This window comes from Comamonas antarctica (genome assembly GCF_013363755.1).
In the GTDB taxonomy this organism is placed as follows: domain Bacteria; phylum Pseudomonadota; class Gammaproteobacteria; order Burkholderiales; family Burkholderiaceae_C; genus Comamonas; species Comamonas antarctica.
In genome coordinates this window covers 3,967,555-4,023,941 of record NZ_CP054840.1, presented here as the reverse complement: position 1 = coordinate 4,023,941, position 56,387 = coordinate 3,967,555, and the positions used below count along the sequence as shown (strand labels likewise).

Here is a 56,387-nt window from a genome sequence, read left to right as displayed (position 1 = left end):
TTGGGAGACAGCCTGAGCGTGTCGGGCAACCGCCGCTGGCATGGCACCTGGAATCTCAATCTCGGCTATACGCTGCCGCTGGGCACCGATGGCTGGAGCCTCCATGCGGAAGTGGAACGCAGCTATTACCAGTTGCACCGCGAGCGGCGCTCCCTGGGTGCCAGCGGCACTTCGGATGTGCTGCTGCTGGAGCTGGCCTACCCGTTATGGCTGGGCGATGCGGGCAGCCTGTATGCGAGCGTGGGTCTGGAGCGCACGCATGCGGACGACAGGGCCCGGCCACGCACCAAGCCCGCGCTCAAGGAGCACCGCGAGATGGACATGGCGCCGCTGAAGCTCACGCTCAAGCACGCGCACGGCGGCCACAAGACGTCGGGCCAGTTGATGTGGGGACTGGGCCGGCTCAAGCTCGACCATGCGCTCGGCACGGAGGACCGCAACACGGCGCGGGCCGAGGGCCGCTATCAATTGTTCAGCGCCGACCTGCGCCACGAACGCGCGCTGGCCAAGGATTGGACGCTGTTCGGCCGCCTTGCGGGCCAGAAAGCCAGCCGCAACCTCGACAGCGAAAAATGGTTTGCGGCTTCGGGGCCGCAACGGATTCGCGCCTGGACCAGTGCCGAGGCCCAGGGCGACGAAGGCTGGCTGCTGCAGCTGGAGCTGCAGCACCGCATGGGCCAGGCCCAGCCTTTCGTTTTCGCCGACTTCGGGCAGGTGAAGCTGCGGCACCGGCCCTGGCACCGGTCCGGCAACAACTGGCGTTCGCTCGCGGGCGCGGGACCCGGGCTGCGCTGGAACGCGGACACCTGGAGCGCGCAGGCCGCAGTGGCCTGGCGCACCGGCGGCCACCGGCCCCATTCCCGGCTGGGCTACAGGAACCCGCGGATCTGGCTGGCCGCGACCTACCGGTTCTGACGCGCCGCGGCCGGGGCGCGCCGCTCGCGCTCAGGGGTAGAGGCCGCGCATTTCGCGCGCGTGCAGGATGCGCTGGCAGGCAATGATGAAGGTCGCCGTGCGCAGGCTGACCTTGTGGTCCTGGGCCACCTGCCAGACGCCTGCAAACGCTTCCTGCATGATGCGCACCAGGCGGGCATTGATCTCGTCTTCGCTCCAGAAGAAGCTGGAGAAATCCTGCACCCATTCGAAGTAGCTCACCGTGACGCCGCCGGCGTTGGCAATCACGTCGGGCAGCACCAGCACGCCCTTGTCGTTGAGGATGTCGTCGGCCTCGGGCGTGGTCGGGCCGTTCGCGCCTTCGATCACCAGCTTGGCCTTGATCTGCGCGGCGTTGCCGGCATGGATCTGGCCTTCGAGCGCGGCCGGGATCATGATCTCGCAGTCCACGCCCCAGAACTCGTCCTTGGCCAGCACCTCGGCACCCGCGAAATCGGCGACGCCGCCGGTGTGCTGCACATGGCGCAGCAGCGCCGGCACGTCGATGCCCAGGCTGTTGAAGATGCTGCCGCTGTGGTCCTGCACCGCCACCAGCTTGGCACCGGCCTCGACAAACAGCTTGGCGGCGATGCCGCCGACATTGCCGAAGCCCTGCACGGCCACGCGCGCGCCGTCGACGCGCATGTCGGAGCGGCGCATCGCCTCGACGCCCACGGTGAACACGCCGCGGCCCGTGGCTTCGCGCCGGCCCAGCGAACCGCCCAGATCGACCGGCTTGCCCGTGACCACGCCGGTCGCGGTGGAGCCGGTGTTCATCGAGTAGGTGTCCATCATCCAGGACATGATCTGCTCGTTGGTGTTGACGTCGGGCGCGGGGATGTCCTTGTTCGGGCCGATGATGATGCCGATCTCGCTGGTGTAGCGGCGCGTGAGGCGCTCGAGCTCGGCGTGCGACAGCGTCTTGGGGTCGACGCGGATGCCGCCCTTGGCACCGCCGTAGGGCACGTTCACGGCCGCGTTCTTGATCGACATCCAGGCCGACAGCGCCATGACTTCGGACAGCGTCACGTCCTGGTGGAAACGCACGCCGCCCTTGCCCGGGCCGCGGCTGGTGTTGTGCTGCACGCGGTAGCCCTCGAAGTGGGCAATGGTGCCGTTGTCGAGTTCGATCGGCACATCGACGATCAGCGCGCGCTTGGGGCGCTTGAGCGTTTCGACCCAGCGTGCCAGATGGCCCAGGTAGGGCGTGACCCGATCGATCTGCTGCAGGTAGATGCCCCAGGGGCCGAGCTTTTCGGCTTGCAGATAGGAGGGCAGGGCATGCGCCGACAGCGCGTTGGACGAAAGGGGGGGAGCGGTGTTTTGCATGGAAGATTCCAAAGCGTTTGAAGCGGTGGTCAAAGAAGAAATGACACGCTTTTCAGCTTATTCCTGTGGCTGGTGCTTGTCCAACGCCGCTTGCTTTGCTTGTTATGCGTTTCATGCATAACCATCGCGGTGTCCACTGGCAGAACGCTTGCGGCCGCGCTTTTTTACGCAAGAATGCAAGGCTTGCCGACCCTGATTCCATCACTGTCTTTACCGAGGAAGCGCATGTCCGTCGAAGCCGTCACCCATACCCTGCTGCAGGCGCGCGCGCAGGCCGAACTTGCCGATGCCTTGCCGCTGGCAGACAGCCTGTCGGGCCCCGAACAGGCCTATGCGGTGCAGGAGGCCGTGGCGCGGCAACTGGACTGGTTTGCCGAGGGCGTGCCGCGGGCCTGGAAGTCGGGCGGCCCCGCACGCGGGGCGGCCATGAGCCATGCGCCGCTGCCGCCGGCCGGCGTCTGGCCCAGCCCGGCGCGCGCGGGTGGGTGGCCCTTGCACACACGCGGCATCGAAGCCGAGATTGGGCTGCGCCTGGGCCAGGAGGTGTCCGTGGCCAAGGCCTGGCAGCTGGCGCCCGGCGACTGCGCGGGGCTGGTGGATGCAATGGCTGTGAGCATCGAAGTCGTCGAGTCGCGCTGGCTCCAGCAGTTTGCCGCCCCACCGCTGCTGCTCATGGCCGACCAGCTGTGCCATGGCGCGCTGGTGCTGGGCGAATGGCAGCCTTGCGACCTGCGGCACGCCGCGCCCGACTGGACGCAGCAGGTCTGCCGCATGCGCATAGGCAACGGCGAGGCCAGCGTGCATACCGGCACCCATTCACTGGCCGATCCGGCTTGGCTGCTGTCCGACTGGCTGCGCCATGCCACCATGCAGTACGGCACGCTCGCGGCCGGCACGGTGGTCACCACGGGCAGCTGGGTGGGCCTGGCCCGGGCCCAGGCCGGGGACACGGTGCATGTGCAGTTCGATGGCATCGGCGAGGCCTGGCTGCAGTTGTAAGCCAGGCCCTGGCGCGCGCGGGCCGTGCGTCAGTCGCCGGCCAGCTGCCGGCCCATCGCCTGCACGAAGCGCTGCGCCCCGAGCCCCATGGGCCGCTGCTTGGACCAGACCACATCGACCCAGAGGCGAAAGCCGTTGCTGAGGTTGGCAAAGGGCATCTGCACCAGCGTGCCGGCCTCGATGCGCGGCTGGACCAGGGAGCGCGGCTGCCAGCCCCAGCCCAGGCCGGCCTCGATCAGGCCCAGCGCGGCCAGGTGGTTGTCGGTGCGCCAGATGTGGCGCGCATAGACGAAGCGCGCATCGGTCTGGCCCAGGTTGCGGCTCGCGACCACGATCTGGCGCGTGGTCTTGAGATGCTCCTCGCTCAGCGACAGGGCCTGGGCGCGCGCGGTTTCCAGCACCGGGTGGTCGGGGGCCATGACCGCGATCAGGGTTTCGCTGCCGACCTCCTGGAAGCCTTCGCGGCCGTCGAGGCTGATGCGCTCGAAGACCAGCGCCAGCTGCGCGCGGCCCGTGTGCAGCAGCGCCAGCGCGTCTTCCTGCGGTGCGGCGAGCACCTCGACTTCCAGCAATGGATGGGCCTGGGCCAGCGCGGCCAGCGCTGTGGTCCAGCGCGAGGCCAGCAGCTCGGGCGCAATCGCAATGCTCAGCCGCTGTTCAAGCCCCTGTGTCAACGCCAGCGCCTGGCCGTTGAGCTGCTGCAACTGCGCGGCCAGCAGCCGTGCCTGGGGTTCGAGCGCGCGCGCGCTTTCGGTGGGCCGCGGCTCGCGGCCGCTGCGGTCGAACAGCGTGAGCTGCAGTTCGGCCTCGAGATGGGCGATGGCCATGCTCACGGCCGAGGGCACGCGCGACAGCGCGCGCGCCGCGGCCGAGAACGAGCCATGGTCGAGCACGGCCAGGAACACCTGCACGTTGTCGGAAGAAAAAGCCATCGCTGCAATCTATCAGCAAAACTGAAACATCCTGACTTTTGCTGTCAGTGAAAACCCTATAAAGTTGGGCGATGTCTTTGCCAGTCTCTTCTTCCCCAAAAATGCAGCTCCAGGGCCCGTGGCGGCGTGTGGTGTATGTCACCTTGTTCGAACTGTTTGCCATTGCCGCGACCTCGTTCGGCCTGTCCGCGCTGACCGGCGAAAGCGCCGCGCACTCGACCGTGGTGGCGGTCATGACGTCGGCCATTGCGGTGGCCTGGAACGTGGTCTGGAACGGCCTGTTCGAGCGCTGGGAAGCGCGCCAGGCCCGGCGCGGCCGCGGCTTCGCGCGGCGCGCCGCGCATGCGCTGGGCATGGAAGGCGGCCTGGTGGTGATGCTGGTGCCGCTGTTTGCCTGGTGGTTCAAGGTCAGCCTGTGGCAGGCCTTCCTGATGGACCTGGGCCTGCTGCTGTTCTTCCTGGTCTATACGTTCGCGTTCAACTGGGCATTCGACCGCGTGTTCGGCCTGCCGGCGTCGGCCCAGGCCCAGCCGCTGCCTCAGTCGGTGGCCACCGGCGCCTCGTAAGCCAGTTCCAGCCGGTACGCCAATCCCAGGAACAGCGACTGCGCCAGCGCCAGCGTGCTCGTGAGGGAACGGAAACCAAAGGTGGCGCCATCCTGCGCGACCAGCACCACGCTGGCCTGCGCGGCCAGCGGGCTCAGCTGGCTGTCGGTGATGGCCAGCAGGTGGGCGCCGCGCGCCACCGCCGCCTGAGCCAGTTCCAGCGTTTCCTGCGCATAGGGCGCGAACGATACCGCCAGCATCACGTCGCCGGGGCGCAGCGCGCGCATCTCGAGCTGCTGCATCGCGCCCAGGCCGTTGAGCCAGTGCACCGGCTTGCCGGTGTGCTGCAGCGCATAGGCCAGATAGGCGCCGACCGGAAACGCGCGGCGTGATGCCGCCAGCCAGATCGCGGGCGCCTGGACCATCCGGTCGACCGCGGCCTCGAAGCGGTCGTCGGGCAGCTGGCGCTGCAGCGCCTGCAGGCTGTCGATGCTGCGTTCGATGACTTCGCGCGCCAGCTGGCCGACGGCCAGCGTCTGGGCGCCGGGCACGATCAGGCCGCGGATGCGCTCCTCGTAGCCGCGGTTGGGCGCGAGCTGGCGCTCGGCATCGGCGCGAAACAGCGCCTGCAACTCCGAATACCCGCTGAAACCGAAGTGCTTGGCAAAGCGCACGACGGCCGAGGGCTGCACCCCGCAGGCCTGGGCCGTGGCTTGCACACCGTCGAGCACCAGCCGGTCGCGGTGCATCTCCACATGGCGCGCAATGGCCTTGAGCTGGCGGCTCAGGCCGTCGAACTGGGCCTGTACGCTGGCCAGAAAGGCCGGGGTGTCGGCAAATGGCGCGGACGCAACAGCGGCCGGCAATGTCTTCGAAGCCGTTGTTCTATTTTTCATAAATTTAGAAAATATTTTCTATATCGGATTATCATCCGCTGGCGAAGATTATCCGGCGGGGCCTGCGCGCTGCCGATGTGACCACAAGGAACCCATGAGCACGCTGTCTTTCCCCGCCGACCGCCCCTTCGATGTCGCCTGCCTCGGGCGCCTGGCCGTCGACCTCTATGCGCAGCAGATCGGCTGCAGCCTCGAGGACGCCAGCAGTTTTTCCAAGTACCTCGGCGGCTCGTCCGCGAACATCGCCTTCGGCACGGCGCGCCTGGGCCTGCGTTCGGCAATGGTCTCGCGCGTCGGCAATGAGCAAAACGGCCGCTTCCTGTGCAACACGCTGCAGCGCGAGGGCTGCGACGTGAGCCAGGTGCGCGTCGACCCCGAGCGCCTTACCGGCATGGTGCTGCTGGGCATCAAGGACCAGGATACGTTCCCGCTGCTGTTCGCGCGCGAGAACTGCGCCGACATGGCGCTGTGCGAGGACGATATCGACGAAGCCTTCCTTGCGCGCTGCCGCAGCCTGGTGGTCACCGGCACGCACCTGAGCACGCCCGGCGTGCTGGCCGCCAGCCGCAAGGCGCTGGCCATCGCCGGCCGCCACGGCCTGGTGCGCGTGCTCGACATCGACTACCGCCCGGTGCTCTGGGGCCTGACCGGCAAGGGCGACGGCGAGACGCGCTATATCGGCAACGGCCAGGTCAGCGCCCACCTGCAGCAGCAGTTGAACCAGTTTGAACTGATCATCGGCACCGAGGAGGAGTGGATGATTGCGGGCGGCGCCGAGGGCGACCTGATGGCCAGCCTGCGGCGCGCGCGCGAGTGCACGCCTGCGGTTTTCGTCGTCAAGCGCGGCCCGCTGGGCTGCTCGGTGATCGCGGGCGCGATTCCCGCGTCTATCGACGATGCCATGACGGTGCTGGGCGAGCGCATCGAAGTGCTCAACGTGCTGGGCGCGGGCGATGCGTTTGCGTCGGGCCTGCTGGCCGGGCTGTTGCGCGGCAAGCCGTTTGCCGAAGCCGCGGCCATGGCCAACGCCTGCGGCGCGATCGTCGTGTCGCGCCATGGCTGCGCGCCCGCGATGCCGACGCCGGCCGAGCTCGCGCACTGGTTCTCGGGCCGGCGCCATGTGCGCCCGGACCAGGACCCGGAACTGGCCCATCTGCACCGCGTGACGGCCGCGCGCCCGGCCTGGCCCGAGCTGTACGTGCTGGCCTATGACCACCGTTCGCAGTTCGAGGAACTGGCCGACCAGGCGGGCGCCGAGCGTGCGCGCCTGCCGCAACTCAAGCGCCTGATCAACCGCGTGGTCGAGGACGTGGAGAACGACCCGGGCTGCAAGGGCCGCATGGGCGTGCTGATCGACGGTCGCATCGGCGAAGCCGCGCTTCACGATGCCACGGGACGCGGCTGGTGGGTCGGCCGCCCCGTCGAGCGCCCGGGCTCGCGCCCGCTGCGCTTCGACGGCACGCATTCGCTGGCCTCGCAGCTGCAGCATTGGCCGCGCGAACAGACCGTCAAGTGCCTGGTGTTCTACCACCCGCTGGACGAAGCCGCGCTGCGCGCCGAGCAGGAGGAATGGCTGCAGCAGGTCTGGGAAGCCACGCGCGCCAGCGGCCATGAGCTGCTGCTGGAAGTGATTCCGCCCAAGGCGCAGCTCGCGCCCGACGATAACGGCGAATGCGTGGTGCAGACCATCGAACGCTTCTACGACCTGGGCTTCAAGCCCGAATGGTGGAAGGTGGGCGCCATGCCGCGCGCGCAGTGGCTGGCGCTCGAAGCGCTGGTGCAGGCGCGCGATCCGCATTGCCGCGGCGCGGTGATCTTGGGCCTGTCGCAGCCCGTCGAGCAGCTGATCGCGGCGTTTGCCGAAGCCCCGCCATCGCTGGTCAAGGGTTTCATGATCGGCCGCAGCGTCTGGTCGGCGCCCGCGCTGGCCTGGCTGCGCGGCGAGATCGACGATGCCGGCCTGCATGCGCAGGTCGCGGCGAATTTCCGCGCGCTGATCGCGGGCTGGCGCGCGGCGCGTGCCGAGAGCCCTGCCGAACAGCGCGCCAGCGAAGGAGCAATGGCATGACCCTGCTTGTCAAAGCCCAGCCGGGCCGCATCGTCACCGACATCACGCCGGCCTCGGCGGGCTGGCGCCACATCACGTTCAAGGTGCTGCGCCTGCTGGCCGGCGAGGAAGAGGCGCTGCACACCGGCGCGCTCGAGCTGTGCCTCACGGTGCTGGCCGGCAGCGTCGATGTGCGCGTGGGCGGCGTGCTCTACAGCGCGCTGGGCAACCGCGCCTCGGTGTTCGAGGAACGCGCGCCGGCCGCGCTGTATGTGCCGCCGGGGCGCGAGGTGCGGATCAGCGCCACGGGCGACGCCGAGGTCGCGCTGAGCCTGGCGCCCGCGAGGGGCCTGCACCCGGAGCGCGTGATCGCGCCGCAGCAGATGAAGCGCAGCGTGCGCGGCAAGGGCAGCAACACGCGCTTCGTCTGCGACATCCTGCCCGAGTCCGAAGCGGCGGAAAGCCTGCTGGTCGTCGAAGTGGTCACGCCCGCGGGCAATTCATCGAGCTATCCGCCGCACAAGCATGACAGCGCCGATCCGGCGCAGCCGAACGCCGAGACCGTGCTCGAGGAAACCTACTACCACCAGATCAACCCGCAGCAGGGCTTTGCCTTCCAGCGCGTCTACACCGACGACCGCTCGCTCGATGAAACCATGGCCGTCGAGCACCGCGACACGGTCATGGTGCCGCGCGGCTACCACCCCTGCGTCGCGCCGCATGGCTACGACCTGTACTACCTCAACACCATGGCCGGACCGGAGCGCCGCTGGGCTTTCCGCAACGATCCGGCGCATGAATGGATGCTGGCGGCGGCCTGAGCCTCCGCCTGCGTGAATCGCCCCGGCGAGGGCAGAAAAAACATAAAACCAGGAGACAAGAGATGCAGAAACGGCAATTCATTGCAGCCATTGGCGTGGCCCTGCTGGGCACGGGAATGGCCCAGGCGCAGACCGCCTATCCCGCGCAGCAGGCGGTCAAATGGGTCGTGCCCTATGCCCCCGGCGGCACCACCGACGTGATTGCGCGCAATCTCGCAATCGGCATGTCGAAGGAGCTGGGCCAGACCGTCGTGGTCGAGAACAAGCCCGGCGCCGCGACCATCATCGGCGCAACGCAGATCGCGCGCTCCGCGCCCGACGGCTACACCGTGGGCACGGCCGATTCGGGCACGCTGGCGTTCAATCCGGCGATGTACCGCAGCCTGAGCTACGACGCGCAAAAGGACTTCAGCTTCATCGGCGGCCTGGGCCGCATGCCGCTGGTGCTGGCCGTACACCCGGACTTTCCGGCGAAGAACATGCGCGAGTTCCTGGCGCATGTGCGCAGCCATCCGGGCCAGGTGACTTCGGGCTCGTCGGGCCCGGGCTCGCCGCTGCATGTGGCGCTTGAACTGTTCAAGCAGCGCACCGGCAGCAACCTGCTGCATGTGCCCTACAAGGGCTCGGCGCCCGCATTGCAGGACCTGATGGCCGGCCAGGTGCAGACCATGTTTGTCGACCTGCCGCCGAGCCTGTCGATGATCAAGGGCGGCAAGCTGCGCGTGCTGGCCGTGGCCACGCCCCAGCGCCTGGCGATCCTGCCCGATGTACCGACCATGGCCGAGGCCGGCGTGCCCGGTTTCGAGGCCTATGCCTGGCAGGGCTTCGTCGGGCCGGCCAGGATGCCCGAGGCCGTGGTGCAGCGCCTCAACAGGGACCTGGGCGCGGCGCTGGCCCAGCCCGCGCTGCGCGCCAAGTTCGAGGAGATCGGCATCCAGCCGATGACCATGACACCGCGCGAATTCGGCGACTACGTGCGCAGCGAACAGAAGCTCTGGAGCGAAGTCATCCGCTCGGCAAAGATCCAGCTGGACTGAGGAGACAGACATGAACACCATCCCGAATCGCCGTGTTTTCGGCCAGCGCCTGGCCGCCATGGCGGCTGCTGCCAGCCTGCCGGCCTGGGCCCAGCCCGCGGGCACCTATCCCCAGCGCCCGGTCGAGCTGATCGTGCCGTTTGCCGCGGGCGGCGGCACCGATGTGCTGGCGCGCGCCCTGGCCGAGACCATGCGCCGGCATTTTTCGCAAAGCGTGATCGTCATGAACCGCGCGGGCGCCAGCGGCGCCGTGGGCTGGCAGGAGCTGGCCGCCGCCAAGCCCGACGGCTACAAGCTGGCGATCATCACCGTAGAGATGACCATGATTCCGCACATGGGCGTGACCAAGATCACATCGGACGATGTGCTGCCGATCGCGCGCCTCAATGCCGACCCGGCGACGATCGCGGTGCGCGCCGATTCGCCGTTCAAGACAGTCGAGGAGTTCCTGGCCGCGGCGAAAAAGAGCGCGGGCAGCGTGCGCATCGGCAATGCGGGTCCGGGCTCGCTGGGCCACCTGGCCGCCGCGGCGCTCGAAGACAAGGCCGGCGTGCAGTTCAGCCACTTGCCCTACCGCGGCGCGAATCCCGCGGTGCTCGATCTGCTGGGCGGCCATATCGAGGCCGTGGCGGTGACGCCGGTGGAAGTCGCGACCTATGTGGCCGCGGGCAAGATCCGGCCGCTGGCGATCATGGGCGACAAGCGCATCCAGGCCGGCTGGGAGCAGGTGCCGACGCTCAAGGAGCGCGGCATCGACCTGGTGATCGGCGGCTGGCGCGGCCTGGCGGCGCCCAAGCACACGCCGCCCGAGATCATCCAGCAGCTGCGCACGGTGATGGCGCGCACGCTGCAGGAGCCCGAACTGCGCGCCACCATGGCCAAGCAGAACATGGGCGAGGGCTATCTGGACCAGCCGGCATTCCTGGAGGTCATTGCGCGGGATAACGCGACCTTCAAGCAGCTGGTGAACAAGCTCGGCATCAAGGCCTGATCGCGGCTTGAGTCCTGTGCAGCCTGGGGTCCGAGAGGATGCCGGGCTGTTTTTTTGCGGGGCGGCCGTTCATGGTTCGACGCGGCCGGCGAGGCAGGCTCACCACGAACGGTTGTAACCGTCCGCCCTGAGCCCGTCGAAGGGTGAACGGCCTGTCCTCATGCCCTGCCGCCTTTCAATCCGGCGCAAACCCCTCGGCAAACACCTCCCGCACCCACTCCACGAACACCGCCACCGCGCGCGGCACATGGGCCGAATAGGGACGCATGGCGTAGATGGTGTCGCTGAAGGCGCCCATCGGCCGCCATTGCGGCAGCACCCGCACCAGCTGGCCTGAAGCCAGCGCGGCCTGGGCGCTGAAGTCGGGCACCAGGGCGATGCCCAGGCCCGCAATGGCCGCGTCGCGCAGCGCCTCGCTGTTGTTGGCGACCAAGGGGCCGCGTACCGGCACGGTGGCGCGCGCGCCGCCGCCGCGGCCCAGGCGCTGCAGGGTCCAGGCGGCGGCCTCCTGGCCGCGCGGGTAGTGCAGGCAGCGGTGCTGGCGCAGCTCGTCGGGCGACGCGGGCGCGGGGCCATGGCGGTCCAGATAGGCCTGGCTTGCGACCAGCACCGAATGCGTGGCGCACAGCGCCCAGGCGACATGGTTCTCGGGCGGCGTGGCGATATGGCGGATGGCCAGGTCCAGGCCCTGCTGCGACAGCGGGCGCAGCTGGTCGGACAGGTCGAGTTCGAGCTGGATATCGGGGTACTTGTCGAGAAATCCGGGCAGGCGCGGCACCAGATGCTGGCGTGCCAGCGCCACCGGCGCCGTGACGCGCAGGCGGCCGCGCGGCGCATCGGCCAGATCGCGCACCTGGGCAAAGCTGCCCGCGATGCGCGCAAACGCGTCGCGCGTGTCCTGCACCAGATGCTGGCCGGCCTCGGTCAGCAGCATCGAGCGCGTGGTGCGCCGCACCAGCGGCACGCCGGCCGCGCGCTCCAGGCCCGCGATGTGCTGGCTCACCGCGGCCTTGCTCACGCCCAGGCGCGCGGCGGCGGCCGTGAAGCTGCCCTGCTGCTCCAGCACCACCAGCCACCAGAGATGCGACCAGAGCTGTTCGGTTTTCAGTGAATCATTGGAATTCATGGCGCCATTGTTCATCAAATTAAACAACCAATTCATCTGGCAGGGCTGGGCAGGGCGCGAATGGCTGCCTACACTTCGGTCATCGTCTTGCGACCCACCACAGGATTCATTCCATGAACGCCGCCATCTCCACCGCCTCGATCACCCACTTCATCCACGGCCAGCGCGTGGCCGGCACCAGCGTGCGCACGCAGCCCGTGACCAACCCGGCCACGGGCGCCGTGACCGGCGCCGTGGCGCTGGCCAACCGCGCCGATGTCGATGCCGCCGTGGCCTCGGCGGCCGCCGCCTTCCCGGCCTGGGCCGACACGCCGCCGATCCGCCGCGCGCGCGTGATGTTCAAGTTCCTCGAGCTGGTCAACCAGCACAAGGACGAACTCGCGCATGCGATCACCGCCGAACATGGCAAGGTGTTCACCGATGCGCAGGGCGAGGTTGCGCGCGGCATCGACATCATTGAATTCGCCTGCGGCATTCCGCAGCTGCTCAAGGGCGACTTCACCGAGCAGGTCTCGACCGGCATGGACAACTGGACGCTGCGCCAGCCGCTGGGCGTGGTCGCGGGCATCACGCCGTTCAACTTCCCGGTGATGGTGCCGATGTGGATGTTCCCGGTGGCGATTGCCGCGGGCAATAGCTTTGTGCTCAAGCCCAGCCCGACCGATCCCACGGCCTCGCTGCTGATGGCCGAGCTGCTGAAGAAGGCCGGCCTGCCCGACGGCGTGTTCAACGTGGTGCAGGGCGACAAGGAAGCCGTCGATGCGCTGATCGAGCACCCCGAAGTCAAGGCCGTGAGCTTTGTCGGCTCGACGCCTATTGCCAACTACATCTATGAGACCGGTGCGCGCCTGGGCAAGCGCGTGCAGGCGCTGGGCGGCGCGAAGAACCACATGGTGGTGATGCCCGATGCCGATATCGACCAGGTCGTCGATGCGCTGATCGGCGCGGCCTACGGCTCGGCCGGCGAGCGCTGCATGGCGATCAGCGTGGCGGTGCTGGTCGGCGACGTGGCGGACCAGGTCGTGCAGAAGCTGGCCGAGCGCACGCGCACGCTCAAGGTGCTCGATGGCGAGAACCTGGCCGCCGAGATGGGCCCGATCGTGACCCAGGCCGCGCGCGAACGCATTGCCGGCTACATCGCGCTGGGCGAGCAGGAGGGCGCGCAGCTGCTGGTCGACGGCCGCGGCTTCGACGGCGCCACGGCGGGTGCGGGCTGCGACCACGGCTTCTGGCTCGGCGGCACGCTGTTCGACCATGTCACGCCGGAAATGCGCATCTACAAGGAAGAGATCTTCGGCCCGGTGCTGGCCTGCGTGCGCGTGCCCGACTTCGCCCAGGCGGTGGATCTGGTCAACGCGCATGAGTTCGGCAACGGCGTGTCCTGCTTCACGCGCGACGGCAACGTGGCGCGCGAGTTCGGCCGCCGCATCCAGGTCGGCATGGTCGGCATCAATGTGCCGATCCCCGTGCCCATGGCCTGGCAGGGCTTTGGCGGCTGGAAGAAGAGCCTGTTCGGCGACATGCATGCCTATGGCGAAGAAGGCGTGCGCTTCTACACCAAGCAAAAGAGCATCATGCAGCGCTGGCCCGAAAGCATCGGCAAGGGCGCGGAGTTTGTGATGCCGACGGCGAAGTGAGGACGGGTTTTCGGCTTTCCACCAGCGTCCTCCGACAAGCTCAGGACGAGCGGTTTTGCCGTTCGTGGTGAGCCCGCCTCGCCGGCCGCGTCGAACCATGAACGTCCCCCCTTCCAGAACCCCAGCGGCGGCAACCCCGCCGCGACCCCGTTAAAATCCCGGGTTAACCCCCAAGGAGCGTTGCAGCGGTCGGTCCGATCCATCATCGGACCCACTGTCAGGCTTGGGGTTCCGCTCTCCGCAACGACGCTCACCTGTTGGCCCTTGTTTTGTGCAGGTGAGTTGTATGCCGTCTGAAGTTTCCATTCCTCCGATGCGTCTGTCGGGCCTCGAGCCGGTGTTTGTCGGCGAGGACACGCTGTTCGTCAACATTGGCGAGCGCACCAATGTCACGGGTTCCAAGGCCTTTGCGCGGCTGATCCTCAACGGCCAGTTCGAGGATGCGCTGGCCGTCGCGCGCCAGCAGGTCGAGAACGGCGCGCAGGTCATCGACGTCAACATGGACGAAGCCATGCTCGACAGCGAAGCCGCGATGGTGCGCTTCCTGAACCTGATCGCCTCCGAACCCGACATCGCGCGCGTGCCCATCATGGTCGACTCGTCGAAATGGGCGGTGATCGAGGCCGGGCTGCGCTGCATCCAGGGCAAGGGCATCGTCAACTCGATCTCGATGAAGGAGGGCGTCGAGCCCTTCAAGCAGCAGGCCAAGCTGGTCAAGCGCTATGGCGCGTCGGCCGTGGTCATGGCCTTCGACGAGCAGGGCCAGGCCGATACCTTCGCGCGCAAGATCGAGATCTGCGAGCGCGCCTACCGCATCCTGGTCGATGAGGTCGGCTTCGCGCCCGAGGACATCATCTTCGACCCGAACATCTTTGCCGTCGCCACCGGCATCGAGGAACACAACAACTACGCCGTCGATTTCATCGAGGCCGTGCGCTGGATCAAGCAGAACCTGCCCGGCGCCAAGGTCTCGGGCGGCGTGTCCAACGTGTCGTTCTCGTTCCGCGGCAACGACCCGGTGCGCGAGGCCATCCACACCGTGTTCCTGTACCACGCCATCCAGGCGGGGATGGACATGGGCATCGTCAACGCCGGCATGGTCGGCGTCTACGACGACCTCGAGCCGGTGCTGCGCGAACGCGTCGAGGACGTGGTGCTCAACCGCCGGCCCGATGCCGGCGAGCGCCTGGTGGAGATCGCCGAAACCGCCAAGAGCGGCGCCAAGGACGAAAGCAAGAAGCTCGAATGGCGCGGCACGCCCGACCACCCGGTCACGGTGTCGCAGCGCCTGGCGCATGCGCTGGTGCATGGCATCACCGACTTCATCACCGAGGACACCGAGGAGGCCTACCAGGAGGTGCTGGCCAAGGGCGGCCGGCCGCTGCATGTGATCGAAGGCCCGCTGATGGCCGGCATGAACGTCGTCGGCGACCTGTTTGGCGCGGGCAAGATGTTCCTGCCCCAGGTGGTCAAGTCGGCACGCGTGATGAAGCAGGCCGTGGCGCATCTCGTGCCCTATATCGAGGAAGAAAAGCGCCAGCAGCAGGCCGCGGGCCAGGACGTGCGCTCCAAGGGCAAGATCGTGATCGCCACCGTCAAGGGCGACGTGCACGATATCGGCAAGAACATCGTCACCGTGGTCCTGCAGTGCAACAACTTCGAGGTCGTGAACATGGGCGTGATGGTGCCCTGCCACGAGATCCTGGCCAAGGCCAAGCAAGAGGGCGCGGACATCATCGGCCTGTCGGGCCTGATCACGCCCAGCCTCGAAGAGATGCAGTACGTGGCCGGCGAGATGCAGAAGGACGAGTACTTCCGCAGCCGCCAGACGCCGCTGCTGATCGGCGGCGCGACCTGCTCGCGCGTGCACACCGCGGTGAAGATCGCGCCGAAGTACGAAGGCCCGGTGATCTACGTGCCCGATGCCTCGCGCAGCGTGGGCGTGGCGCAGAGCCTTTTGGGCGATGGCCTCGAAGAGTATCTGCAGACGCTCGAAGCCGACTACGACAAGGTGCGCCAGCAGCATGCCAACCGCAAGCAGACGCCGATGTGGCCGCTGGCCAAGGCGCGCGCCAACGCCACGCGCGTGGACTTCACGCGCGTGCCGCCCGCGCCGCGCGCGCTGGGCCGGCGCGTGTTCCGGAACTTCGACCTGAACGAGATCGCGCGCTTCATCGACTGGGGCCCGTTCTTCCAGACCTGGGACCTGGCCGGCCCCTACCCGGCGATTCTCGATGACGAGATCGTCGGCGCCGAGGCGCGCAAGGTCATGGCCGACGGCCAGGCCATGCTGCAGAAGATCATCAGCGGCCGCTGGCTGTCGGCCAACGGCGTGATCGGCCTGTTCCCCGCCAACAGCGTGGGCGACGACATCGAGTTCTACACCGACGAGAGCCGCAGCGAAGTGCTGCTGACCTGGTACGGCATGCGCCAGCAGACCGAGAAGCAGGCCGTCGAGGGCGTGATGCGCCCAAGCCGCTGCCTGTCCGACTTCGTCGCGCCCAAGGACAGCGGCATCAAGGACTATGCGGGCCTGTTCGCGGTCACCGCGGGCCTGGGCATGGAAAAGAAGGAGCAGGAGTTCATCGACCAGCTCGACGACTACTCGGGCATCCTGTTCAAGTCACTGGCCGACCGCCTGGCCGAAGCCTTTGCCGAATGCCTGCACCAGCGCGTGCGCACCGATCTCTGGGGCTACGCGCCCGGCGAGTCGCTGAGCAACGAGGAGCTGATCAAGGAAAAGTACCAGGGCATCCGCCCCGCGCCCGGTTATCCGGCCTGCCCGGACCATACCGCCAAGATCGCGCTGTTCGAGACGCTGCAATGCCCCGAAGTCGGCCTGACGCTGACCGAAAGCCTGGCCATGATGCCGGCCTCGAGCGTCAGCGGCTTCTATCTGGGCCACCCCGATGCGAGCTACTTCAACGTGGGGCAGATCGGGGACGACCAACTGATCGACATGGCGCAGCGGCGCGGGATGCAAGAGGAAGAGTTGCGCAGCCTGCTGGCGCCGAATCTGGCTTGAGGGCGGGAGGCATCCCTGAATTTTCAACGGATCGGATGCCTTTTTTGGGAGCGGGACGTTCATGGTGCGACGGGGCCGTCCAGGCAAGCTCACCACGAACGGTTTTCCGTTCGTCCTGAGCTTGTCGAAGGATGAGCGGCCTGCTTTACAGCGCCGCCGACCAGGGCACTTCCGCCTTGGGCCGTCCGGTCGCAAAGAACGTCTCCAGGTTCTCCAGCACCAGATCGCCCATCGCGCGGCGCGTCTCGTGCGTGCCGCTGGCCATGTGCGGGGCCAGCACCACGTTGTCGAGTGCGAGCAGCGCGGGCAGCGGGCGCGGTTCGTCCTCGAACACATCGAGGCCGGCGCCGGCAATGCGGTTTTGCTGCAGCGCCTGTACCAGCGCGGCTTCATCGACCACGCTGCCGCGCGCCACGTTCACCAGGAAGCCCTGCGGGCCCAGCGCGTCGAGCACTTCGGCGTTGACCAGATGGCGCGTGCCCGCGCCGCCCGCGGCCACCACCACCAGGTAGTCGGCCCACTCGGCCAGCGCGCGCAGCGAGTCCATGTACTGGTGCGGCGAGCCTTCGACCGGACGGCGGTTGTGGTAGCCGACTTCCATATCGAAGCCCGACGCGCGGCGCGCGATGGTCGAGCCGATGCGGCCCATGCCGAAGATGCCCAGGCGCTTGCCCGAGACCCTCGTCTGCAGGCCGAAGCGGCCTTTTTCCCAGTCGCCGCGGCGCACGAAGCGGTCGGCGGCGCTGACGCCGCGCGAGACGTCGAGCAGCAGCGCGAACGCCAGGTCGGCCACGCAATCGTTGAGCACGTCGGGCGTATAGCCCACGCGCACTTTCTGCGCCACCAGTGCGGCTTCATCGAGCGCGTCGTAGCCCACGCCGAAGCTGCTCACCACCTGCAGCTTGGGCAGCGCGCGCACCAACGCGGCATCGGCGCCAATGCCGGCCGAGGTGACCAGGCCGCAGAACTCGGCGCCCTGCGCGGCCAGGAAGGCAGCGCGGTCGGGCTCCTGGTCGAGGCGGTGGATATCGAAGCGGGCAGCGAGTTCCTGGTTGAGCGCGGCCAGGGGCATGGCGCCGTTTTGCAGCAGGCGGGGAGGACGTGACATAGGGCAATTCTTTCGGTGCGCAAATGAAAAAAGCCGGTGGCGCCACCGGCCCATCCATTCTCGCTGCGTTTGCCCCCCGGACAGCGGCTGCCGGCCGTGTCAGCTTTCTTCGCACAATGCATTCCGATGGCGGGCGAAGGTGCGTTTTTGATAGCGCAAGCGCCCATCCTGGTTCAAGATAGGCGCATGCCACCGAAGCTTGAATCCCTGCTGCGCCGCGCGCGTGTCCTCACGCGCCCCATCCAACCGTTGATCGATGCGTTCCAGCTCTGGCTGAATGCCGATGGGCTGCGCATGAGCGCGGCCATGTCGTTCTATGGGCTGTTGAGCCTGGCGCCACTGCTGCTGCTGCTGGTCGGCCTGCTGGGCTGGTGGCTCGACCGTTCCTATATCGAGACCACGCTGCTGGCCCAGGTGCAGGGCATCATGGGCGAGCGCGGCGCCGAGGTCGTGAAGGCCGCGCTGGCCAGCGCGCAAAAGCCCAGCGAGGGCACGATCGCGTCGATCATCGCCTTCGTGCTGCTGCTGTCGGGTGCCACCGGGGTGTTCGTCGAGCTGCAGTCGGCGCTGGAGAAGCTCTGGCAGATGGGCTCGACGGAGCCCGCCGAGCAAAGGGCGGCCTGGTGGCGCATGGCGACGCTGCGGCTGCGTGGCCTGGCCTATGTGCTGGCGCTGGGCTTTCTGCTGCTGGTCTCGATGGTGCTGTCCACCGCGGTCCACATGTTCACGACCTGGGCCGACAGCCGCATCGGCATCGCGTCCTTTGCGCCGGTGATCGGCCTGATCAACGAAAGCGTGGCTTTCGGCATCGCGGTGCTGCTGTTTGTCGGGCTGATGCGCATCGGCAGCGGCCCCAAGCCGCCGCTGCGCTTCCTGATCTTCGGCGCCGTCATGGGCGCCATCCTGTTCACGCTGGGCAAGCAGGGCCTGGCCTTCTACCTGTCGACCGCGGCGGTGGTGTCGGCGTATGGCGCGGCCGGCTCGATCGTCGTGCTGCTGATGTGGATCTATTTCTCCTCGGCCATCTTGCTGTTTGCGGCGGCCAGCGCCAAGGCGGTCTGCGATGCGCGCAGCAAAAGAAAATCCGCGTCCAGGGACGCGGATCGCAAGGGAGTGGCCGGCTCAGGTGCGGCCGGCTCAGGTGCGGCCGGCTCAGGCGCGGCCGGCTCAGGCGCGGCCGGCAAAACCGCCATCGAATCCAGCCCGGCCCAGGATGGTCCGGACGGCGCCAACCCGCTGGCCAAGCTGCCCAGCTACGCGGGAGAGAACATCTGACGCCACGGGGGCCAAAGCCCCCGTCATTGCTTACTTCTCGACAAACGCGCGTTCGACCACGAAGTCGCCCGGCGTCGTGGTGTTGCCTTCCTTGAAGCCGCGTTCCTCGAGCATTTGCTTGAGGTCGGCGAGCATGGCCGGGCTGCCGCACAGCATCACGCGGTCGGTTTCGGGGTTGAGCTCGGGCAGGCCGATGTCGGCAGCGAACTTGCCGCTCTGGATCAGGTCGGTGATGCGGCCCTGGTTGCGGAACGGCTCGCGCGTCACGGTGGGGTAGTAGATCAGCTTGTCGCGCACGATCTCGCCGAGGAACTCGTGCTCGCCCAGATCCTTCTCGAACAGCTGCTGGTAGGCCAGTTCCTCGACCTGGCGCACGCCGTGCACCACGACGGCCTTCTCGAACTTCTCATAGGTCTCGGGGTCGCGCGCGACCGACAGCCAGGGCGCGAGGCCGGTGCCGGTGCCGATCATGTAGAGGTTCTTGCCAGGCAGCAGATAGTCGATCAGCAGCGTGCCCGTGGGCTTCTTGCCCACAATGATGGTGTCGCCGACCTGGATGTGCTGCAGCTTCGACGTCAGCGGGCCGTTGTCCACCTTGATCGACAGGAACTCGAGGTGCTCCTCGTAGTTCGGGCTGGCGATCGAGTAGGCGCGCAGCAGGTTCTTGCCGTCCACCTTCAGGCCGATCATCGTGAAATGGCCGTTGGAGAACCGCAGCGAGGTGTCGCGCGTGGTGGTGAAGGAAAAAAGGCGGTCGGTCCAGTGGTGGACGGACAGCACGCGTTCTTCGTTGAAAGCACTCATGGCGTGAAATGGATGAAGTGATGCGGGAACCCGGGAGGCAGCAGGGCAAAGCTGGCTGGCAAAACGCGCCGGTGGCGTCTGCGGGGCGGGCAACTGTCAAGCGGGCAAACCTGGGCATTGTCGGGCATATGCGCCGCTAAGGGTACATTTCATTCCCAGTCCGTATTCAAACCTAAGGAAATCGCATGAAGAGGCAGGCGTGGACAATGGCGGCGGTGCTGGCCCTGGCGGGAGGCCAGGCAGGCGCGCAAGGCGTGATCAAGATCGGTGAAATCAACAGCTACAAGGCCATGCCGGCCTTTCTCGAGCCCTACAAGAAGGGCATGGAGCTGGCGGTCGAACAGATCAATGCCGGTGGCGGCATTGCCGGCAAGAAGCTCGAGCTGGTCACGCGCGACGACAACGGCAACCCGGGCGACGCGGTGCGCGCGGCCGAGGAGCTCTACACGCGCGAGAAGATCGATGTGCTCACCGGCAGCTTCCTGTCGCATGTGGGCCTGGCGCTGACCGATTACGCGCAGCAGAAAAAGCGCTTCTTCCTGGCCTCCGAAACCCTTACCGACAAGGTGGTCTGGGCCCAGGGCAACCGCTACACCTACCGCCTGCGCGGATCGACCTATATGCAGGTCGCGATGCTGGTGCCCGAGGCCGCGAAGCTGAAGAAAAAGCGCTGGGCCATCGTCTATCCCAACTACGAGTACGGCCAGTCGGCGGTGGCGACCTTCAAGAAGCTGCTCAAGGAGGCGCAACCCGATGTCGAGTTCGTCGCCGAGCAGGCGCCGGCGCTGGGCAAGATCGATGCCGGCAGCGTGGTGCAGGCGCTGGCCGATGCCAAGCCCGATGCGATCTTCAACGTGCTGTTCTCGGCCGACCTGGGCAAGTTCGTGCGCGAAGGCAACACGCGCGGCCTGTTCAAGGGCCGCGAAGTGGTCGGCCTGCTGACCGGCGAGCCCGAATACCTCGAGCCGCTGAAGAAGGAAGCGCCGCTGGGCTGGATCGTCACTGGCTATCCCTGGTACGCGATCAAGACCCCCGAGCACCAGGCCTTCCTCAAGGCCTACCAGGAGCGCTACAAGGAGCATCCGCGCCTGGGCACCATCGTTGGCTACGGCGCGATCAAGTCGCTCGAAGCCGGGCTGCGCAAGACCGGCGGCAGCGCCGACAGCGAGAAGCTGATCGCGGCGTTCAAGGGCCTGGAAGTCGACATTCCGTTCGGCCGCATCTTCTACCGGCCCGAGGACAACCAGTCGACCATGGGCGCCTATGTCGGCAAGACCGCCTACGACGAGCGCCTGCAGCATGGCGTGATGGTGGACTTCCACTATGCCGACGGCAAGGACTACCAGCCGTCGAACGAAGCCGTGCGCGCATTGCGCCCGGCTTCGGCACGCTGAGCGGCAGCGGCAAGCGCGATGAGCCTGTCCGGTCTGCTGGTGCAACTGCTCAATGGCCTGGCCAGCGCCTCGTCGCTGTTCCTGGTCTCGGTGGGCCTGTCGCTGATCTTCGGCGTCACGCGCACCATCAACTTCGCCCATGGCTCGTTCTACATGCTGGGCCTGTATGCGGCCTATTCGCTGGTCGGCGTGCTGGGCGACAGCATCGGCTTCTGGCCCGCGCTGCTGCTCGCGCCGCTGTTGACGGCGGCGCTGGGCGCGCTGGTGGAGATGCTGCTGCTGCGGCGCATCTACCAGGCGCCCGAGCTGTTCCAGCTGCTGGCGACGTTTGCGCTGGTGCTGGTGATCAAGGACGGCGTGCTGTGGTTCTGGGGGCCGGAGGAGCTGTTCGGCCCGCGCGCGCCCGGGCTCGAAGGCGCGGTCGACATCCTGGGGCGGCAGTTCCCGGTCTATGACCTGCTGCTGATCGCGGCCGGCCCCGTGGTGCTGGGCCTGCTCACGCTGCTGCTGACGCGCACGCGCTGGGGCACGCTGGTGCGCGCCGCGACGCAGGACCGCGAGATGGTCGGCGCTTTGGGCGTCAACCAGGCCTGGCTGTTCACCGCGGTGTTTGCACTGGGCACGCTGCTCGCCGGCCTGGGCGGCGCGCTGCAGTTGCCGCGCGAGCCCGCGCACCTCGACATGGACCTGCTGACGATAGGCGCGGCATTTGTCGTGGTCGTGGTCGGCGGCATGGGCTCGATTCCGGGCGCGTTTGTCGCCGCGCTCTTGATCGCCGAACTCAAGGCGATCTGCATCTGGCTCGGACTGGTGGAGATCGGCGGCGTGGAAATCTCGTTTTCCAAGCTGACGCTGGTCGTGGAATTCGTGGTGATGGCGGTGGTGCTGGTCTGGCGTCCCTGGGGGCTGATGGGCCGGCCGCAGGCCACGGCGCGCGCGCTGGGCGAAGCAGAAGCCCCGCTGCGCCGCGCCGGGCCGCGCGGGCAAGCCGCGGGCTGGGCCGGGCTGGCGCTGCTCGCGGCGCTGCCGCTGCTGGCCGGCGCGGGCAGCTATGCGCTGGTGCTGCTGACCGACATCCTGATCATGGCGCTGTTTGCCGCGAGCCTGCATGCGATTCTCGGGCCCGGCGGCATGCATTCGTTCGGCCACGCGGCCTACTTCGGCCTGGGCGCGTATGCGGCGGCGCTGCTGGTGCGCAGCAGCGGCCTGTCCATGGAAGCCGCGCTGCTGCTCGCACCGCTGGCCGCGGCCGGCGGCGCCCTGCTGTTCGGCTGGTTCTGCGTGCGGCTGTCGGGTGTCTACCTGACCATGCTCACGCTGGCGTTCGCGCAGATCACCTGGGCCATCTGCTTCCAGTGGGATGCGCTCACGGGCGGCAGCAACGGCCTGACCGGCGTCTGGCCCAGCGACTGGGCCAGCCAGGGCGCGGCCTATTACTGGCTCACGCTGGCGCTGGTCGCGGCGGGCGTCTTCGCGCTGTGGCGCATGCTGTTCGCGCCGCTGGGCCTGGCGCTGCGCGCGGCGCGCGACTCGGCGCTGCGCGCCGAGGCCATAGGCATCGACGTACGCCGCGTGCAGTGGGCGGGCTTCGTGATCGCCGGGCTGTTTGCCGGACTCGCGGGCGCGCTGTTCGTGTTCTCCAAGGGCAGCATCTCGCCCGACAGCCTGTCGGTGACGAAATCCGTCGATGCGCTGGTGATGGTGCTGCTGGGCGGCGTGCAGGCGCTGGCCGGGCCGCTGGTCGGCGCGGGCGTGTTCACCTGGCTGCACGACACCATTGCGCGCGAGACCGATTACTGGCGCGCGCTGCTGGGCGCGGTCATGCTGGCGCTGGTGCTGCTGTTTCCGCAGGGCCTTGCCGGCTTCGCGCAGCAGCTGCAGAGTGCGTGGCAGCGCCGGAGGGCGCGCGCATGAGCCTGCTGCAGGTCACGGGGCTGAACAAGGCCTTTGGCGGCGTCAAGGCCGTCGACGGCGTGGATTTCACGCTGGGCAAGGGCGAGCTGCTGGCGCTGATCGGGCCGAACGGCGCGGGCAAGTCGACCACCTTCAACCTGGTCGGCGGCCAGCTCGCGCCCGACAGCGGTTCGGTGCGGCTCGCCGGCCAGGAGATCGCGGGCCTGTCGCCGCGCGCGATCTGGCGCCGCGACGTGGGCCGCACCTTCCAGATCGCCGCGACGTTTGCCTCGCTGAGCGTGGTCGAGAACGTGCAGATGGCGCTGCTGTCGGCCGACCGCAAGGTGTTTGCGTTCTGGCGCCGCGCCGCGGGCCACCGGCGTGGTGATGCGCTGGCGCTGCTCGAGCGCGTGGGCATGGGGAACCAAGCCGACCGGCCCTGCAGCGCGCTGGCCTATGGCGACGTCAAGCGCGTGGAGCTGGCGATGGCGCTGGCGCATGGTCCGCAACTGCTGCTGATGGATGAACCCACGGCCGGCATGGCGCCGGCCGAGCGGCTGGCGCTGATGGCGCTCACGCGCGCGCTGGCCAAGGAGCGGCAGATGGGCGTGCTGTTCACCGAGCACAGCATGGACGTGGTATTCGGCCAGGCCGACCGCGTGCTGGTGCTGGTGCGCGGCCGGCTGCTGGCCGAGGGCACGCCCGAAGCGATCCAGCGCGATGCGCGCGTGCAGCAGGCCTATCTGGGCAATGGACAGATTCTTGGAAGGCGCAGGCAATGACGGCACCGCTTCTCGAAGTCAGCGGCCTGGGCGGCTGGTATGGCGCGGCGCAGATCCTGCAGGACATCGCGCTCGATGTCGGGCCGGGCGAGGTCGTGGCGCTGATGGGCCGCAATGGCGCGGGCAAGTCGACCACGCTCAAGGCCATTGCCGGCCTGCTGGCGCGGCGCAGCGGCCAGGTGCGCTGCATGGGTCAGTCCATCGACGGCTGGCCGGCCTACCGCATCGCACGGCTGGGCCTGGGCTATGTGCCCGAGGACCGGCGCATCTTCACCGATCTCACGGTGCGCGAGAACCTCGAGGTCGGCCGCCAGGCGCCGCGCCACTGGCCCGACGGCCGCGCCGCGCCACACTGGACGCCCGAGCGCCTGTTCACGCTGTTTCCCAACCTCGGCGAAATGCCCGACCGCGCGGGCGGGCGCATGAGCGGCGGCGAGCAGCAGATGCTGTCGGTGGCGCGCACGCTGATGGGCCAGCCGCTGCTGGTGCTGCTCGACGAGCCCTCGGAAGGCGTGGCGCCGCTGATCGTCGAGCAGATGGCGCAGACCATCCTGGCGCTCAAGGCCGAGGGCATCGGCATCCTGCTGTCGGAGCAGAACCTGCCGTTTTGCGAAGCCGTGGCCGACCGCGCCTATGTGCTGGAAAAAGGCCAGATCCGCTACGCCAGCAGCATGCAGGAGCTGCAGGGCAACCTGGCGGTGCGCAAGGCTTACCTAGGCATCTAGCGCGAGCGGCTGGCCCAGGCCAGCAGCGTACCCAGCGCCAGCACGCCCGCGGCCAGCGCGAACAGCGGCTGGTAAATGTGCGACTGCGCGTAGAGCCAGGCCATGCCCGTGCCCGACAGCGCCTGGGCCAGCGCGAACGCTGCCGTCGCATAGCCCCAGATGCGCTTGTGCGCGAGCGGCCCGACCAGCTGCAGCAGGCGTCCTGAAGTCAGTGCGGCCATGCCCGGCGACAGCGCGCCGACGATGAACGATGACACTCCATAGGCAACCAGCTGCAGCGTGGGCGCTGGCCCGTGCAGCAGCGCCCACGGCAGCACCACGGGGATGCAGACGGCGAGGGTCTTGAGCGCCATGCCGCCGACCACGGCGCGGTGCCAGTCCCAGCGCGCGGCGCAGGCGGCCGTGGCGATCGGCCCGAGCAGCGCGCCCAGGCCGAACAGCCCCCACTGCAGCGCGCCGAAGGCCGTGCCCAGCTGGCGTTCGCGCGCGAGATAGTCGACCCAGAACACGGTATGCGGCACAAAGCCCGCGGCATCGCAGGCATAGGCCGCGAGCAGCCACAGCACCGGCAGCAGCCAGGCCTTGCCGGGTGCGGCATTGGGCAGCGGCGCCGCCACCGCGGGCTGCTGCCGGGCCAGCCGCGCGGCCGCTGCGGGAATCCGCTGGCTGCTGCGCCAGCCCCACCAGCCGCACAGCGCCGACACCAGCGCCAGCGCCACCCAGGTCCAGAACAGGTCGAGCCGCACCAGTGCCGGCACCAGCGTGGCCGACATCAGCGCGCCCATGCCCACGCCCGCGAACAGCACCGGCCCCAGCGCCGCGCGCCGTGCCGTCGGCAGCGCCGCCATCGCCGCCGACGGGCCGATGACCATCAGCACCGCCGCAGCCATGCCGGCCAGGCAGCGCCAGGCAAAGAACAGCGCAAACGGCTGCGGCACGGCCGACAGCGCAAAGCTCAGCGTCACCGCCATGAAGCTGCCCAGCAGCACGCGCGGCACGCTCCAGCGCTCGGTGAGCCCATGCGCGCCAAGCGCGCCCACCAGATAGCCCAGCAGCGTGGCCGCGCCCAGATAGGCCGCCTGGTCGGGACTGAACCAGTGGGCCTGCACCAGCGCCGGCATCAGCGCGGTGAAGGCCATGCGGCTCAGGCCGACGCCGCACAGCGTGGCCATCAGGCCGGTGAGAAGCAGGGGGAGTTCGTGGCGTTGGATCACAGGGCGGGTCTGGATGATGCGCGGTACGGCGCCGCGGTGGAAGCTTGCGCGTGCCGGCGCGCAATGGCAAGCCTTGGCTGTCGCCTGGGCGCCCACATGCGCCAACGGGACGTCATGAAATTTTCATGCAAGCGCCTTAGGGTGGCGGCACTTCCATCGTCAGCGACCCCTATCAAATGCTTCACAGCAGCTTCTCCGGCGCCGCGGCGCCTGCCGTCTGGACCCTGCGCGCGTCCGTGCTGGCCACGCTTCTTGCCCTTTCCGCCTGCGGTGGCGACAACGCCCCGGTGGCCGAAGACGTCGTCGAGACCGCGCCCGTGGTGATCCCCGCCGCGCCCGCGGGCCTGGGCTATACCGACAGTGCTCCCCTGCCCGACGTGCCGGCCTTCGTCGACTACGCCCACACCAACCAGCGCGACAACCCCTGCATGGTCGGCGTGGCGACGAATGCGGGCGTGCGCGTGCTCTCCGGCTTTCTCGACATCTGGACCCCCAGCACGCAGATCGTCGATGCCGGCGTGAACCTCGCGGCCGCCAATGGCTGCCCCGCCGTGACCGCTTCGGCCTGGAGCGGCGTGCCCGGCACATCGCCCGACGGCACGGTGGTGAACGCCGTCGCGCACGCGGAAAACATCGCCTTCTCGACGCGCATCACCGTGCAGCGCACGGCCGAGCAGGCGATTGCCGCCTACTACGACGACCGCCGCGGCAAGAACTACAGCGTGACCGACGGCATGGGCCCGTTCACCGGCGCCTGGCGCAAGCTGGCGCGCCAGACCACGACCATCAACGACATCCCCACGGATGCGAGCACCCAGGTCTACAACGACGGCGGCAACAACACCGGCGTGGCCGGCGCGGCCAACCCCGAGTTCGGCCAGGTGATTGCCTTCGTGCAGAGCATGGGCAGCAACGCCTCGACCGAGCCCGCTAAGCGCTTCTACAAGTACGCGCGGCCCTGGCGCTGGAGCAACGGCGTGGTGGTCCAGCCGACGCTGCTGCCCGCGCGCAGCGGCACGCCCGCCACCGATGGCGGCTTTCCCAGCGGCCACACGGCCGAATCGGTGCGCAATGCGATTGCCATGGCCTACGTGGTGCCCGAGCGCTTCCAGGAAATGCTGGCGCGCGGGCTGGAGCTGGGCGAGAACCGCATCGTCGCCGGCATGCACTCGCCGCTGGACGTGATGGGCGGCCGCGTGCTGGGCCAGGCTTCGGCGCTGGGCAATATCTACGCCGCCACGCCCGAGTCGCGCGCTGCCGCCTACGCGCAGGCGCAGCAGGCGCTGCGCGCCGAAGCCAGCGCGAAGACGGACGCCGAATTCCTCGCCGCGGCGCAGGTGCCGGGTATCGACCACGCCGCGGCCGCGGCCAGCTACCGCCACCGCCTGACCTTTGACTTCGCGCAGACCGGTGCCGCCGGCAAGGCCGCCGTGGTGCCCAAGGGCGCCGAAGTGCTGCTGGAGACGCGCCTGCCCTATCTGAGCCCCGAGCAGCGCCGCGTGGTGCTCAAGACCACGGCCATTGCGTCGGGCTATCCGGCCATGGATGACGCCGAAGGCTTCGGCCGCCTGAACCTGTTTGCCGCGGCCGACGGCTTTGGCGCCTTCAACGGCGACGTGGCCGTGACCATGGACGCGAGCCGCGGCGGCTTCCACGCGGCCGACACCTGGCGCAATGCCATTGGCGGCGCGGGCAAGCTGACCAAGCTGGGCACGGGCAGCCTGACACTGGCCGGCAGCAATGCCTACAGCGGCGGCACCCAGGTCCAGGCCGGCACGCTGGTGGCCGCCAGCGCCGGCGCGCTGGGACAGGGTGTGGTCCATCTCGATGGCACGGGCACCTTGAAGATCGCCGCGGGCACCGCCGCCAAGGCCGGCGCCGACTTCACCCAGGCCGGCGACGCGGTGCTTGAAGTCACGGCCGGCAACGCCGCGGCGCTGCAGGTCGCCGGCAAGGCCACGCTGGGCACGGGCAGCCTGCTTCGCGTGCACTTCGGCGCCGGCACCAGCGCGGGCCAGGTCATCCCGGTGATCCAGGCCGGCGCGCTGCTGGGCCGGTTCGGCCGCATCGAGCTGCCCGCGGGCGTGAACGCCAGCCCGGTCTATGAGGCCGGCGGCATGGGCCTGCGCGTGCAGTAACGCACGGCATTCGGGGCCTCAGGAATCGGCGGTGAAGCCGATCTTCTTGATGATCGGCCCCCAGTGCGCATATTCCGCCTTCTGCCAGCGCTCCATCTCGGCCGCCGTGGTGCCGTGCGGGATCAAGCCCATGATGGCCAGGCTGTCGGTCACGCTCTTTTCCTTGAGCGCGGCGTTGATCGCGGCATTGGCTTCGGCCAGCACCCTGGCCGGCGTCTTGGCGGGCGCGTAGAAGCCGAACCATTCCTCGGTCGTGAGTTCGGGGAAGCCGGCTTCGGCAAACGTCGGCACGTCGGGCAGCGAGGGGAAGCGCTGCGGGCCCGAGGTGGCGAGAATGCGCATCTTGCCGGCCTTGGCGTTGGCGAGGAAGTCGCCGCAGGGGCCGACCACCGAGGCGATCTGCCCGGCCACGGTATCGGTCACGGCCGGCACGGTGCCGCGGTAGGGCACATGCTTGAGCGCCACGCCGCTGTTGATGCCCAGCAGCGCGCCGAGGAAGTGCGGTGTGGTGCCCGCGCCGGGCGAGCCGTAGTTGGCCAGATCGGGGTGCGCCTTGGCCCAGGCCAGATAGTCCTTGACGCTCTTGACGCCGGCCGGCACCAGCGGCCCGACGGCCAGGCCGTGGTGCATGATCGCGCCGATCGATACCGGCGCGAAGTCCTGCGCGCTGTAGTTCAGCTTGCTGTAGATGTGCGGGTAGTTGGCGAGCGCCGAGACCTGGGCCAGCGCCAGCACCGAGCCGTCGGCCGGCGCGGTTTTCAGCGTCTCCAGCGCAATGCGCCCGCCCGCGCCGGGCTTGTTCTCGACGATGCCGGCATGCCGCGAATAGGCCGTGCCCGCGAGCTTCTCGCCCACGCGCCGCGCCACGTTGTCGCCCGCGCTGCCCGCGGGAAAGCCGTAGTAGATCTTCACCTGCTCCACGGCCTGGGCCTGCGCCGCCAGCGGCTGCAGCGCGGCCAGCGCCGCGCCGGCGCCCAGGGTGTGGATGAACTCGCGTCGTGTCGTCATGTTGTCTCCTCTTGTGCTTGTCATTGACGGGCGGGAACGGGGGCTCAGCGCGGCGCCATGCGCAGCGCGCCATCGAGGCGTATCACTTCTCCATTCAGGTGGCCGTTGGTCACGACCTGGGTGGCGAGCTGCGCGAACTCCTCGGGCTTGCCCAGGCGTGGCGGGAACGGAATGCTCGCCGCCAGCGACTGCTGCACGCTTTCGGGCAACTCCTGCATCAGCGGCGTGGCGAACAGCCCGGGCGCGATGGTGCAGACACGGATGCCGTGCTGCGCCAGATCGCGCGCCATGGGCAGCGTCATGCCCGCCAGTCCGGCCTTGGAGGCGCTGTAGGCCTGCTGGCCCACCTGGCCGTCGAAGGCCGCGACCGAGGCCGTGAACAGCATCACCCCGCGTTCGCCGCCGTCCAGCGGCGCGAGCCTGGCGCAGGCCGCGGCAAACAGCCGGCTCACGTTGTAGGCGCCGATCAGGTTGACATTGATCACGCGCGTGAAATCCTCGAGCGGCGCGGCGCTGCCGTCGCGCTGCACGATGCGCTTGGCGCTGCCGATGCCGGCCACGTTCATGAGCATGCGCGCCGCGCCCAGCGCCGCCTCGGCCACGGCCAGCGCGGCCGTGACGCTGGCGGTGTCTGTGATGTCGCAGGCGCAGGCGAGGGCGCGGCCGCTGCCATGCGCGGCGTTGATCCCGGCGGCCACGCGTTCGGCGGCTTCGAGGTTGCGGTCGAGAATCGCGACCTTGGCGCCCAGGCGCGCGAGTTCGCGTGCCGTGGCTTCGCCCAGGCCCGAAGCGCCGCCGGTGACGAGTGCGGTATGTCCTTGGATCTGCATGCTGTGCTTGCCTCAGGTTTGCGGGAAAAGAATGCCGCCGGCGCTGCCCTCATGCAGCGCGTCGACGACCGCCGCGCGGTGGCTCAGCACCGCGCGCTGGTTGACTGAACCCTTGTCGGTGATCTCGCCGCGGTCCAGCGACGGTGGCTCGGCCAGCAGCAGCGCGCGCGCCACGCGGCTGGCGCTGCCGGTCGCCTGGCGCGCGAGCTGATCGAGCAGGGACTGCATCTGCCCGCGCACGCCGGCGCTGGCCAGCACCTCGGCCCAGGGCGCGTCGGCGCCCAGCCCGCTCAGTTCGCGGCAGCGCGGCGCGGCAAACATCAGCAGCCCGACTTCGTTGCGGTTCAGGCCGGTGACGACCACGTCCTGCAGATAGGGCGCGCCCGCGGCCAGCACCCTGGCGCGCAGCGGCCCGACGCTCACGAAGGTGCCCGTGGCCAGCTTGAAATCCTCGGCGATGCGGCCGTCGAAGCGCAGGCCGCGGTGCAGGTTGTCCGGATCGATCCAGCGCACCGCGTCGCCGGTGCACAGAAAGCCTTCGTCGTCGAACGCGGCGCGCGTGGCCTCGGCATTGCGCCAGTAGCCGGGCGTGATGTTGGGGCCGCGGTAGCGCACCTCGGTCTTGCCCTCGGTCTCGACCAGCTTCACCGTCGTGCCCGGCACCGGGCTGCCGATGTCGCCGGCCGTGACGTCGTGGCTGTTGACGAACAGCGCCGACGGCGCCGACTCGGTCATGCCCAGGCCCGTGGCCATGATGATGCGTTCGCCCAGCGCGGCTTCCTGCGTCGCATGCAGGCTGTCCCACACCGGCTGCGCCAGGCCCGCGCCCGAGTAGAAGAAAAAGCGCACGCGCGACAGCAGCGTCGCGCGCAGCTGCGCATCGGTCTGCAGCGCATGCGCGATCTGCTCGAAGCCCGTGGGCACGTTGAAGTACACCGTGGGCGCGATCTCGCGCAGGTTGCGCAGCGTCTCGTACATCAGCGCCGGCGTGGGCTTGCCGTCGTCGATGTAGAGCGTGCCGCCATGCTGCAGCACCAGGCCGACATTGTGGTTGCCGCCAAAGGTGTGGTTCCACGGCAGCCAGTCGACCAGCACCGGCGGCGCCTCGGCCAGCGCCGGCAGCGACAGCGTGATCTGCTGCAGGTTCGCGCACCACATGCGCTGGGTGTTGATCACCGACTTGGGCAGCTTGGTCGAGCCCGAGGTGAACAGGAACTTGACGATGGTGTCGGGGCCCGTGGCCTGCATCGCGGCATCGATGGCCGGCGTGGCCTCGGTGGCCAGCAGCTGCGCAAATGCCGTGGTTTCGCGGCCTTCGAGCCGTCCTTCGACCAGCACCACTTCGACATCGCGCGGCACGGTCGCTGCAATGGCCGCGCCGAAGCGCGCGCCGTCGGCCGCCAGCACCAGGCCCGGCGTGAGCGTCTGCAGCACATGCTGCAGCTTGGCGAAATCCTGGCTCGCCGTGGCATAGGCCGTCGACACCGGGCAATAGGGCACGCCCGCATACATGCAACCCAGCGCCATCAAGCCGTGTTCAAGGCTGTTCTCGCTCAGGATCAGTACGGGGCGCTCGGCATCGAGGCCGCGATCGAGCAGCGCCTGGCCGATGCGGCGCGCGGCCGCCAGCGCTTCGCCATAGCGCAGATGCTGCCATTCGCCGCTGCTGCCGTCGGGGCGCCGGCGGCGGCGCGCGAGAAAGCTGGCTTCGGGCGTGGCCGCGGCCCAGTGGCGCAGGTAGTCGGTGACGCGCAGCGCATAGTCGCCCAGCGGCAGTTCGGCATCGAGATAGCGCACGCCTGGCGCACCTTCGCGCAGCGTGACGCGCGTCACGCCAAAGGCCATGGGACGGTAGCGCACGGCAGTGGTTTCACGGGGCAGGGCAAGAGCGGACATGGCGCCTCCTCAAGACTTGCCGACCTTGGCTGCGTGGCCCGCGAGAAAGTCGCCCAGGCGCTGCTTGGCCTCGGGCGCGCTCTGCGCGATCGCGGCCATCATGGCCTCGGTGAAATAGCCCTGGTCCGCGGGCTGCTCGGCGATGCGCGGCAGCGCCTGGACCAGCGCGTAATTGGTCAGCGGCGCGTTCTGCGCCACGCGCAGAGCGAGCGCGCAGGCCTTGTCGAAGGCCTGGCCTTCGGGCACCAGGTACTGCGCCATGCCGATGCGCTCGCCCTCCTGCGCGTCATAGACACGGCCGGTGAGCATCATGTCGGCCATGCGCGCCGCGCCGATCAGCTTCGGGATGCGCACCGAGCCGCCGCCGCCGACGAAGATGCCGCGCGAGCCCTCGGGCAGTGCATAGAAGGTCGTGGCATCGGCGACGCGGATATGGCAGGCGCTGGCAAGTTCCAGGCCGCCGCCGACCACGGCGCCATGCAGCGCCGCAATCACCGGCACCGGCCCGAACTGCACGCGCTCGAGCGCCGCATGCCACATGCGCGAATGGTGCAGGCCCTGGGCCGCATCGCGCTCCTGCAGCTCGGCAAGATCCAGCCCGGCGCAGAAATGCGGGCCTTCGCCATCGATCACCGCGGCGCGCACGCTGGCCGGCAGGGTCTCGAAGATATCGCGCAAGGCCAGGATCAGGCCGTCGCTCAGCGCATTGCGCTTGGCGTCGCGCGCCAGCCGGATCACGGCAATCTCCTGCGCGTCGCCACGCAGCTCGAAATGGATGTCAGGGTGGGTCATGGGGCTCTCCTGGCGTTTGATTTTGGTTATCTTTCATAACCATATCAAGCGAGAAAAGCAGCTTTGGACCTGGGATATACCCGCGCCGGGTCAGTCGTAGATTTTCTGCAGCAGCCGGATCAGCGTCTTGCGTTCCTGCGCCGTGAGCCGGTCGGTGGCGTCGATCTCGAGCGCACTGACGGTCTGCTCGGCCTGCGCGTTCAGCGCCTGGCCTTCCTCGGTCAGGTACAGGCCCATGGCACGCCCATCGTAGGGATGGGGGCGGCGCACCAGCAGGCTGCGCTTTTCCAGCACGCCCACCAGGCTCACCAGGTTCGGCGGCAGGATGTTGAGGCTGGCGCAGACCTGGCGCGAGGTGATGCCGGCGTTGTGCGCCACCAGGTTGAGCAGCGAGAAATCCACGACCTTGAGCCCGTAGACCGCCATGCGCTCGGTGAAGACCTCGATGATCGACAGCGATGCACGCCGCGCGTTGTAGCCGACCAGCGTGCGCAGGAAGTCGGTGTTGACGGCATCCACGATGTCGATCGCTACCGCGGGAGAAAGGGTTTTGGCGCTTGGCATGCGGCGATTGTGCCGCGCCAGGGCAAGCGCGCAATAGCTGGTTTCCACCGGGCGTGGCCTACCTGCGTGACCTGTCGATGCGCCCACCGTTCACGCTGAGTCTGTCGACCCCCGTCCGTCCTGGCCCTGCCGACCTCCCGTTCGTCCTGAGCCTGTCGACCCCACCGTTCGCCCTGAGCCTGTCGAAGGGTGGGAGTTTCCGCCACCGCCCGGCTGGCGGCGATCGAAGGAAATCGAAGCGCGAAGCCGGCTAATGCGGCTAATGCGGCTACTGCGGCGCCAGCAGCGCGCGCCGGTACTGCACTGCCTCGGCCACATGCGGCGTCTCGGTGTGCGCGCTGTCGGCAAGATCGGCAATGGTGCGCGCCACCTTGAGCACGCGGTGCAGGCTGCGGCCCGACCAGCCCAGGCGCGCGGCCGCCGATTGCACCAGCGTCTTGGCCGCGGGCGCGAGCTGCAGGTGGCGGTCGATGGCCGGGCCCTGCAGGCCCTGGTTGGGGATGCCCTGGCGTTCGCACGCCAGCGCATGCGCGCGCACCACGCGGGCGCGGATCTGGGCCGTCGACTCTGCCTGGGTCGCATCGGCGCGGCTGGCGGCCAGCAACTGCGCCGCGGGCAGCGCCGGCACTTCGACATGCAGGTCGATGCGGTCGAGCAGCGGCCCGCTGAGCTTGCGCTGGTAGCGCGCCACCTGGTCGGGCGTGCAGCGGCAGCGCTGCTGCGCCGAGCCCCAGAAGCCGCAGGGGCAGGGGTTCATCGCGGCGATCAGCTGGAAGCGTGCCGGAAATTCGGCGCGCTGCGCGGCGCGCGCAATGGTGATGCGGCCGGTCTCGAGCGGCTCGCGCAGCGCCTCGAGCGCGGCGCGGCTGAACTCCGGGAACTCGTCGAGAAACAGCACGCCATGGTGCGCCAGCGAGATCTCGCCCGGGCGCGGCGGCGAGCCCCTGTGAGATGATGTAATTGATGAGACTGATTCCGTTGCGCCACAAAGGGTTAGCTGATTTTTTCATGAATTGATGAGACTGTTTCATGTCAAATAGATGAGACTGGAGAGAGGACTTTGCTAAATAGAAGAGACAACCCCACCGTTGTGCGGTCGGTGCGCAAGATTCCGACCAATCGCCGTAGCGTCACGGGCTTCGTAAGCTGGCGCGCGCAGAGTTCTATCCCGTACGAGTCCACATTGGAACGAGACTTTGTTCTACGCCAGGCATTCAACCTGGGGGTGGCGTCTGTGGTCTCGCAACCGTGTGAGGTTCCTTTCATGACCCGCTCGGGGACGAAGTCAATTGCCACTCCGGACTACCTTGTCTATTACAAGGTTCGGGACGATGCGATTGGCATGGAGTTCAAGCCCATGCTGGTCGAGGTGAAGGAACGCAAGGAGTGGCTGAAGCACTGGCGGGAGTGGCTCCCCAAATGGGTCGCCACCCGTCGCTATGCACGTGAGCAAGGGTGGCTTTTTCGAGTGATGGACGAGACCCGCATCCGCACACCAGCCTTCGACAACATCATGTTCCTGCGCCGCTACGACGATTTGGATGTGTGCCCACACCAAAGTGCAGCCGTCGTGGAAGACATGCGTGAACTTGGTTCAGTTTCCATTGACTACATCCTGGCCAAGCATTTCGCCGGAAGCTTCCGTGCTCAAGGCATTGCACACCTATGGCATCTGCTAGCGACCCGGCAGCTTGACTGCGATATCTGCGATCCGCTCAACGAAGACACCCTCATCTGGGCAGCCTATGATTGACAAGGACTACGGAGACTATTTCGAGGAAACGCCTTCGGTGGTCATAAAGCGCAGGCGCATTGACGTTCGCAGCGGCGCCTTGGTCCGTCATCGCGACGGAGTCTTTCGAATTGCCGAGGTGCTGGACTTCAACACCGTCACCGCGACCAGCATGCAGACCGGCAGAACCAGCGTGTTGCTGGTCAGTGATTTGGAGAATGTTGATCAAGATCCTGGGTCTCCTTCTGACATCGATATCAACGCGATCGTTGAGGATGACTGGCGCGTTGCGCAGACGCGTTTTGCGGCGATCGAACCGCTGCTGACGACCAAAAGTCCAACCCGAGCCGCAGTTCAGGCACGTGCGCAAGAGCTGGGGGTTGGCATAGCCACGCTGTATCGCTGGATCAGCCGATATCGGTCGCTGGATGCAGTGTCGGGGCTGGTTCCTTTGAAGCGTGGCTGGCAGTACGGAAAGGGCCGGATTTCCAAGAGCGTCCAATTGCTCATCGAGGACGTAATCAACAATTACTACCTGACTCCGGAGCGGCCCACTGCGGAGAAGGTCGTGCGTGAGGTGCTGCGTATTTGTGAGGAGCAGAATGTGCAGGCCCCGAGCGCTACGGCAGTGCGTCAGCGTATCGACCGTATTCCGGAGGTGGAGCGGCTTCGTCGGCGTGGTCAGCGTGAGCGGGCCAAGAACAAGTTTTTGCCTACTCCCGGTACTACGCCAGGAGGCGACTATCCCCTCGCGATTTATCAGATCGATCACACGCCCATCGATGTGATCGTTGTGGATGACGAACATCGTAAGCCTGTTGGTCGACCATGGCTGACAATTGCCATTGATGAGTATTCCCGCATGGTCGCGGGCTACTACATAAGCTTTGACGCGCCCTCGGTTGTCTCGGTCGGCATGTGTCTGGCACACGCCCTGATCCCAAAGGACATGTGGCTGCTCAAGCATGGTGTCGATGCAGAATGGCCTATTTGGGGACGACCCAAAAAAGTGCGTTGGGACAACGGGCCTGACTTCCGTTCGGACAGCGTCCGCGATGTGTGCAACCTCTATGCGATTGATGCAGAGTTTCGACCCGTGAAGGTGCCTCGTTATGGCGGCCACATCGAACGGTTACAGGGCACCTTGCTGCGAGAGCTGCACGATCTGCCAGGCACCACGTTTTCATCTGTACAGGAGCGCCAGGAATACGACTCGGAAGGCCGGGCCATATTCACAAAGTCTGAGCTGGAAAAGCAGTTGCTCAAGATCATTTGCAACGAGTACCACCGCAGAAATCATCGATCTTTGGATATGCCGCCGTTGCGGCGATTCGAGCTTGGCATCTTTGGCCACGGTGGGCAGCTCGGAACTGGTATGCCACCCCGACCGACTGACTATCTGTCGATCTACATCGACTTTCTGCCGATCATTTGGCGCACGGTGCAAAACGATGGGGTGGATATCGATAAGCGCTACTACGCCGACGTTTTGCGCCCCTGGATTGGTGTCATCGATCCTGAGACTGGCAAGGGGTTGAAGCACCCCTTCCGCCGTGACCCGCGCGACATCAGCGCGATCTGGTTCTTCGATCCCGAGCTCAAGGAATATTTCAAGATTCCTCTGGCAGACCCCAACTTCCCAAGTTGCAGTATTTGGGAGCTGAAGCGGGCTAAGCAAGAGCTTAAAGATGCGGGGTTTGACCCATCGGATTCCACGGCGGTTCTGCGGTCCATTACTGAGCGGCGTCAGCTGACCAAAGACAGCGCTGCAAAGACCAAGCAGGCTCGCAAGGCCGCTCAGCGCCAGGCGGATCACCAAAGAGTGGCCGACGAGGGGCCTGCGCCAGTACAGGCACCCAAGGTACGGGCAAGCGCAGACCGTGACATCGCTCCGCGGCCCACGGCAGCATCGCGCATAACAGCATTGCTGCCCGCCGCAAGTTTGCTCACAGACGTTGTACGCGGGAGCGATATCGCATGACCAAGATGGAATTAGAGCCAAGCGCCGCGCCTGAGGCCACGCACATCCATGAGAGCTTTCGCACGGCGCTGGACTTGGGCCCGGAGGAGCGGATTCGTTTCTTGCTCGAACCCCGCTGGATTGGTTACGCACGTGCCAAGCTGATCCTCGATGATATGGCCGCCCTCATGCGTATGCCCAAGGTCCCTCGCATGCGCAATATGCTGGTTGTGGGCGACTCCAACAACGGGAAAACCAAAATCATCGAGCGTTTCATGGAGCTGCACGGTGAGGGCTACGTCAGCGAGGATTCGCACAGCATTCGCCCAGTCATCATTGCCGAGTCACCCCCGTCGGCCGATGAAAAAGGGCTGTATGTGTCCATCCTCAGCCAGTTCTGGTCACCATACAAAAAGAATGGCACCGTGACGGAACTGCGGTACGACGCCATCTCGCGCTTGCGCCTATGCCACGCCGAAATACTGATCATCGACGAAATCCACTCGCTATTGGTGGGACCATCGGCCAAGCTGCGAGCCGTGATGAACACGATCAAGATGCTATGCAATGAACTGCGCATTCCGATTGTTTGTGTGGGCACTAGAGACGCGGTGCGCGTGCTGCATTCAGATCCGCAGCATGCCAGTCGGTTCGATGTGTATTCGCTCCCGCTGTGGAAGCTTGATCCTGAGTTCCAGACGTTGTTGGCTGGATTTGAAAGCGTGCTTCCATTGAAAAAACCCTCAGGTCTCGCGAGCCCAGAGATAGCCACACTTTTGTATGACATCAGCGAAGGCAATCTTGGGGATCTGCACCGACTGCTTATCGAGTGCAGCAAGGTCGCCATCCAGTCTGGGCAAGAGTGCATCACACGGGAGATCGTGGCCTCTAAGGTGTGGGTCAAACCGACCAAAGGCATTCGTGAAGTCCAGCCATGAGCAATGCTTCCTGGCAACAGCCCTATAAGGACGAACTGCTTTCGTCTTGGCTGGCTAGAGTTGCTTTGCATAGCGGGTGTGACCCCCTGACATTGACCGGGGCGATTTGGCCCAAATGGCGGATGTGGACGATCGATGCGGACCGTGGGCTGACCGCATCGCGGGCAATGCACGCCGCCGCGTGGTTTGGATGTGAACCTGATGCCGTGCATGCGGCTACGCTTGGGGGGCTGGTAGATCGTCTTGCTGGAGTTTCCGCGCGGAGCCGTCCAGTCGTGCCTTGGATCACTGCCTTGGGCAACCGCAACCGGCAGCGCTACGCAGGCTTGCCGTGCTGTCCCCAGTGCCTTGCCAGCGATCCAGAGCCGTTTTTTCGGCGTGCCTGGCGCTTGGCCTTTGTCGTGGGCTGCGAGGTCCATGGCACACGTCTGATCGACCGATGCCCCTACTGCCACGCGCTGATTGCACCTCATCTCTGCATCAGCAAGCTGCCAAACTTGGCACGGTGTTCGGCCTGTGGGCGGGACATGCGCAGGTATGTGCCTCCCTTGGCGGAGGTGGATGCCATGGCATTTCAGCGGAGGGCGATGGAAGTGTTGTCCGTCGGTGAGGGGTTATGGGACGGCGGTGCCGTTTCTGGCGTGGATTGGTTTCGCCGCATGCGCGGTATGTTGGCGCCTTCGCGCTGCATAGTCGTACGCGCAGATTTTCAGGAGCCTGCACTTCGGCCGAATAACTTGCTGCTGGAGATGCAATCGCCCCGCGAGCGTGAGGCGCGGCTGTGCAGCTTCATCACGATACTGCGGGTAGATGCGGCTTCAAAGTCGGCCGGTGCAGCTGGGCTACCAGGCGCGGTCCGTGCATCGAGAAAGGCAGGAGAATCGCCCATTCCGGTTTCTAAAGAGCTTGTTCAGGCAGACTGGGAACGTTGGCTGCGAAGGAATCGCCGGTGGTGATGGAATTGGAGAGTGCACAGTACGAGTGCAATGAGTGCGGACGCCTTGTGTCCAAATTCTCTCGGATAGAAAACGGCCGGCACTACTGCTCGACTTGCTATGCACGCTGCTTCAAAAAAGGACCATGCCCAGGATGCGGAATCCCAAGCCGTTTGCTTGCAAGCGATCCTGCGGCCCAATGCCGCAAATGCGCAGCTGCGCGCCCGTGTGTTCGATGCCACCGCAGCGGGCGTGCGCTGGGGTTGATGTTGCCTCAGGGACCCGTTTGCAACTCCTGCTACGTGTACTTCCGAGAGTCGCAGCGCTGCAGCATATGCAACAACCTCGTCCGCAAGTATTCGCGCTCGGCACCAGACCAAGCGGTCGTCTGCCTGCAGTGTAAAGGCTTCAACAACAAGACCTGTGGTGTGTGTCGTCGTCACCGACCCTGTACGGCGCGCAGTGATGGCGCCTGGATTTGCCGTAAATGCGAAAGCGAGCCCTATACCGCCTGCCATGTGTGCCAAGCACCGGTTGAGCCTGGACGTAATGGCCGTTGCGAGGCCTGCTACTGGAAGGGGCGATGCGAGCTCAATGGGGGGCAGCTGACGGAGTTGTTTAGCTGTGAGCTCGTGCATCAGGCCTTTTCCTCGTATGTGCGTTGGGCAGTTGTACACACTAATGCCAAGCGACTGTGCTTGGCATTGGTCCGGCATGCGGAGTTTTTCACCACGCTGGACCAGCACCCCAATGCCGTCTGGGACGATGCCTTTGTGCTGCGGGTGTTCGGGACTGCCAGGCTGCGCAAGTACGAGTTACCAATGCGGTGGTTGCAAGACCAACATGCGCTGGCGTTGACACCGGAGGCAAAGCAAGCCAATGCGGAGATCCAGACATCGCGGAAGCTTATGCAAAGCCTACCTGCAGGCTCGGTGGCAGAGGCTGTGCTCCATGCCTTCTTCGATGAGCTCCATGCACGTATGAAGGCTGGAAAGATCAAGCCTCGGACCATGCGAATGGCGCTACGCCCTGCTGTCAGCTTGTTGTTTGCTACATCGCCCGAGGGAGCGGCGATGCCCAACCAAGCCGCGTTGAACGACATGCTCCGTCGCGCGCCTGGTCAACGAGCAGCGACATCAACGTTCCTTGGATTTTTAAAAGCCCGCTATGCCATCGAGCTCCTGGCGCGCCAAATTCCATCGCATGCAGTGGCGGACGCCCGGGAAAAGCTAGGGACCCAGCTTTCCGAAATCGCAAATTCCAGTCGGCGTGACCCCAAGAGCCGGATGCAGTGGGACGTAGCCGCATTGCGGTACTTCCATCGTCTAAGCAAACGCCAGGCACAGGAGATTATTAAAACTGCGAAGCGGGCCCTGTTGCCAAGTGGAGATGAGCTACACATGGGAGGGCAGGTTTTTTGGGTACCTCACCCACCGTGGACAGTAGCTTCTTAGAAGACCTACCCACCAAAAAAGTGTCACGCTATCCCACCAGCCATGATGTAAAGGAGGCTCAATGTATACGATTTTTTGCGATCGATGATAAAGTGCTGATGTGCTCCCTTGCTTTGACCGTTCCTAGCATTTCGGTCTCCGCACTGGTGCGACTAGCCCCGGAGACCTTCATTCGAGTCGAAGCCGGCAAGCGACTGGTAGCCCTGGCAGGTGCTTTACCAGATATGCGCCATATCCCTCGTGAAAGCTAATGTCGAACGCCACCGCACTTTCGTGCGGCGTCGCTCTACTTTTCTTTTTTCTAGATGGGGCCACAGGCCCAGCAGCAGCCGAGATGGGCGTCTAGGGGCCCGTGTCCGATGAATGCGGTGGCTACCGCCGTGTGGCGGGTGACCGCCGCAGATCTAGTTGCCCATGACTGGGGTCATTACAAACCCCTGCTTTTCGCACCAGGCATTCAATCGACCGGTGTCCAGGGCCGAGTAGCCGGTGCCGTCTTCACATACAACGATGGCGAGGCTGCTTCCGATTGGGCGTAGCTCGGTGTCAGACCTGCAGTAGGCGTGAGTGTTGACGAGCTCCGCGACCACGTCGTCAAGAATTACGCCATGTTTCTTGTGAATAATCTTGGAGAGCGACGGGTCCAGCTTTAGGGGGCCGGTTTGCGCCGCAAGGTACTTGGTCACGTCGATGGCTGCCGCAGAGAGCCTTCTCGGCTCCCAATCCGTACGCGCAGGGCGCACCAGGGCCTTCTCTGAGAGCTCATGCGTAGTAAGCTTGAAGACACCCTGTCCGTTTACGGATTCGCCTCGCGCGACTATTAGCTCCCTAAGATTCTCATGATCCAGATCCGAACCAAACGGCATCGGGACGCCACAGATAACCTCAATTTTGGTCCAAAGAAATTCCAGGAGTATGCGCGCGACATTGTCCCGGCCTGATGCCAGAAGGACCCAACCCCCATTTGGAGCGCGACACAGGTACGGTTGCCCAGTGCACTTCACCAGACTGAAGGTGCCGGCGGTGATGAGCGCCGGTAAGACTTCTGGCAAATTTTTTGCCAATGCACTTATGTTGGACTGGGTGAAGTTGAGCATTGCCGAGCGAAGGCCATGCTCTGTGGTGTAACCGTCAAATCCCAGAAGCACAGCTACCGGAGCGTAGGTTTGACGGAGAAGGGTGGAAAAATTGATCCGATCCGGCTCTGGGAGGTTGAGAGCGGCCCATTTACTGAGAGGTCCGGTGCGGCCAGTGAGCTTCTCGTACGACGCTCGTGCCGACCTTAAGTCGAAGTCCCCATCAGCATGGAGTCTGGCGCGGAGATCTGTATCGCAATGGCGCAGGATGTTTGCCAGATGCGTGATGCCTTCGGCTAAAGCTGTGCTGTTTAGGGTCTTCTTTACTTCGAGCACGCACAGAACCTGACGTGCCGGATAGATGTACTGATCAGTTAGGCCGTAGCGCTGTCCCTCTCCCTGAACGAGCATGCAATCTATCTGTTTGGAGAGACCATCAATGAACCCAGAGACGACGCGCAGATCCAAGCCGGGGGGCAGAACAAATTGTTGGTCGATGCCTTCCCTTGTGATCGCTTCGTACGCGCTGCCGAGCGTCGGCATATGCTGCATCGAGATGGCCTCGACCTTTTCTTTCTCCTTGGCGATAAAGGCGGTTAGAAGATCTGATGCGTTCTTGATCATGGTGTGAAATTTGTCTGCGTTCAATGGTTAGTGTTGCCGTTCAAACTGCCTGGCTTCAGATACAGGGTGTCGGATTGGTGCGCGCATTCCACTGGCAGCTACTTCTTCCGTCTGCTGGGAAGTGGCAGTTCGACATTTTGCAAGTACAAGTGCAACTAAACGTGACATTGAAAAGTACAATCTCGCGCTGATGCTACCGAGGTAGCATCTAAGTTCAATGTCCATAGGATCAGGAGCCTGTTATGCCGTTTGACCAAGTCATCTTTGCTGAAGTACGAGCCGCTGTTAAGCGCGACATGTACAACGGTCAAGTCACAGTCAACGTGGAGCTGCAGCGTACTTTCCAAGACGCTCGTGGTCAGCTGCCGCAGCCCGAGACAAAGAACCGACGAACTAGCGCAACAGTCCAAGCCCGCGCGCGTGCGCCCGCAACGGCTTGATGTCCCAACAAGCCATCCGAAGGGTGGCTTTTTTGTTTCTGCCTTACATGTATACAGAGAAAGATACCGCACGACTTCGGCCAGAAGAGGAAAAAGAAATGTTGGGGAGAACGCCGTATCGGCGTGACTACGGACGTTTGCTGCACTCCCCATCGTTCCGCCGGTTGCAAGGAAAAACACAACTGTTTCCTGGTTCGGAGTCTGATTTTTTCCGAAACCGTCTGACTCATTCTCTGGAAGTTGCTCAGATTGCCAAAGGTATTGCGCAGTACCTGAATGCTAATGACGTAGTCATTCGGCAGCACGGTGCAATTGACGTGGATCTGGTGGAGTTTGCCGGCTTGGCTCATGACCTGGGGCATCCCCCTTTCGGGCACAACGGAGAACGTGCGCTCGATGCATGCATGAAGCCGTTTGGCGGTTTCGAGGGAAATGCACAAACCCTTCGGATCCTGACCAAGGTGGAGCGCAAGGTCTACAAAGAAAACCTCAATCCGGCCTTTGTCCTTGGGATAGACGAAGATGGATCGGACGGAAGGCTAGGGCTCAATTTGACGTATCGCTCGCTCGCGTCGATCTTGAAGTACGACAGCAAGATCCCACCAGAGCGTGCAGTTGAAGACAAGTTGTGCAAGGGATACTACGACTCAGAGGCGGACATCGTTGCCAACATCAAGAAGCATGTCGCGCTTGGCTTTGAAGGAGAGTTCAAGACCCTTGAATGCCAGATCATGGACATCGCGGATGACATCGCATATTCGACTTATGACCTAGAAGATGCGATGAAGGCAGGATTCACCACTCCGTTGGACATGATCAGTCGAGCTCACCAGAGTCTTTTCCTGCGCAAGCTCCACGAGAAGATCAAGCACGTCATCAACGATGTAACCGAGCAGGAAATTTTGAGGGCTTTGATGGAGGCTGTGGGCTACTCCCCACCTGTGTCCGAGGGCGCGCAGGATCGTGATATCGACACTTATCAGCTTTCTTGCCGAGTGGCTGAAAACTCCCATGTTCGTACGCAGATGTCTTCGCGTTTGGTGCATGAGTTCATGATGGGCATCAGCGTGAAGGCTGATGCAAACATGGCGATGGCGAAAATCGAAGTGAGGAGGGACATTCGTCTGAAGATTGAGGCTCTTAAGCACCTTACGTATCTGTCGATGATCATGTCGCCGCGTTTGAAGGTCGTTGAGCATCGCGGCGAGGAGATCGTCACGAAGCTCTTTGATACGCTGGCTAAAAACCACAACCTTCTGCCACAAGACGTCAAGACCGTGGTTGAACTTCTCAAGACGGAAAAAGAGCAGAAGCGCGTAATTTGCGACTTCGTAGCAGGGATGACAGACCGCTATGCGGTTGAGTTCTACAACCGGCTGTTTGGCAGTGCTGCATCGTTATTCGTTCCAATATAAGGTCACTGGTAGCTCCTAAGGCATAGAGCCCTGGCGTCTGTCTGTCGACTAAAGAGGGGGATCGTGTTTGTGGCACGGTTCCTTTGCGTTTTCCGGCCGGCTGACCACCTGCGCTGGTGACAGCGTTTGTTGGTGGTGGCCAGCAGCGTTCGGTTGCACGTTCGTAACCGCGCGGCGATCCCATGTTGATTGAGAGTCTTTGAGCATCGTGTGCACGGTTGTTTCGTGGACGCGATAGTGCTCAAAGATCTGTTCCGCACAAAGATGGGATTACCGTACGGATACGCACGTTCGATTTGGCGATGTAACCCAATGACGCGGGCATCTGAGCAACAACTGGGGTGGCCGCGCGTTGAAAGCATTTGACTTCATCGTCAGATTTGACGATGATTTGGCGCATGAAGTATCCAGGTGGCAAAGGCCGCACATTCCAGCACGTGCTCAATCTCATGCCTCCGCACAACGTTTATATCGAGACGCACCTGGGCGGCGGTGCGGTGCTACGCAACAAAAGGCCGGCGCAACGCAGCATTGCCATCGAACTGGATGAGCACGTGATTGCTGCTTGGAAGGACTCGCCGCAAATGCCGGCCGAGCTGGTGCAGGGCAAGGCCGAGGACTTTCTGCGCAGCTATGCGTTCACTGGGGAAGAGCTCGTGTACTGCGATCCTCCCTACCACCCCGCTACGCGTCGGCAGTCGCGGGTGTACCGCCATGACTACACCCAGGATGACCACGTTCAGCTGCTCAAGGTGCTCAAAAATCTGTCCTGCAAAGTGCTCATTTCCGGCTATGCGCATCCTATGTACGATGAGATGCTTGAGGGCTGGAACTGCAAGAAATTTGAGGCTGCGACCCACCGCGGCATTCGCGAGGAATGCCTATGGTTCAACTACGAGCCGCCCACTGAACTGCATGATGCAAGGTATCTGGGGGACAACTTCCGGGAGCGCCAGACCACCAAGCGGCGGCTGCAACGTTTGCAGTCCAAGGTGATCTCCATGAATGCGGTGGAGCGCGCCGCATTCATGCAGTGGCTGCGCGAAGAGTATTCGTTTAACACAGGCGAGGTGGCGTGATGCAAACAGCCGCGATATTGGGCCCCGTCGGGGTCATGCAATTGGAGCTACCGCCCGCAAGCGAATTGCTGCTGCCAGGCGTGCCTTGGGGACGCGTGGAGGGCTTCCCTACCCCTGCCTATTGGGCGTACCAGGTGATGTCCAAGCGTGTGTTGGGCGGCCCACCAGAGTACAAGCTCGGGCATACGCTGGCCGAGGAGGTGGCGGCTTGCTTGCTGGGAGGGCATGGCATTCCGGCTGCTGTGGGCATTGCCGCGTTTGAGCGTATGCGCGAGCGAGATGTGCTGGCCGACACGCCTACCGAAGGGGAGCTGTTGACATTGCTCGAAGAGCCGCTAACCGTCCATGGGCGTGCGGTGCGGTATCGTTTTGCTAAGCAAAAAGCTCGCTATGTCAGCGAAGCGCTCCAGCGGTTGGCAAAGGGCGACGCACCTTTACAGTCAGGCAGAGCCCTGCGCGATTGGTTGCTGGAGCTTAACGGGATTGGGCCTAAGACCGCCTCTTGGGTGGCGCGCAACTGGCTGCGCGCCGACGATGTCGCTATCCTGGATATTCACATCCTGCGAGTGGGCGTGGCGATTGGCCTTTTCCCCAAGAACCTGACCGTCGAGCGCCATTACTTTGCTCTGGAAGAGCTGTTCCTCGCGCTCAGTAAACGTATGGGTGTGCGTGCCTCCGAGCTGGATGCTGTGATCTGGTTCGAGATGGCCCGATCGCCGCTGTCCATACAGGTGATGTTGGGCAACAAACTGCCAGCGACGAGCGGGTCAACCAAGGTGCGTGCGCCCAAGCAGCGCCATGCCAACCCCGCACAAACGTCCCTGCTCATCTAAGTCTCGACCAAGCATAGGTTGCCCAGTGATTCCCAGTGGGCAAAATGAGAGAGCCAGCGCTTCGGCGCAGATGCTGAAGTAGCCCAAGAGCACGCCGGCGTCTCGCCAGATCAGGCTGCCTGGGCTCTTGTACTTTGCCGCGGCCTTGTCCGGTTCTGCCACCAGGGCGATCAGGGAAGCGTTGGTGGCAGGCACGAGTTCATCGGCTGCATTGCGGGCAACGTTGGCTACGGCGGATGTACCGGGCAGCGACACTAACTGATGAGCTTGCGCGTCGTAGTACATCCAGTCTTCGTCGATCTCGCGCTGGACCAGGGTGTGTACGCTGTGGATGGCCCCAGCCGAGGGGTGCGGACGGAACTCTAGATCAAAGCCTAGATCGCTGGCTTGTAGTTCGCGCGTTCGGCAACACAGCTCGAGCATGGCCGCCAGGTCGTCCAATGTGGCAGGTGCTGCGAAGTCTCTGCGCGAACGCCGGGCTGCAAGCACGGCGGCCAGATGGGGGGCCCTGGCAGTCCCCGTGGCTGGCAGCGCAATGCGCTGGCCGAACCATTGGATGGGTGTGTAAGCCGTCAGTTGCTGCTTGGGCTGTGGATTGCCTAGATCAAGCCATGCTGGCACTGACCTCGTCATAGGTCTCCCGATACTTGTTGCACCCCCGGCAGTTCCAGCACGGCGTGTTGGCCTTATGGCAGCTGTGCGCCCAGGCGAGCATGTCAGCAGGCAATGCCGATTGCTGGATGAGTTCTGCTGTCGACAGGTCAATGGCCGGGGCCTCGACCCGCAGTCCACCTTCTTGCATGCTCAGCAACTGATCCATCAGGTGGACGAATTCAGGTGTACCGTCGATGTGGCTGCCATCGGAGCGCACCGTGCCTATAAGCAATTTTTTGACCCCAAGCCCAATGCACTTCATCGCGACGAAGGTGAGCAGCATCTGGTTGCGGTACGGCCACCAGTCGCTGGCCGGCGCTGCGGCATCCGGTGCTGCATTCGCCATATCGCCAGAACCCAGGGAGCTGCAGTCGATGCGCACGATGTGGTGCTCAATGCCCAGTTGAGTGCACACAGCAGCAGATGCCCTTTTCTCAGCCTCTGCGGCCTTCTGGCCGTAGTCAAGGGTGATCGCGACGTCTGGTCGCTTCCACCATGCAATCGCCAGGGAGTCCATGCCGCCAGACAGTAGCAGTGCAGTTTTCATGATTCCACGGCCCTCCAGCGGGTGGCGTAAATTGCGGTGGTGAAGTTCGCGTAGATCTCGCATCCGGTGCCTTGCATCATCTTGAGGCTTTCGGTGCCGACCTGGACCTCGCTGTAGATCACGACGGGCTTGTCGAGGCTGCGAGCATAGCCGAGCTCGAAGATTGTCCCGGGGTCTAATCCATCGACGGCTGCAAACACCAGGTCGCAGTCTTTGATGGCCTGGATGTCCAGAGGGACCACATCTTCTGCAGTTCCCAGACCGATGTCGTGAAAGGGGGAGATCACCTGCAAGCCAGTGCTTTGCAGCAGCGTGCGCGCCTGTTCGATCAACCAAATCTGGCCGAGGTGAAAAAATGGTCCTGCCAGATACACCTTCTTAGGTACGACGGGTAGTTGGCGATTTTTGGGTGAGATCGGCGGGTAATGCGCTGTCTCCAGGGTCTCAGGTGTGGCGAACCCCTTGGTATCGACGTAGTAGGCCGTTGCGCGAGAGGCGAAGTCGGCGGCAACCGTGGGAGCGAGTTTTTGCTCCATCCATGCCTGTGCAAAGTAGGCCACAAAGCAGTCGCCAGAGCCGATCTTCCACACATTCTGGGTGCGGTAGGCGGGGACCTGGGTAGCGCGTTGATTTGCCCACACCAGGGCGCCTTGCGCGCCCTGTTTGATAATCACGACTTCGGCATGTTGCTCTTGCGCGATCTTGCAAGCACAAGTCTGAGCATCGCCTTCTGGAAGCCCTGCCATCTGCTGGGCTTCCCAGCTATTGAGCACGAGGGCTAGGTGCTTTGCGTGGGAGCCATTGGCGCCAAACGCCACAGGTGCTTCCTGGTTCTGGGGGTCATATACGGCCCACTGTGCCTGCACGATCGCATTGCCTTCCAGCATGCCGAAGCGCACCACGTTGTCTTGCTGGATCTGCAGTGGCGCTGCCCTCGATGGGGCAGGCGGAACATGGGCGATGTGAGGGTTCGCTAAATCGTGCAGGTAGGAGAACGCGACCGCCCGTTCGATGCTGTTGGTTTGGATATCCAGCTTGTATGCCGCCGCAACCATCTCGAGATAGCGCTGGGACTTAGGACTGGTGTAGGTGTGAAAAATCACCTCGGTGCCATAGGTTGCAATGGCAGCCGCCGCGCGCCCACCAGAACCAAACGTGTGACTCCATGCAGGCCGCGTGCATCGCTCTTCGTAAAAGCCCCCGACAACATGAATGGCCATCAGACGGGCTCCACGAACACGTCTACTTGACCATTGTTGATCGATCGTACCGTCGCTTTGTAGCTCGTTTGAGCGAGCAGACATTCACGCAAACGCTGCGCCTTGTTGTGCAGCAAACCACCAACGATCTGCCCCTCGGAGGTCACAACCTGGATTTCCTGAGCCGTGGATCCTGCAGCGATTTGAATGTTCAACTGCTTTCCTACAGACAACATTACGAGTACTACCGCATTCGGAGACGTAATGCGCGTTTCAAACTTCAACAAATGGCAGGCGATTTGATCATCGTCCACTATGCTGCCACCACCACCACCACTAGAGCCAGACATATTTATCTCCTTTGTAATGTTCTGATACTAGCTTGTTTCGAGTGGTTTGTGTTGACGAAAATTCTACGATCCGATGTGCGGATAACATTTATCCAACATCGTGTATACCATCTATTTTTGAATATTTCAAATTAATTATTCCCAACTTGCTCAGCGCATTGAAGGCCGTTGCTTGGCCTTCTAGCGTGTCCCCGTCGCGCTTGGTTCTCTGGTAATAGGCCTGATAGGAAGTTATGCTTTTGATGTGAGGCAAAACATTTTTCATTATTCCGCATTGCCAGCTGATAGCTTCGAAAATGGCGTCTAACCATCTCGAGAGATCACCGTTATCCTTTGGGATTGCCACCAAGCCGCAGTAACTGTCTTCTACGAATTCTGTCGCTCCGTTGTCTTTTTTTCCCTCGCGCACGGCGCGCTGCACTTCAAAAAAATAGCCTGTGAAACGCGGTGTTTGGATGCGAAAGACAAAAACTGACCTGGCGGAAGAGAGTCCGGATCGATGGAGCCATGCACGTGTCTTGCGAATCTCTTGCAGCCGTCTGGGTGACTTGAGATTAGGTAGCCTAAAGCCGGTTTCTGGAGGGTCGGGTGGACTCCGGAATGTATAGCTTGGCGTGCACCAGGCTACTGAGCGAATAAGCCCTAGGTTGGCTTCTTGCAAGTAAACCAAACCGGCCCAAAGTGCATGAACTGCGCCTTCTGAAGGGGAGCTCACCTCCGATTTCACCTGTAAGCTAGCCACGCCCTTTCCCGTGCCGCCAGCCTCGCCTGGAGCGCTGCAACTGCTGGGGGCGGACGGTGTTCGAATTGTTCTGCCATTGCGATCCCGTCTGACGGTTTCCGTGGTCACTGGCGCAGGCGTGTTCAGAATTTCTATGCCTGGATCGTTGACCACATGGATGTCGGTATCCTGGTCCGCTCCCAACTCCTGAGTAGCTGCAATGGTTTGGCCTTCGGCAATCTCATGAACCTCGCGGCGCGGCCTTGGAAAGCGAGAAAGCTCACCTTCGGTGTCTGTTTCCTTGTGTACACGCAGCGCATGAACAGGATAGTCTTCGGGTAGCGAATAACCCACGATACGCAGAGCTAAGAAGTCGCCATTGTTCAGGGGTACCCCCTGAACTTTGAGTTTTGCTGGCCCGTAGTACCAAGGGCCGAACGCCAAAAAGGCCACATTATTTTTCGAGGCTAGGAGCTCTTGATCAAGCTGTGCAGAAAAATCCTTGAGCTTCTTGGACATCTCTGCGTCGTAGCGAAGTTGAGCCAGAAAGTGCGCGTCTGCGTCCGTTGTGTACGGAGGAATCCAGATCGGCCTCGCGCCAGGCACGCTGTCGATAGACTCTCGAAGCATCAACCGCTCGTCTTGTTCCTCTGCTCCATAGGTCAACAAGATCCGGTTCACTTCACTTGAGCGCGCATAACAGCGTGTGAAAAACTCCATGCACGGGACGAGCAATGCTTTTCCCTCGGCATGCAAACGCAGCAGTCGACTTTGATCATTGTGTGCGTAAGGTAGGGGATAGCGATCTGGAGGAATCAGGCCTCGCTGCTTCTGCTCCCAGACGATGTCTTCCCACTGGCTTCGCGTATACGAGCCGGTATAGCAGAACTCGGCGAACTCTAGCTCATGCGTAGAAATCCCGTTGCGCCAGATTGATCCAATTCGCAGCTGGCCTAGGAATGTGGCCGCCATTCTTTGGGGCACCCATTTCCCAAATTGCTCGTCTCGATATAGAGGGCGGAACCACACGTAGACGGTGGGAACATCGCCTGCACTTCGTGGTCGGGCGTTTGCGCCGTACCAAAGCACTACATAGTCCGTGTCTCTTGGTAGAGGTAGGGAGTTTGAGAGATCTATTGTCTTGCGGGATGGAATGCGAGAAATGGGAAACACGAGTGTGAACGTTGGCAGGCTGATGGGTATCTTGGTCCTGTATTTCCAATGATGGAGTCGCAGACCGCTATGCGCTTTTTTTCGCATGATAAGACACGTTGCTATAAGGCGTCTTGGTCTCTTCGCGGGTGTGGAAAGTCACTGATTCCGGAGCCTTGCTAACCGTTAGAATCGATTTTTATTAGAAAAATCAATCACTTAGGCAATCTAATTTCTTCACTTTTAGCGTGTGGAATAGTGCATGACGCACATCAAGCCAACGTGCGCGCAAGACCTGAAGATTGATAGGCTTGTCTGCGTCAGGCTGGTTGCGACCAGCCAAGTCTGTCAGTCGGATGGCAGCCACGACCGAAAGCAGTCATGCGAAATTCAGCGGCGGCAATGACCGCTGCTGACTTCAAATTGGGCGGTCAAGACTGAGGTGAACGGGCCACAGCATGGGCTCCGATGGTGTCCTTCATGGCTTAAGGCTGCATGCCCGGATCCGATACTCGGTAACCGCGCGGCGATCCCATGTTGATCGTCGCCGGCCACCCTGTTACTGATCAGGAGTTCGCGGCCTGCCAGCGATGCGGCAGCAGTTTTTCGATCCGGCTGGCCCGGTGCGTAGGGAAGCGCGTGAGCACATCCTTCAGGTAGGCATAGGGGTCATGCCTGTTCATGCGCGCCGACTGCACCAGGCTCATCACCGCAGCCGCACGTTGGCCCGTGCGCAGGCTGCCGGCGAATAGCCAGTTGTTGCGGCCAATGGCGAGTCTGGTTTTTGATCCAGTTGTTATCCATGGGCAATTGCCCGTCAGCCGCGAAGCGTGTCAGCGCAGTCCAGCGCCGCAGCTGTAATCCAGCGCCTTGGCGGTGTCATGCGCAGATCCACGGATTGCGCATCAGCGTCAGACCACGGTGATGTTGCCGGCGTTTCCCATGCGTTGCCAGGGCAGGCCCAGCACTCGGTTGTCAGGCTGTGCAGGCTCCAGCGGCCACTGTTTATTACCAGGTGCGGGCCAGACGAGCTTGCCCTGATGCAGGCGCCGAGGCGCCAGCCAGATGCCGATGCCGTCGTGCACTAGCACCTTGATGCGATTGGCGCGCTTGTTGGCGAACAGATAGGCATGGTGGGGATGGGCGGCGCCGCACACGGCGACCACGTGGGCCAGGGCTGTGTTGGTGCCGGCACGCATGTCCAGCGGGGCACAGCAGCCGCATCGCCGCCGTGCGCAGCGATGCCGCACACATCTGCGGGCGCCGTATCGCAGGCGATCTGGTGCCGGCCCAGACGATGCTCCTTGACCCAGCGATGGAGCAGATTGGCATTCATGCCATGTTCACGCGCTGTGGCGGCAATTGATGCGCCGGTCTGCAGGTACGCAGCGATCAGCTCAGCGTTGAACTGTGGCGCGTAGGTGCGGCGCGTTCGCGGCGCCGAATAGCGAGGGGACTGAGAGTCTTTGAGCATCGTGTGCACGGTTGTTTCGTGGACGCGATATTGCTCAAAGATCTGTTCAGCATAAAGATGGGATTACTGGACGGGTCCGATACTCGGACCACCTACGCCGATGGAAAATCGGACCTAAATACTTGAAGGAGAAGGAATGTCGGTACCCTGGCGCGTGTATCAGGAGAAGGTGGCAGATCTGTTTCGCGCCCTTGGGTTTGCGGTACATATCGAAGGCGATGTCGTGGGCGCAAGAGCTGTACACGCAGTCGACGTGGTCGCGACGCGAACGATGTTCGGCGTTGCAATCTTATGGATTGTTGAGTGCAAGCTCTGGAATACGGCAATCCCGAAGGAGAAAGTGCTTGCATTAGCACAGATTGCTACCGACGTAGGCGCCGACCGTGCCTTTCTTCTGTCGGAGTCTGGCTTCCAGGCAGGCGCACTTCGGGCCGCGCAGAAGTCGAACATCACACTCACCAGCTTTGACGAGCTAGTCGAACACGCGCGTCCGGACATGGAGGAGCAGCAACTAGCGCAACTCGGGCGCTCACTGCACTTACTTCAGCGACGGATCTACGATGAGTTCGACGTCTCGGACTATTCAGGCGAGTCAGAAAGAGTGGGGCGTCAGGAGTCGCCGCTGGACCTTCTGTCCATCGTTTTTGAACTGAAGACAATCGCGTTGCCACACGCGCAAGCTGGCGAATTTCCACTCATTGTCGGCACAATCGGCAGTCGCTATGAGAGCGGTGCGTCATTTATTGAAGGAGCAGAACAAAGCTTTACGCGGATCTCTGCGTGCCTCGACGAACTTCATAGCACACGCCAGAGTGCTCTTTTATTGGTCCAACCAAAGATTTGTGAGTTCACTGCGTCGGTTAAGTCCTTTCTTGACGCGACTGAGGCAGCTCTTGACGCTGGCGCAGACGTCGAAAGACTGGATGCATCCCTTGCACAGGCTCTCACTCATATGAAGCGCATAGGCAAAACGGCGGACGACCTAAGGACATCTCTCGGTCGCGGCGAACCCAGGCGTGCGCTAGCCGCGGTCATGCGGCTACTGATTGATGGCCCCTATCTCTTCCTTGCGGATCCGCAAAAGAGCCGGGAGCAATGGATTGAGATGAGGCCCAAGGTTGAAGTGACGCTGGCGCGCCTGTCGGCACTGAAGTCTCTGTACACAACCGGTCTTGCCCCCGTAGTTCCGTACACCGTCCAGTCGCTATGTTAGGCCATGTCCGGAGATTCAGGGGGCTATCTCAAAAATTTCCTAGGTCAGCGCAGCGAGCACCATGCCCAATCGCTGCGCCACTGATCCGTTCGGCACATCGACGATTTGCATGCCGAGAGCTTGATAGACCTCGCCGATCAGCATCCACAATTTCTGACGCTGCGCATCAGTCTCAACACGAATGCCGTCAAAAGAGTTTTGTATGGACAACGGAGATAGCAGGAACACTCGCTCAAACCGCAGCGCGGCCGCGGCATCGACAAAATGCATGGACCAGGGAAGTCCCGCTAGCTTCATGAACGCAAGCGACTCGGCAATGCCATAGTCAAAGAACACGCGCTGCCCCGGATCAGCGCAAGCGATCATCGCATTTTCGCGTTCAAGCACCTCTTGTTGGAAGCGCATGTAGCTAGAGCCTGTGCGGTCGACATCTATACCGCGCGCGAGGCGCTCTTGCAGGATAGCTCGTCCTGGATCTTCCACAACAGGCAAACCTTGCGCGCTCAACAACCGGACCAAAGTGGTCTTGCCACTGCCGGGAGCTCCAGTTATTACGCACCAGCGAGTTGGGCAAGGCCGTGCCACTGCGACGGCATTTGCGAGTTGTGCTCGTTCATCTGGACTCAGCATTAAGGAACTCATACTTCGGCATCGGCGTGTTGTCGCACAAGTTCTCCATGAGCATCTTGCTCGATGTAGAAGTCGGCAAAAAGCGCAGGTGCTGCACCACCGAGTACGCGCAGAACCTCAACGCAGTAGCCCCGCATTTCCAGATCGCCGGCTATGCAGCCACGCACAGCGAGCACATGGCGCCAAGCCCGCGCATTACCAGTCACCACCAGCGAGGTTGCTGTTGCATTGGGCAGCACGCTACGCGCCACCGACCGCAACATGCGCTTTCGCTCTTTCTGATCCAGTGTGCTCCCCCCCAAATCATTCGCTTCAGTCAACAGCGCGCGGTAAGCCTCAAGCGCAGATGCGTTAGCCGCGCGCCACAGGCGCTGTGCGTCTAAATTCGTACCTAACCCGGCTGGCTCGACGAAGGCAGCACCCGACTCGTCGTGATACTGCTGAGAAAGCTGACTATAGGCAAAGCCCGCACGATGCCTTACAAGCTGGTGGCTCAGTGCGCGCGAAATCCCGTCAGCCAGCAGCGTGAAGTTCGCATGTTCGAGCACGCTATCGTGTCCTTGCGCCATGATATTTGCTAGGTAGTCGCCCGTTCGCTTACGGAACTGACGCTCGCCAAAAGACATGTAGCAGACGCGCCCTGCAGCTTCGACAAGCAACTCAGCGTCTGACGCACTTTCGTCGTACTGCCAACTCTCGAGGCGATTGTCAAGAAAGGCTTGCATGCCACCGGTGAGGCATGGGGCAGCTATCAGGTAAATTTTCATAACTTCTTCGGGGACGCGTTTTGCGCTTTCCTTAAAGCATCAATCTCGGCGCGCAACTCCTCGATATGCTTCGCCAGCGGTACAGGCGGGGTCAGCTCGCCAATCTGCCTCAGCTTGGAGTCAAGTTGCTCGAACCTCACAATGGCATTTAAGTCCTTGTTCGCAATTTCCATCCGCGCGATACGTTCTTCAAACTTATCCTTCAACGAAAGGTAGCCTGATCCAACAGTGAGCACAGCAGTTACGATAGCAACTATCACCGGCATCATTGCTTGTCGCAGCAAGTTGCGGCGATCTGCTGCGTCAATTGCCTTCTTGGCCGCGGCATCTACACGCTTGTTCACATCCAAAAAATCTGGGGAAAGCCTCGCCAGTAGTTCCTCAGTCAACGGACTGGCACTGCTAACCTTCTTCGCGGTAGAGCCGTCCAGCTTAAACACCATCGTGCGCAGCAGGCGGTCGCCCGTCTTTAACGGATAAGGCTCACTGCCCATATTTATCACGGTTAAGTGCAGGCTCCCGTGGTAGTTCGGGTCCACATGTCCCGGATTTGTCATCAGCAGGCCTTTAAGCGAAACACTGCTTGCAGGAAACACAACCGCCGAATGGCTGCCGTCTAAGCAAAAGGCCTCGTTCGTGCTGACCACCGCCGTAGCACCTTGCATCAGCGTCAACTGAGTCCGCGGCTTGGTCGCCGATCCCAGCGTGCCAGCCTCACTTCCCGGCATGAAGATTGCGCCAATGGTCAAATCGACTGTGCAGCCTTTCACATTCTCCGGCAGCACGTCGCGCACTAGTTCATTTTTGTCAGTGTGCGTTTTCAGCTCTGCATCGATCAACAGTTTCATGCATCCCTCTCACTCGCTCAGGAGTCTTATTTCGTCAGTGTAAGGGGCCTTTACAAAACTTATCGGTGAAAGTCGACTGCCCCTAGCCAGGTAGCCTGCAAGTTGTTGCACGCTTCGTTACCGGTTGAAGAGCGACGACTATGGGGTCGTCAACCGCATACCGCCAATCTGGGTCAGTTGCCTAGGCAGATGCGGCAATGACCGCTAAACCCACCCTTGCCACCTGGTGCGGAATGTGAGAACTGGCCGCTGTCCTTGTAGTTTGCCAGGCATTCTGGTGCTGCAGGGCGTAGAAAGAATCCATCACCTCCGCACTGGGCAATGATCTTCTGCCCCGCCAACTGACTTACTAACGCGACCATCTTCTTGACCTGCGAGGCAGCCTCCCCGCTTAATTCACTCGTCCAAGCCCCCGCCGCAAAGCTGCTCTGCGGGAGGTAGACCGGCAATGCGCCTGCGGATGTTGTGAGTATCAGCTGGGTTGGCGCATAGGTCTTGTTGTTGCTCCCATCCAGCGTGGCCTTGCGAGTACAGAGCAAAGACCACTTTGCGTCGCTCTTGGGGGCGTCGCTGGCGATCTCACCGCGGGCGAGCTCCTACGCATATTGCGCGTAATAGCGCGGATTGGGGCAGACAAGCGTCCTTGCTGAGGGATGGTGCAAACTATTTTTCGACAGCGATCGGAGAGGGCATGGACAGACCTCAGCCGCATAATTAAGGTTTTGAACGCTTCCGCTACCCCAGAGCGTTCGCCTTGTGACTGCTAGCTTAGGTCGAAAAATGCAATCTGATGATCTGCCTAAAACCGTTGCTCGAGAAGCGTGCCGGTATCGAGCAGCCTTTGTACTGCGTCCACAAGACATTGATCTTGTGCAGCATTGTTTGGGCAGACGGGCGCGTCAAGTTCCTCTCTTTTTAGTTTTACGAACCCAGAAGGCGAGATCGTTTGCATCATGGCCATGATCCCATTTATGCTGATTATTGGCGTTACGAATCGTGGCGTGCGCCATGTACGCATAGCGGAATATTGGCCGCCCAGCATGGCCCTACTTCGGTACAGGTTCACCTCAAAACCTCGCGCATTTCTGGCGGTTAATCGGCTTGCCTTCTTCCAAGTAAAAGTGGGGTCGAGACGTTGAAAAATGCGAGCTATCAACGGCTCATCCTTCTTGGGCAGATCGGTTAGCAGGCTGACCTGTGTGCCAATATTTCTTAGCCATTCAGGCGAGCGATCGGATGACGCCGAAGTAATGCGCACGCCTGCTGCCGCCTCGTATGCGTAGATTGCTTGAGGTCCGATAACAACAAAGTGTTCCATCATCCCCTCATCCTGGAGTCGGCGCAGAATGGAAATGAGGATGTTAGGCACGTGCCCGGCCCGCACGGCACGGTTGAGTCGCTGCGCGTCGTCAAGTGCTTCGCGCAAAGAAAGCAAGCGTGAGTTTTCTTCCTGCTTTAGAGCGACGAATGAGTTGTAGATCGCTTCCGTTTCCGAGGTGCGTGGTCCGAGTCTTCGCTGAAGATTGTCGACCGAAGTTCGGACAAGATACTCGTATGGTCCTTGCTTTTTCCAGTACATGCCGCCTTTGAGGTGCTGAGCTTTCT

The 56,387-nt window shown here is 63.8% G+C and carries 48 protein-coding genes, 3 pseudogenes and 1 riboswitch (2 of these 52 only partly in view); of the genes and pseudogenes, 24 read left to right on the top strand and 27 right to left on the bottom strand.

Annotation, left to right across the window (positions count from 1 at the left end):
* Positions 1–915: the 3' portion of a ShlB/FhaC/HecB family hemolysin secretion/activation protein gene (locus HUK68_RS18735; RefSeq protein WP_175505563.1), read on the top strand. Its footprint begins 453 nt before the window's first position; the window shows 915 of its 1,368 coding nt (coding positions 454–1,368); the start codon falls outside the window, past its left edge; it ends in the stop codon at positions 913–915.
* Between the two features lie 30 nt (positions 916–945).
* On the opposite strand, the gene HUK68_RS18730 is transcribed toward HUK68_RS18735, so the two are convergent.
* Positions 946–2,262 (bottom strand): Glu/Leu/Phe/Val family dehydrogenase, encoded by a 1,317-nt coding sequence (locus tag HUK68_RS18730; RefSeq protein WP_175505562.1) that lies wholly within the window; start codon positions 2,260–2,262, stop codon positions 946–948.
* Between the two features lie 225 nt (positions 2,263–2,487).
* Between HUK68_RS18730 and HUK68_RS18725 the strand changes: the two genes are divergently transcribed.
* Complete coding sequence (locus HUK68_RS18725; protein ID WP_175505561.1) at positions 2,488–3,261, top strand: fumarylacetoacetate hydrolase family protein; 774 nt, start codon at positions 2,488–2,490, stop codon at positions 3,259–3,261.
* Positions 3,262–3,290: 29 nt separating this feature from the next.
* Here the strand turns inward: HUK68_RS18725 and HUK68_RS18720 are convergent, their stop codons facing one another.
* Positions 3,291–4,193, bottom strand: a complete 903-nt coding sequence (locus tag HUK68_RS18720) for a LysR family transcriptional regulator (RefSeq protein WP_175505560.1) — start codon at positions 4,191–4,193, stop codon at positions 3,291–3,293.
* A gap of 71 nt (positions 4,194–4,264) precedes the next feature.
* On the opposite strand from HUK68_RS18720, the gene HUK68_RS18715 reads away from it, so the two are divergent.
* A complete protein-coding gene (locus tag HUK68_RS18715; protein WP_244146207.1) occupies positions 4,265–4,759 on the top strand; it encodes a PACE efflux transporter in 495 nt (164 codons plus the stop codon).
* Here the strand turns inward: HUK68_RS18715 and HUK68_RS18710 are convergent.
* Positions 4,732–5,634 carry a MurR/RpiR family transcriptional regulator gene (locus tag HUK68_RS18710; RefSeq protein ID WP_175505559.1) on the bottom strand — a complete coding sequence of 301 codons (903 nt, stop codon included), beginning with the start codon at positions 5,632–5,634 and terminating at the stop codon, positions 4,732–4,734. The two genes, HUK68_RS18715 and HUK68_RS18710, sit on opposite strands and share 28 nt — an antisense overlap.
* Positions 5,635–5,728: 94 nt before the next feature.
* Between HUK68_RS18710 and HUK68_RS18705 the strand changes: the two genes are divergently transcribed.
* The 4 genes from HUK68_RS18705 (at position 5,729) to HUK68_RS18690 (ending at position 10,530) form a co-directional block, all read left to right on the top strand.
* Positions 5,729–7,702 carry a bifunctional 5-dehydro-2-deoxygluconokinase/5-dehydro-2-deoxyphosphogluconate aldolase gene (locus HUK68_RS18705; RefSeq protein WP_175505558.1) on the top strand — a complete coding sequence of 658 codons (1,974 nt, stop codon included), beginning with the start codon at positions 5,729–5,731 and terminating at the stop codon, positions 7,700–7,702.
* On the top strand, positions 7,699–8,502 hold the full coding sequence (gene iolB / locus HUK68_RS18700; protein WP_175505557.1) for a 5-deoxy-glucuronate isomerase: 804 nt from the start codon (positions 7,699–7,701) through the stop codon (positions 8,500–8,502). The genes HUK68_RS18705 and iolB overlap by 4 nt, the downstream gene beginning before the upstream one ends.
* A 62-nt stretch (positions 8,503–8,564) precedes the next feature.
* Entirely contained in the window at positions 8,565–9,539 is a 975-nt protein-coding gene (locus HUK68_RS18695; protein WP_175505556.1) for a Bug family tripartite tricarboxylate transporter substrate binding protein, read from the top strand.
* Between the two features lie 10 nt (positions 9,540–9,549).
* Positions 9,550–10,530 (top strand): tripartite tricarboxylate transporter substrate binding protein, encoded by a 981-nt coding sequence (locus HUK68_RS18690; RefSeq protein ID WP_175505555.1) that lies wholly within the window; start codon positions 9,550–9,552, stop codon positions 10,528–10,530.
* A gap of 175 nt (positions 10,531–10,705) precedes the next feature.
* Here the strand turns inward: HUK68_RS18690 and HUK68_RS18685 are convergent, their stop codons facing one another.
* Positions 10,706–11,656, bottom strand: a complete 951-nt coding sequence (locus tag HUK68_RS18685; protein WP_175505554.1) for a LysR family transcriptional regulator — start codon at positions 11,654–11,656, stop codon at positions 10,706–10,708.
* Between the two features lie 113 nt (positions 11,657–11,769).
* Here HUK68_RS18685 and HUK68_RS18680 point away from each other — a divergent pair, with 113 nt between their 5' ends.
* Positions 11,770–13,293: a CoA-acylating methylmalonate-semialdehyde dehydrogenase gene (locus HUK68_RS18680; RefSeq protein WP_175505553.1), complete on the top strand. Its 1,524-nt coding sequence runs from the start codon at positions 11,770–11,772 to the stop codon at positions 13,291–13,293.
* Between the two features lie 166 nt (positions 13,294–13,459).
* A riboswitch (S-adenosyl-L-homocysteine riboswitch) is annotated at positions 13,460–13,552 on the top strand.
* Positions 13,553–13,579: 27 nt separating this feature from the next.
* Positions 13,580–16,318 carry a methionine synthase gene (gene metH, locus HUK68_RS18675; protein WP_208458674.1) on the top strand — a complete coding sequence of 913 codons (2,739 nt, stop codon included), beginning with the start codon at positions 13,580–13,582 and terminating at the stop codon, positions 16,316–16,318.
* A 145-nt stretch (positions 16,319–16,463) separates the two neighbouring features.
* On the opposite strand, the gene HUK68_RS18670 is transcribed toward metH, so the two are convergent.
* Positions 16,464–17,426 (bottom strand): 2-hydroxyacid dehydrogenase, encoded by a 963-nt coding sequence (locus HUK68_RS18670; RefSeq protein ID WP_175505552.1) that lies wholly within the window; start codon positions 17,424–17,426, stop codon positions 16,464–16,466.
* 186 nt (positions 17,427–17,612) lie between these two features.
* On the opposite strand from HUK68_RS18670, the gene HUK68_RS18665 reads away from it, so the two are divergent.
* Positions 17,613–18,701: a YihY/virulence factor BrkB family protein gene (locus HUK68_RS18665; protein ID WP_175505551.1), complete on the top strand. Its 1,089-nt coding sequence runs from the start codon at positions 17,613–17,615 to the stop codon at positions 18,699–18,701.
* A 30-nt stretch (positions 18,702–18,731) separates the two neighbouring features.
* On the opposite strand, the gene HUK68_RS18660 is transcribed toward HUK68_RS18665, so the two are convergent.
* On the bottom strand, positions 18,732–19,505 hold the full coding sequence (locus HUK68_RS18660) for a ferredoxin--NADP reductase (RefSeq protein WP_175505550.1): 774 nt from the start codon (positions 19,503–19,505) through the stop codon (positions 18,732–18,734).
* 185 nt (positions 19,506–19,690) lie between these two features.
* Here HUK68_RS18660 and HUK68_RS18655 point away from each other — a divergent pair, with 185 nt between their 5' ends.
* The 4 genes from HUK68_RS18655 to HUK68_RS18640 are packed head-to-tail and all read left to right on the top strand — an operon-like array spanning position 19,691 to position 24,299.
* Positions 19,691–20,899 (top strand): ABC transporter substrate-binding protein, encoded by a 1,209-nt coding sequence (locus HUK68_RS18655; protein WP_175505549.1) that lies wholly within the window; start codon positions 19,691–19,693, stop codon positions 20,897–20,899.
* An 18-nt stretch (positions 20,900–20,917) separates the two neighbouring features.
* Positions 20,918–22,813 carry an ABC transporter permease gene (locus HUK68_RS18650; RefSeq protein WP_175505548.1) on the top strand — a complete coding sequence of 632 codons (1,896 nt, stop codon included), beginning with the start codon at positions 20,918–20,920 and terminating at the stop codon, positions 22,811–22,813.
* Positions 22,810–23,574: an ABC transporter ATP-binding protein gene (locus HUK68_RS18645; protein ID WP_175505547.1), complete on the top strand. Its 765-nt coding sequence runs from the start codon at positions 22,810–22,812 to the stop codon at positions 23,572–23,574. Before HUK68_RS18650 ends, HUK68_RS18645 begins: the two co-directional genes overlap by 4 nt.
* A complete protein-coding gene (locus HUK68_RS18640) occupies positions 23,571–24,299 on the top strand; it encodes an ABC transporter ATP-binding protein (protein WP_175505546.1) in 729 nt (242 codons plus the stop codon). Before HUK68_RS18645 ends, HUK68_RS18640 begins: the two co-directional genes overlap by 4 nt.
* On the opposite strand, the gene HUK68_RS18635 is transcribed toward HUK68_RS18640, so the two are convergent.
* Entirely contained in the window at positions 24,296–25,513 is a 1,218-nt protein-coding gene (locus tag HUK68_RS18635; protein WP_175505545.1) for a YbfB/YjiJ family MFS transporter, read from the bottom strand. The genes HUK68_RS18640 and HUK68_RS18635 overlap by 4 nt on opposite strands.
* 176 nt (positions 25,514–25,689) lie before the next feature.
* Between HUK68_RS18635 and HUK68_RS18630 the strand changes: the two genes are divergently transcribed.
* Positions 25,690–27,651 (top strand): acid phosphatase, encoded by a 1,962-nt coding sequence (locus HUK68_RS18630; protein ID WP_175505544.1) that lies wholly within the window; start codon positions 25,690–25,692, stop codon positions 27,649–27,651.
* Between the two features lie 18 nt (positions 27,652–27,669).
* Here HUK68_RS18630 and HUK68_RS18625 read toward each other — a convergent pair whose 3' ends face one another.
* The 6 genes and pseudogenes from HUK68_RS18625 to HUK68_RS18600 all read right to left on the bottom strand — a co-directional run.
* Positions 27,670–28,659 (bottom strand): Bug family tripartite tricarboxylate transporter substrate binding protein, encoded by a 990-nt coding sequence (locus HUK68_RS18625; protein ID WP_175505543.1) that lies wholly within the window; start codon positions 28,657–28,659, stop codon positions 27,670–27,672.
* A gap of 44 nt (positions 28,660–28,703) precedes the next feature.
* Positions 28,704–29,489 (bottom strand): SDR family NAD(P)-dependent oxidoreductase, encoded by a 786-nt coding sequence (locus tag HUK68_RS18620; RefSeq protein WP_175505542.1) that lies wholly within the window; start codon positions 29,487–29,489, stop codon positions 28,704–28,706.
* 12 nt (positions 29,490–29,501) lie between these two features.
* The gene (locus tag HUK68_RS18615; RefSeq protein ID WP_175505541.1) at positions 29,502–31,385 is read right to left on the bottom strand and encodes a feruloyl-CoA synthase; all 1,884 of its coding nucleotides are present in this window, start codon (positions 31,383–31,385) and stop codon (positions 29,502–29,504) included.
* A gap of 9 nt (positions 31,386–31,394) precedes the next feature.
* Positions 31,395–32,177 (bottom strand): crotonase/enoyl-CoA hydratase family protein, encoded by a 783-nt coding sequence (locus HUK68_RS18610; protein WP_175505540.1) that lies wholly within the window; start codon positions 32,175–32,177, stop codon positions 31,395–31,397.
* A gap of 90 nt (positions 32,178–32,267) precedes the next feature.
* Positions 32,268–32,741, bottom strand: a complete 474-nt coding sequence (locus HUK68_RS18605; RefSeq protein ID WP_175505539.1) for a MarR family winged helix-turn-helix transcriptional regulator — start codon at positions 32,739–32,741, stop codon at positions 32,268–32,270.
* 268 nt (positions 32,742–33,009) lie between these two features.
* Positions 33,010–33,687 (bottom strand): annotated as a pseudogene (locus tag HUK68_RS18600) (ATP-binding protein); the annotation flags it as partial.
* A 144-nt stretch (positions 33,688–33,831) separates the two neighbouring features.
* On the opposite strand from HUK68_RS18600, the gene HUK68_RS18595 reads away from it, so the two are divergent.
* The 5 genes from HUK68_RS18595 to HUK68_RS18575 all read left to right on the top strand — a co-directional run bounded on the left by HUK68_RS18595 (position 33,832) and on the right by HUK68_RS18575 (position 39,760).
* Complete coding sequence (locus tag HUK68_RS18595) at positions 33,832–34,494, top strand: TnsA endonuclease N-terminal domain-containing protein (protein WP_350355238.1); 663 nt, start codon at positions 33,832–33,834, stop codon at positions 34,492–34,494.
* Positions 34,487–36,454, top strand: a complete 1,968-nt coding sequence (locus tag HUK68_RS18590; protein WP_175505537.1) for a TnsB C-terminal domain-containing protein — start codon at positions 34,487–34,489, stop codon at positions 36,452–36,454. Before HUK68_RS18595 ends, HUK68_RS18590 begins: the two co-directional genes overlap by 8 nt.
* The gene (locus HUK68_RS18585) at positions 36,451–37,371 is read left to right on the top strand and encodes a TniB family NTP-binding protein (protein ID WP_244146206.1); all 921 of its coding nucleotides are present in this window, start codon (positions 36,451–36,453) and stop codon (positions 37,369–37,371) included. The genes HUK68_RS18590 and HUK68_RS18585 overlap by 4 nt, the downstream gene beginning before the upstream one ends.
* Positions 37,368–38,327 (top strand): TniQ family protein, encoded by a 960-nt coding sequence (locus HUK68_RS23510; protein WP_175505536.1) that lies wholly within the window; start codon positions 37,368–37,370, stop codon positions 38,325–38,327. Before HUK68_RS18585 ends, HUK68_RS23510 begins: the two co-directional genes overlap by 4 nt.
* Positions 38,328–38,938: 611 nt before the next feature.
* Positions 38,939–39,760, top strand: a complete 822-nt coding sequence (locus HUK68_RS18575; RefSeq protein WP_175505535.1) for a hypothetical protein — start codon at positions 38,939–38,941, stop codon at positions 39,758–39,760.
* 404 nt (positions 39,761–40,164) lie between these two features.
* On the opposite strand, the gene HUK68_RS18570 is transcribed toward HUK68_RS18575, so the two are convergent.
* Positions 40,165–41,460 carry a DUF6602 domain-containing protein gene (locus HUK68_RS18570; RefSeq protein WP_175505534.1) on the bottom strand — a complete coding sequence of 432 codons (1,296 nt, stop codon included), beginning with the start codon at positions 41,458–41,460 and terminating at the stop codon, positions 40,165–40,167.
* 439 nt (positions 41,461–41,899) lie between these two features.
* Between HUK68_RS18570 and dgt the strand changes: the two genes are divergently transcribed.
* Positions 41,900–43,315, top strand: a complete 1,416-nt coding sequence (gene dgt / locus HUK68_RS18565) for a dGTP triphosphohydrolase (protein WP_175505533.1) — start codon at positions 41,900–41,902, stop codon at positions 43,313–43,315.
* Between the two features lie 241 nt (positions 43,316–43,556).
* Here the strand turns inward: dgt and HUK68_RS18560 are convergent, their stop codons facing one another.
* Positions 43,557–43,715, bottom strand: coding sequence for a hypothetical protein (locus tag HUK68_RS18560; protein ID WP_175505532.1), 159 nt, complete (start codon positions 43,713–43,715; stop codon positions 43,557–43,559).
* On the opposite strand from HUK68_RS18560, the gene HUK68_RS18555 reads away from it, so the two are divergent.
* Positions 43,714–44,394 (top strand): DNA adenine methylase, encoded by a 681-nt coding sequence (locus HUK68_RS18555; protein ID WP_175505531.1) that lies wholly within the window; start codon positions 43,714–43,716, stop codon positions 44,392–44,394. The two genes, HUK68_RS18560 and HUK68_RS18555, sit on opposite strands and share 2 nt — an antisense overlap.
* Positions 44,394–45,227, top strand: a complete 834-nt coding sequence (locus HUK68_RS18550; protein ID WP_175505530.1) for an 8-oxoguanine DNA glycosylase — start codon at positions 44,394–44,396, stop codon at positions 45,225–45,227. Before HUK68_RS18555 ends, HUK68_RS18550 begins: the two co-directional genes overlap by 1 nt.
* Here HUK68_RS18550 and HUK68_RS18545 read toward each other — a convergent pair.
* The 8 genes and pseudogenes from HUK68_RS18545 to HUK68_RS23445 all read right to left on the bottom strand — a co-directional run.
* Complete coding sequence (locus HUK68_RS18545; RefSeq protein WP_175505529.1) at positions 45,162–45,668, bottom strand: nitroreductase family protein; 507 nt, start codon at positions 45,666–45,668, stop codon at positions 45,162–45,164. The two genes, HUK68_RS18550 and HUK68_RS18545, sit on opposite strands and share 66 nt — an antisense overlap.
* Positions 45,669–45,831: 163 nt before the next feature.
* Positions 45,832–46,428, bottom strand: coding sequence for a 7-cyano-7-deazaguanine synthase (locus HUK68_RS18540; RefSeq protein WP_175505528.1), 597 nt, complete (start codon positions 46,426–46,428; stop codon positions 45,832–45,834).
* A complete protein-coding gene (locus HUK68_RS18535) occupies positions 46,425–47,648 on the bottom strand; it encodes a PfkB family carbohydrate kinase (RefSeq protein WP_175505527.1) in 1,224 nt (407 codons plus the stop codon). Before HUK68_RS18535 ends, HUK68_RS18540 begins: the two co-directional genes overlap by 4 nt.
* On the bottom strand, positions 47,648–47,977 hold the full coding sequence (locus HUK68_RS18530) for a hypothetical protein (protein ID WP_175505526.1): 330 nt from the start codon (positions 47,975–47,977) through the stop codon (positions 47,648–47,650). The genes HUK68_RS18535 and HUK68_RS18530 overlap by 1 nt, the downstream gene beginning before the upstream one ends.
* Positions 47,978–48,065: 88 nt before the next feature.
* Positions 48,066–49,217 carry a hypothetical protein gene (locus HUK68_RS18525; protein ID WP_175505525.1) on the bottom strand — a complete coding sequence of 384 codons (1,152 nt, stop codon included), beginning with the start codon at positions 49,215–49,217 and terminating at the stop codon, positions 48,066–48,068.
* Between the two features lie 1,199 nt (positions 49,218–50,416).
* Positions 50,417–50,743 (bottom strand): annotated as a pseudogene (locus HUK68_RS18520) (transposase domain-containing protein); the annotation flags it as partial.
* An 18-nt stretch (positions 50,744–50,761) separates the two neighbouring features.
* Complete coding sequence (gene tnpB / locus HUK68_RS18515; protein WP_279614230.1) at positions 50,762–51,100, bottom strand: IS66 family insertion sequence element accessory protein TnpB; 339 nt, start codon at positions 51,098–51,100, stop codon at positions 50,762–50,764.
* 47 nt (positions 51,101–51,147) lie between these two features.
* Positions 51,148–51,324 (bottom strand): annotated as a pseudogene (locus tag HUK68_RS23445) (transposase); the annotation flags it as partial.
* A 136-nt stretch (positions 51,325–51,460) separates the two neighbouring features.
* Here HUK68_RS23445 and HUK68_RS18505 point away from each other — a divergent pair.
* Positions 51,461–52,537, top strand: coding sequence for a restriction endonuclease (locus tag HUK68_RS18505; RefSeq protein ID WP_175505523.1), 1,077 nt, complete (start codon positions 51,461–51,463; stop codon positions 52,535–52,537).
* 39 nt (positions 52,538–52,576) lie between these two features.
* On the opposite strand, the gene HUK68_RS18500 is transcribed toward HUK68_RS18505, so the two are convergent.
* From HUK68_RS18500 to HUK68_RS18485, 4 genes are all read right to left on the bottom strand, one after another.
* The gene (locus HUK68_RS18500) at positions 52,577–53,167 is read right to left on the bottom strand and encodes an AAA family ATPase (RefSeq protein ID WP_244146369.1); all 591 of its coding nucleotides are present in this window, start codon (positions 53,165–53,167) and stop codon (positions 52,577–52,579) included.
* Positions 53,168–53,175: 8 nt separating this feature from the next.
* The gene (thyX, locus tag HUK68_RS18495; RefSeq protein ID WP_175505521.1) at positions 53,176–53,934 is read right to left on the bottom strand and encodes an FAD-dependent thymidylate synthase; all 759 of its coding nucleotides are present in this window, start codon (positions 53,932–53,934) and stop codon (positions 53,176–53,178) included.
* Positions 53,931–54,782 carry a dCTP deaminase domain-containing protein gene (locus HUK68_RS18490; RefSeq protein ID WP_175505520.1) on the bottom strand — a complete coding sequence of 284 codons (852 nt, stop codon included), beginning with the start codon at positions 54,780–54,782 and terminating at the stop codon, positions 53,931–53,933. The genes thyX and HUK68_RS18490 overlap by 4 nt, the downstream gene beginning before the upstream one ends.
* 799 nt (positions 54,783–55,581) lie before the next feature.
* Positions 55,582–56,387, bottom strand: the 3' portion of a protein-coding gene (locus tag HUK68_RS18485) for a GSU2403 family nucleotidyltransferase fold protein (protein WP_175505519.1). It continues 151 nt past the right edge of the window; the window shows 806 of its 957 coding nt (coding positions 152–957); the start codon falls outside the window, past its right edge; its stop codon occupies positions 55,582–55,584.

Excerpts from the sequence above, each read along its gene's own strand:
- HUK68_RS18555 (WP_175505531.1), top strand. The coding sequence starts at position 43,714 with ATGAAGTATCCAGGTGGCAAAGGCCGCACATTCCAGCACGTGCTCAAT.
- HUK68_RS18645 (WP_175505547.1), top strand. The coding sequence starts at position 22,810 with ATGAGCCTGCTGCAGGTCACGGGGCTGAACAAGGCCTTTGGCGGCGTC.
- HUK68_RS18500 (WP_244146369.1), bottom strand. The coding sequence starts at position 53,167 with ATGCTGAGTCCAGATGAACGAGCACAACTCGCAAATGCCGTCGCAGTG.
- HUK68_RS18630 (WP_175505544.1), top strand. The coding sequence starts at position 25,690 with ATGCTTCACAGCAGCTTCTCCGGCGCCGCGGCGCCTGCCGTCTGGACC.
- HUK68_RS18685 (WP_175505554.1), bottom strand. The coding sequence starts at position 11,656 with ATGAATTCCAATGATTCACTGAAAACCGAACAGCTCTGGTCGCATCTC.
- HUK68_RS18605 (WP_175505539.1), bottom strand. The coding sequence starts at position 32,741 with ATGCCAAGCGCCAAAACCCTTTCTCCCGCGGTAGCGATCGACATCGTG.
- HUK68_RS18625 (WP_175505543.1), bottom strand. The coding sequence starts at position 28,659 with ATGACGACACGACGCGAGTTCATCCACACCCTGGGCGCCGGCGCGGCG.
- HUK68_RS18535 (WP_175505527.1), bottom strand. The coding sequence starts at position 47,648 with ATGGCCATTCATGTTGTCGGGGGCTTTTACGAAGAGCGATGCACGCGG.
- HUK68_RS18670 (WP_175505552.1), bottom strand. The coding sequence starts at position 17,426 with ATGTCACGTCCTCCCCGCCTGCTGCAAAACGGCGCCATGCCCCTGGCC.
- HUK68_RS23510 (WP_175505536.1), top strand. The coding sequence starts at position 37,368 with ATGAGCAATGCTTCCTGGCAACAGCCCTATAAGGACGAACTGCTTTCG.
- HUK68_RS18650 (WP_175505548.1), top strand. The coding sequence starts at position 20,918 with ATGAGCCTGTCCGGTCTGCTGGTGCAACTGCTCAATGGCCTGGCCAGC.
- HUK68_RS18720 (WP_175505560.1), bottom strand. The coding sequence starts at position 4,193 with ATGGCTTTTTCTTCCGACAACGTGCAGGTGTTCCTGGCCGTGCTCGAC.
- HUK68_RS18725 (WP_175505561.1), top strand. The coding sequence starts at position 2,488 with ATGTCCGTCGAAGCCGTCACCCATACCCTGCTGCAGGCGCGCGCGCAG.
- HUK68_RS18695 (WP_175505556.1), top strand. The coding sequence starts at position 8,565 with ATGCAGAAACGGCAATTCATTGCAGCCATTGGCGTGGCCCTGCTGGGC.
- HUK68_RS18665 (WP_175505551.1), top strand. The coding sequence starts at position 17,613 with ATGCCACCGAAGCTTGAATCCCTGCTGCGCCGCGCGCGTGTCCTCACG.
- HUK68_RS18655 (WP_175505549.1), top strand. The coding sequence starts at position 19,691 with ATGAAGAGGCAGGCGTGGACAATGGCGGCGGTGCTGGCCCTGGCGGGA.
- HUK68_RS18530 (WP_175505526.1), bottom strand. The coding sequence starts at position 47,977 with ATGTCTGGCTCTAGTGGTGGTGGTGGTGGCAGCATAGTGGACGATGAT.
- HUK68_RS18640 (WP_175505546.1), top strand. The coding sequence starts at position 23,571 with ATGACGGCACCGCTTCTCGAAGTCAGCGGCCTGGGCGGCTGGTATGGC.
- HUK68_RS18660 (WP_175505550.1), bottom strand. The coding sequence starts at position 19,505 with ATGAGTGCTTTCAACGAAGAACGCGTGCTGTCCGTCCACCACTGGACC.
- HUK68_RS18615 (WP_175505541.1), bottom strand. The coding sequence starts at position 31,385 with ATGTCCGCTCTTGCCCTGCCCCGTGAAACCACTGCCGTGCGCTACCGT.
- HUK68_RS18710 (WP_175505559.1), bottom strand. The coding sequence starts at position 5,634 with ATGAAAAATAGAACAACGGCTTCGAAGACATTGCCGGCCGCTGTTGCG.
- HUK68_RS18540 (WP_175505528.1), bottom strand. The coding sequence starts at position 46,428 with ATGAAAACTGCACTGCTACTGTCTGGCGGCATGGACTCCCTGGCGATT.
- HUK68_RS18505 (WP_175505523.1), top strand. The coding sequence starts at position 51,461 with ATGTCGGTACCCTGGCGCGTGTATCAGGAGAAGGTGGCAGATCTGTTT.
- HUK68_RS18490 (WP_175505520.1), bottom strand. The coding sequence starts at position 54,782 with ATGAAACTGTTGATCGATGCAGAGCTGAAAACGCACACTGACAAAAAT.
- HUK68_RS18680 (WP_175505553.1), top strand. The coding sequence starts at position 11,770 with ATGAACGCCGCCATCTCCACCGCCTCGATCACCCACTTCATCCACGGC.
- metH (WP_208458674.1), top strand. The coding sequence starts at position 13,580 with ATGCCGTCTGAAGTTTCCATTCCTCCGATGCGTCTGTCGGGCCTCGAG.
- HUK68_RS18590 (WP_175505537.1), top strand. The coding sequence starts at position 34,487 with ATGATTGACAAGGACTACGGAGACTATTTCGAGGAAACGCCTTCGGTG.
- HUK68_RS18550 (WP_175505530.1), top strand. The coding sequence starts at position 44,394 with ATGCAAACAGCCGCGATATTGGGCCCCGTCGGGGTCATGCAATTGGAG.
- dgt (WP_175505533.1), top strand. The coding sequence starts at position 41,900 with ATGTCCCAACAAGCCATCCGAAGGGTGGCTTTTTTGTTTCTGCCTTAC.
- HUK68_RS18705 (WP_175505558.1), top strand. The coding sequence starts at position 5,729 with ATGAGCACGCTGTCTTTCCCCGCCGACCGCCCCTTCGATGTCGCCTGC.
- HUK68_RS18560 (WP_175505532.1), bottom strand. The coding sequence starts at position 43,715 with ATGCGCCAAATCATCGTCAAATCTGACGATGAAGTCAAATGCTTTCAA.
- HUK68_RS18690 (WP_175505555.1), top strand. The coding sequence starts at position 9,550 with ATGAACACCATCCCGAATCGCCGTGTTTTCGGCCAGCGCCTGGCCGCC.
- HUK68_RS18585 (WP_244146206.1), top strand. The coding sequence starts at position 36,451 with ATGACCAAGATGGAATTAGAGCCAAGCGCCGCGCCTGAGGCCACGCAC.
- HUK68_RS18570 (WP_175505534.1), bottom strand. The coding sequence starts at position 41,460 with ATGATCAAGAACGCATCAGATCTTCTAACCGCCTTTATCGCCAAGGAG.
- HUK68_RS18620 (WP_175505542.1), bottom strand. The coding sequence starts at position 29,489 with ATGCAGATCCAAGGACATACCGCACTCGTCACCGGCGGCGCTTCGGGC.
- HUK68_RS18525 (WP_175505525.1), bottom strand. The coding sequence starts at position 49,217 with ATGTCCAAGAAGCTCAAGGATTTTTCTGCACAGCTTGATCAAGAGCTC.
- HUK68_RS18730 (WP_175505562.1), bottom strand. The coding sequence starts at position 2,262 with ATGCAAAACACCGCTCCCCCCCTTTCGTCCAACGCGCTGTCGGCGCAT.
- iolB (WP_175505557.1), top strand. The coding sequence starts at position 7,699 with ATGACCCTGCTTGTCAAAGCCCAGCCGGGCCGCATCGTCACCGACATC.
- thyX (WP_175505521.1), bottom strand. The coding sequence starts at position 53,934 with ATGAAAATTTACCTGATAGCTGCCCCATGCCTCACCGGTGGCATGCAA.
- HUK68_RS18610 (WP_175505540.1), bottom strand. The coding sequence starts at position 32,177 with ATGACCCACCCTGACATCCATTTCGAGCTGCGTGGCGACGCGCAGGAG.
- HUK68_RS18715 (WP_244146207.1), top strand. The coding sequence starts at position 4,265 with ATGTCTTTGCCAGTCTCTTCTTCCCCAAAAATGCAGCTCCAGGGCCCG.